This window comes from Larkinella ripae (genome assembly GCF_054780775.1).
Map to the genome: position 1 here is coordinate 173,014 of NZ_BAAGVR010000024.1, position 54,992 is coordinate 228,005.

The following is a 54,992-nucleotide window of genomic DNA, read 5'->3' on the forward strand; positions in this document are numbered from 1 at the left end:
GAATGGCCGCAAAGACTCCGTCCGCACCGAACGATTCATTGTGCGCAACCAGATTTTTGGTTTCATACGCGGGAGCCACCAGCGCCATATACACCAACAGTTCCACTACGGCGAGGGCCGTCACGATCATGGAAAAATTGGCGGATTCCCTGATACCCAGAATGTTGATCGTAATGAATACAACGTAGGTTGCTACGGCCACCCCCAAAACCGGCAAGTCCGGATTCAGAAAATTGGCGTAGGCGCCCAGAGCCGCAGCAATGGCTGGTGGGGCCATCAGAAAATCGACCAGCGTGGCAAAACCGGCGATGAAAGCCGCCGTTGAACCGAAGGCGCGTTTGGCGTAGGAAAAGGGGCCGCCCGCATCGGGAATGGAGGTGGTGAGTTCGGTGTAACTGAAAATAAAAGCCAGGTACATGATCGTAACCAGCAGCGTAGCCACCAGAAAACCGATGGTACCGGCAACCGCCCAGCCGTAATTCCAGCCGAAGTATTCGCCCGAGATGACCATGCCGACGGCAATGGACCACAACTGGGCGGTGGTGATTACTTTTCGCAAACCGGGTTGGTCCGCCGATTCGCCAGCCTGAATCGGCGCAGGACCAGTGGAGGAATCAACCATCTGGTGATCGAAAAAGAAAGGGGAAAAATACAAGCCTTACCGCCGGAAAAGGGAGCCAGCGGATGGTATTCTAAATAAAAGCCATTTTGCGTATTAATCCAAAAATACTTTTTTCAGAGTGGCCCACAACTTTCGCTTTAGTTTCTGGTCGGCTTCAATGGCGGAAAGCGGATCGGCCAGCAGGAACGTTATGCCAAAAATCCGGATGGGTTCATACCGGTCCATCTGGATGTTCAGGTGAATCGTTTTAAACGGAACGCCGAACGAAATGAAATGGTGAAGGGTCTTGTTTTCCAAAACCGCATGAAAATCCACCAGTCCCGAACCGGCCAGATTCAGGATGTCGATCTCGTTGAGGTTCAGATGGATGGCTTTGAGAATGTTTTCCAGGAAAATGAGTTCGCTCGGGCTTAGCTCCTCATCAATCAGAATCAAAACTTTGGGCTTCCCGGCCGCCGGGTTGGGGGTGGAAGGTTCCAAAACCGGCACGGGAGCCGGAGGGGCTACCGGTTCGACGACCGCACTGGCAAGGGGTTCCGGCGTTGGTTCCGGTACGAAAACCGCCGGTTGAAATTCGGTTTCGACGGTTTCCGGTTCAGGCTCCGCAACGGTTTCTTCCCGGATGGCTTCCGGCTGAACAACGACCTCAACCGCCGGAGAACGCCGGGGGACGAGCGGCTTCGGATCAACCGCCTGATACAGCGTTTCCTGCCCGAAAAGGTACTGATACGCGGTTTTTTTCATGGGGTAAACCTACAATTTATACCACTCCACGGCGGGCAGTGGTTTGCGACGGCCGTCGAACGACTTCTGCTCCGGGCCATAGTATTTTACCAGATAATCGAGCACCACCGGCTCGGTTTCGCCCAGGTCCCAAAGCTTCTGCGTGCGTTGCATCCAGCGAATTTTCTCCTTCCAGCCATCCCGCGTAAATCGGTTTTGCAGAATCAGTTTGCTGGAATGACAGGCCGTGCACTGGGCAACCACCAGCGTCAGGCGCTCATCCACGACCAGGCCGGTGTTGGCGTCCAGTTTCAGCGAGTCGGTCGCTACCACGACTTGGGCCATTGACCGGGAAGTCGCCGGACTCAAGGCCGACAGCACCAGCCAACCCGTCCATAAAACCGCCAGACTTAGGCTAATCGTTACAAGTTTCATACGCATCCAGGTTGACGAAACACAGGAAAAAGAATTTAAAATGATGAATGTGAAATGTAAAAGTTGTTCAGCAGCGTTCACTTTTGCATTCATCATTTGGCATTGACCATTTTCAGCTTTTGAGGCAACCGATCAGTAAGAACGCCCAGCCCGCCAGCATCAGCAACCCGCCGATGGGCGCGACGGCCCCAAACTTGGTGATGCCGGTGAAACAGATGGTGTAGAGGGAGCCACTGAAAATTAAAACGCCGAACAGGTACGCGTAGCCTGCCCAGCCGTAAAATTTTGCCGAAGCCGCCGAAGTGGCCGGCAGTTGCAGCAAAATTCCGATGGCAACCAGCGCCAGGGCGTGGTAGAACTGATACCGGACGGCGGTTTCGAACGTGTCGGTTCGTTTGGCAAGTTCCAGGGTGGCCCGGAACGCATGGGCACCGAAAGCGCCCAGCGCAACACCCAGAAAGCCCAGAATGGCACCCGATTGAATGAAAAACTTATGCATGGATCGGTTTTGTCAGTTTCGTGCTCCAAATATCGCACTTCCAACCCGTACCATTGTGCTGCCTTCGTCAATAGCGATTAAATAATCGCTGCTCATACCCATGGAAAGCTCCCGAAACTGCACGTTGGCCCGTTGAAGCCCGCTCAGCCGGTCGTAAAATTGTTTGAGCGAGCGAAATTCCTGGCGAATCCGGTTTTCATCGTCGGTATTGGTAGCCATTCCCATCAGGCCCACGACCCGAACGCTGGTCAGCGGCTCCAGATCAGCGCCATTCAGCAGGGTTTCGGCTTCGGTTTCGTCAAAACCAAACTTGGTTTCTTCCTGCGCAATGTGGATCTGGAGCAGGCAATCGATGACGCGCTGGTGGCGGGCGGCCTGTTTATTGATTTCCTGCAGCACCTTCAGGCTGTCGACCGAATGAATCAGGCTGACAAACGGCGCGATGTATTTGACCTTGTTGGTTTGCAGGTGACCGATCAGGTGCCATTCCAGGTCGGCGGGCAGCAGCGGTTGTTTCTCGACCATTTCCTGCACCTTGTTTTCGCCAAACCGCCGGCAGCCCGCTTCATAGGCTTCCTGGAGCAGCGCAACGGGTTTGGTTTTGGTTACGGCAATGAGTTTGGTTGGCGCGGGCAGTTGGTTTTCGATACGCTGGATGTTGGCAGCAATTGTCATGATGTTCTTCCTCAATTTAAGGGCAAAGATAGTGCATCCTACCTAAACCACGGAAGGGTCGATGGCGGGCAACGGTTACTGGAAATTTGTTGAGAAAATGGCCCGTTTTATTGAAATACGTACAGGAAACCCTTACTTTACATCCCATAACGCTCACCCAATCAAGTAATACTATCCATGGAGTCGTATAACCAGGACCGTCGTAACAACCGTAAAAATTACTTATTAGTCGCTCTAGGAATTCTGGCCGCTCTGAATCTGTTGCTGCTTTATTTTTATTACCAGGAAAGACAAACCAACAAATCGCAGCAAACGACGCTGGCGGATAAAACGCAGGACATGTTGATTACCAAAGCGCGGCTTGATTCCATATCGACGCAGCTGGATGCGAAAATTTCCGAAATTCAGTCGCTGGGCGGTCAGGTTGATTCACTGCTGAAAGTAAAAGAACAACTGGAAGCCGACAAACGAAACCTGCGCAACGTTGCCGCTTTTGATGCCAAAAAGTACGATGCAAAAATCAAGGATTACCTGGCGCTGCTGGGTGAAAAAGACAAGGAAATCGGGCAGTTGAAAGAAGAAAACAGCATTCTGACCTCGCAGAACCAGACGTTAACGGAAGAAAACACCAACCTCAAAAACGAACGGCAGGCGCTGGCCGACACGGTCAACCGCTATTCGGAACAAAACCGGGAACTGGCCGAGAAAGTGACCATCGGCTCGGCGCTGAAAGCCGAAACGGTTGAAGTGAGCGCCATCAACCGGCGCGGCAAAGAAAGCGATGGGGGCGAATACCGGTCCCGGCGGATTGAGAAAATCAAGATTGCCTTCCGGCTGGCGACCAACCCGCTGGCGCAGCAAAACGAGAAAGAGATTTACCTGCGGATTCTGGACCCCAGTGGCTCGGTGATTGCCGACAATGCAACGGGTTCGGGCCAGTTTATCATGGGTGGGCAGGAAATGGTATACACTGCCAAACAGACCATCGCGTACGACAATTCAGGGCAGCAGGTGTCTTTTGTCTACGGCCGGGGTAGCATCCCCTTCAAAGAAGGAACGCACCAGATTGAGCTCTATTCGGAGGGGTTCAAGATTGGCCAGGGCGAGTTTGCGGTGAAATAAAAGGCGAAAAGCCAAAGCGTGGCAAAGGAGGAAAGGAGAAAGGGATGAAAGGACTAAAAAAATCCTTTCATCCCTTTCTCCTTTCCTCCTTTATTCTTACCTTTGCGTCCTCATTTTGAAATCATTATCCATTTAACACAATTGTCATGCAGTTCACAAAGAACTATGAGACGGTGTTCATTTTAACTCCCGTTTTATCTGAAACTCAGATAAAGGACACTGTCGACAAGTTCCGCAAGGTTTTAACCGATAACGGTGCGGAAATTGTAAATGAAGAGAATATGGGTCTGCGCAAACTCGCCTACCCGATCCAGCACAAAAACACAGGTTATTACTTCCTGTTTGAATTTTCGGCGGAGACGAAAGTTCCCGAAGCCCTGGACGTTGAATATCGCCGGGATGAGCGCATTATTCGTCACCTGACCACCGTTCTCGACAAGCACGCGTTGGCGTACAACGAGCGTCGTCGGAAAGGACAACTGGGTAAAAACAAACAAACCGAAAAAGCAGGAGAGGAGGCCAAATAATCATGAGTCTGCAGAACGAACCCGTTAGCAAAAACGAAAACCGCAAAAAATACTGCCGTTTTAAAAAGTCCGGTATTAAATACATCGACTACAAAGATCCCAACTTCCTGCTGAAGTTGCTGAACGAGCAGGGCAAAATTCTGCCCCGGCGGATCACCGGAACAAGCCTGAAATACCAGCGTAAAGTGGGTCAGGCCGTTAAACGCGCCCGCCATCTGGCTTTGTTACCTTACGTAGGCGATTCTCTGAAATAGGTTACGGTTTACGGTTCCCGGTTTACAGTTTACGGTGGCTCATCCGAGCGGAAAACCGGGAACTGGCGACCCAGAACCGTATCCTGAGAACCGACAACTCATTCACAATCATGCAAATCATACTGAAAACCGACATTGCCGGACTGGGTTTTAAGAACGATACGGTTGACGTAAAACCCGGCTACGGCCGTAACTACCTGATTCCGCAGGGCTATGCGGTCATGGCAACGGAATCCAATAAAAAAGTGGTCGCCGAAAACATCCGGCAGGCCGCTCACAAAGCCGAAAAAACGAAGAACGATGCCCTGGCGCTGGCCGAAGCCCTGAGCCAACTGTCACTGACGGTTCCGGCGAAAGCGGGTGAAAGCGGTAAAATCTTCGGTCGCGTAACCAACACGCAGGTAGCGGACGCCCTGAAGGAAAAAGGATACGACATCGATCGGAAAAAAATCACCATCGACGAAGCCAAAGTGCTGGGTTCCTACAACGCCATCGTTAACCTGCACAAGGACGTGAAGCAAACCGTTAAGTTTGACGTAGTAGCTGAATAAATTATTGGTAACCAGTGCGTTATCCTGAAAAATAATTTGGAGCGGTTCGGAGTTTTTCGAACCGCTTTTTTGTTACTATAGTATGGACTTTCGTACTGAACTGATACCGGAAAAACTCCCGGTTTTGATCCGGCCCGACGCCCGGGTTGTGACCGTTGGCTCGTGCTTTGCTGAGGTGCTGGGCCGCCAATTGACCGACAACAAAGTGGAGGTGGTGAGCAACCCGTTCGGAACTTTGTTTAACCCGGTTTCCATCGACAAACTCCTGCGGGCGGCCCTGCAAAACGGCGAACCCGATCCGGATTTGTACGTCGAGCGCGACGGCTTGTGGTTTCATTACGATTTTCATTCGACCTTCTGGGCCCACTCGCGCGACGAGCTGCACCGGCGGCTGACGACCTGTCTGGCCCAAACCGGCCAGGCTTTGAAACAAGCCAGCTGGCTGGTGCTGACGCTCGGAACCGCCGTGGTGTACCGGCATCTGGAAACCGGAAAAGTGGTGGCCAACTGCCAGAAAATGCCCGGTTTTTTGTTTGAGAAGTATCTGTATGCCTACGAACACGTGCAGACGACACTGGCCGGTCTGCTGAAGGTGTTGAAACGAGCCAATCCGGATTTGCAGGTTCTGCTGACGGTTAGTCCGGTTCGTCACACGAAGGATTCGCTGCCGGTCAATCAGGTCAGCAAATCCATGCTGCGGACCATTAGCCACGAGCTAACCATCTGGAATGAGCAGGTTCATTATTTTCCGGCTTACGAGATTATGATGGACGATCTGCGCGACTACCGGTTTTACGAAGCCGACCTGATTCATCCGAACGCTGTGGCCGAAGCTTATATTTTTGAAAAATTTGCCGAATGCGCCTTTGATGCCGACCTTCGCAGGTTTATAACCGACTGGCAGAATTTGCGCAAGGCGCTGGCCCACCGGCCCTTTTACGAAGGAACAGACTCGCACCGGCGATTTCTGGAAAATCTGCTGAAGCAACTGGAAGCTTTTTCCAAAAAAACCGATGTGGCTCAGGAGTGGAAAGAGGTAGAACGGCGCCTGCGGGCTTTCCAGACGATTGACCCCGGCGCGAACCAGGCCGCCTGATTCGCTGTTACCCATCAGAACCGTACTTTATGTCAACGTATAGACTTACTAAAGAATCCGTACTGTACGCCCTTGGGCACGTGGAAGAACCGGACTTGAAGCGTGACCTGGTGACGCTCAATATGGTGAAAGATATTGAATTAGGCGTCGATCAGGTGCGGTTTACGGTGGTGTTGACCACGCCAGCCTGCCCCTTGAAAGAGTTGATTCGCAAACGCTGCGTGGATGCCATCCACGCCCACATCAGCCCGGATATTGAGGTTAACGTGAACCTGACGGCCGATGTTAGTTCGACCCGTTTCAATGCACCGGTTTTGCCGGGCGTCAAAAACATCATTGCCATTTCGTCCGGAAAAGGTGGGGTCGGCAAATCGACCGTTACGGCCAACCTGGCGGTGGCACTGCACAAATCCGGCGCGAAAGTCGGGATTATTGATGCGGACATTTTCGGTCCGTCGATTCCGGTGATGTTTGGCGCCGAAGAATTGCAACCGGCGGTGGGGCAGGTAGAAGGCAAAAACATGCTGCAACCGATCCAGCAGTTCGGGATTAAACTCATGTCGATCGGTTTTCTGACGCCCCGCGACAACGCGATTGTCTGGCGGGGACCGATGGCGAGTCAGGCGTTGCGCCAGTTTTTTGCCGATACCAACTGGGGTGAACTGGATTACCTGCTGATTGACTTGCCGCCGGGTACGAGTGACATTCACCTGACGCTGGTGCAGACCGTGCCGGTGACGGGCGCCGTCATTGTGACCACCCCCCAAAAGGTCGCGCTGGCCGACGCAACAAAAGGGCTGGCGATGTTCCGGCAGCCGCAAATCAATGTACCCGTGTTGGGCGTCATCGAAAACATGGCGTATTTTACACCCGCCGAGCTGCCCGACTCGAAATACCATATTTTTGGCAAAGGCGGTGGGCAACTGCTGGCCGATAAGTACCAGGTGCCGTTGTTGGGCCAGATACCGCTGGTACAAAGCATCCGGGAAGCGGGCGATGAGGGAAAACCGGTGGTGACCGAAAATGATCCCGTGACGTCCGGCGCCTTCCGGGAAGCCGCTGAGGCTCTGGCGCAACAGATTTCGGTCCGGAACGCGACGCAGGAGAAGACCCGGCCCGTTGAAATTGTCCGGCAATAAACCGATTTGATTGGATTTAAGCGGGAAAAAACGTATTTTTACCTTCAGTCATTAGACCACCTTTTGTTATACGACTTTTAGAATGGGAACTGTATTAGATACCGAAATATTAGTAGATCGTGTCGAAAAAGCGCTGAACAGCATCCGGCCTTACCTGGAAGCGGATGGCGGCAACGTGAAAGTGCTGGAAGTGACGAGTGACAAGGTGGTGCGTCTGGAACTGGTCGGCGCGTGTGGCTCCTGTCCCATGTCGGCGATGACGTTCAAAGCAGGATTGGAAGAAGCAATTCTGAAATCCGTTCCGGAAATTTCGCGGGTAGAAGCGATCAATCTGACGCCCGCGTTTTAAAACGGTAGCAACGTACGCATTCAAGGCTTTTGAAGACTTCAGCCGCTGATCCATCGGATTAGCGGCTTTTTTGTTATTTTGCGCCCGCAGCCACGGGCTAATGTCCGTGCGATTTTAAAAGTCTGAAGTAGCAAATTTATAACGCGGCCTTGGGTCCGTGGGTCCATAAAATGAAAATAGGTATCTTCTTCGGGGGCCCGTCGCGCGAACGGGAAGTCTCCTTTGCCGGTGGTCGTACGGCCCTGAACCACATCGATAAAACCTTGTTTCAGCCCGTTATGGTGTTTGTGGACGGGCTGGGAAATTTCATTCTGATTCGGGAGGAACTGCTCACCCAAAGCTCCATTCGGTCTTTTTATCCGCAGCAGACCGATCCGCGCTTCAGCGTGTACATCGAGTCGCTCGCGAATTCGCCCGCCGAAGAACTCGAAGCGCAAATCAACGCCATTGGTCAACGCATTCAGCCGCCGGAGTTCAGCCGGTATTTTGATTTTGTGTTCCTGGCCATGCACGGTCCAGACTGCGAAGATGGCGGTATTCAGGGGTTGCTGGAATGGTATAAAATACCGTACAGCGGACCGGGGCTGATGGGCTCGGCGGTTGGGATCAATAAAATTCTGCAAAACGAACTGATTGCGCTCGTTAATCAGCAGGATAAGAAAACCGCAACGGTCAGCCGCCCGGCCTGGGATCAGGCCGACAAAGCCGGTTTTTTCGACTCCCTGCAAACTCGGCTTGGCCTGCCCATTGTGATCAAGGCGCCCCACCAGGGATCGTCCATCGGCGTCGTGATTGTTCGGGAAAACGATCTGAGTCAGTTCATCCGGGGCGTGGACCAGTGCTTTTTCCGGCAGGAAATTGATCTGCAAGCCTGGAAACAATGGTCGGAGGAAGAAAAAATTGCTTTTGTGCAGGCCGTTACGGAGCTGGATTCCGGCATCGGTTTTCCGGTGGTACTTGAAGAAACCGGCGAACTGATCAGTCATCCCGGCGATTTGCTGGAAAAAGCCAACGCCTGGGCCGACTCCGGTTTCCAAGCTATGCTGATTGCGTCGGTCAATTCGGAAGACGATGTGTTATTCGAAGCGTTCATCAGCGGACAGGAATTTTCGTGCGGGGTTATTCAGGACGACGATGGCACGGCGGTTGCTTTGCCGCCTACCGAAATTTACAACGTCTCAAGTTTCGATTTCAAATCCAAATACCAATCCGGAAGCACCACCCGGAAACAGATTCCGGTGCGGACGAGTCTGGAGCACAACCGGGAAATTCAGGTAAACGTGGCCTCGGTTTTTGCAAAATTGGGCATGAATGTCTGCGCCCGCATCGACGGTTTTTTAACGCCGGATCGGGCTGACGAACCGGGGCGGGTGTTGCTCCACGATCCGAATACCATTCCCGGCATGTCGCCAACTTCGCTTATCTTCAAGCAGATGGCCGAAATTGGGTTGAACGTCACGCAGGCCATTACGTATTTCATTCGTCAGTCCGTGCGCGAACGCATCCGGACCGGGAAAGACATCATCCGTCTGCGCCAGCAATTGGCTGATCTGGACACGCGCATGGCCGATCGGAAAAACCTGCACCTGCCGACCGAAGAATTTGTGCTGGATTTAAGCGCCGACGCCCCCGAAGCGGCCTGGCTGGAAGCGAAAACCTGGTACGGTTTTCAGGCCGCTCAGGGGTTGACCCGGCCGGCGGTGGTGTTAAAAACCGGGGAAGAACGGCACGAATTGCCGCTTAATTTGTTGTTCAAAGACACCGTTGCCGACGCGCTGGAAGCGCTGGCGCAGCCGGTTCACCCGCTGATTCTGGAAACCCGGGAGCGGGCCCGGGCGATTACGGAGCGGTATACTTAAAAAGAACAAAAGATGGATCTACAAGTAAGCGGAAAAACCGCCCTGGTGACCGGCTCCACCGCCGGAATCGGGCTGGCCATTGCCAAAACACTGGCGCAGGAGGGCGTCGAAGTGATTCTGAACGGCCGTAACAAAGAACGGGTCGAAGCGCTGGTGCAGCACTTGTCGGCCGAGCTGCCCGGCACCCGGTTTCGGGGCGTTGCGGCTGATTTTAGCAAGGTAGAGGAGATTAACGCGCTGCTGGCCGAGGTGCCCGAAGTCGATATTCTGATCAACAATGTCGGAATCTTTGAGCCGAAGGAGTTTACGGACATTCCGGATGAGGACTGGTTTAAATTTTTCGAAGTCAACGTCATGAGCGGGGTGCGGCTGTCACGGCACTACTTCCCGAAAATGCTGGCTCAAGGCTGGGGCCGCATCATTTTTGTTTCCAGTGAATCGGCGCTGCAAATCCCGACGGAGATGATCCACTACGGAACGACGAAAACCGCCCAGCTCGCCGTTTCGCGGGGGCTGGCCGAACTGACTACGGGCACCGAAGTAACCGTTAATACGGTTCTGCCGGGTCCAACATTTTCGGAAGGCGTCGGTGATTTTATCGGCAGCATGGCCGCCCGAAACCAGGTATCGGTGGAGGAAATGGAAAAGGACTTTTTCAAAAACGCCCGTCCGACGTCCATTATCAAACGCTTTGCCACCACGCAGGAAATCGCCAATCTGGTAACGTATCTTTCCAGTCCGCTGGCATCGGCCACGAACGGGGCCGCCGTTCGCGTTGATGGCGGAGTTACCAAAACCATTGCGTAATTTTTATCAAGGCGGTTTTATACCCGTAGCTATCTCGCTAACCTGCGTCTTGATTCGGTACCGATGAAATCAGCAATTGGTTTCATCGGTACCGAATCGAAATTGGCAAACAAATTGAAATGGTTGCTTTTCGTCCATTCAAGGGGGCTTATTTGCTGATCGAACGCTACCGTCCGGCTTTCTTTTCGAAGGCGGAGTGGGGGTTCCATCTGGCGATGATTGTCCTGTTGCTGCCGGTCGGTAACTACCTCAACTTCGGGCCGTATTACCTGTCGGATGGCCGGGTTTTTCTGCTGGGAACGCTTTGCGGAACCTTCCTGTATGGTTTCTCAATCGTTTTTCTAACCCTGCTCAGCCGACGCATCATTGCGTTGTTTCCTACTTATCAGCAGACGATCCAGCGAACGGTGGTTTTGACGCTGCTGGTCAATGCCGCAGCCCTGATTTTCAACGCGCTTGAACTGTACATTTTCAGTTTAATCCCGCTGTTTACCATTTCATTTGACTGGAATACGCTGCGGCCTATGTGGCTGATCAGCGTGTTTTTCGTGACGGCCTTGTGCATTATCGCCAATTTACTCCACGCTTACGCGTACTGGATGAATGAACAGACCGAAGTGGAGCAGCTTAAACACCAGTCGATGCAGCAACAGTTCGATGCCTTAAAACAGCAGGTCAACCCCCATTTTCTGTTCAATAGTTTAAGCTCCATTTCAGCCCTGGTGGGCGAAGACCCCGTCGAAGCCGAACGGTTTGTCGACAAGCTGTCCAACGTGTATCGGTATATGCTTCAGGCAAAAAACCGCGAATTGGTGCCGCTGGCCGAGGAATTGGTTTTCATGCAAAACTACGCTTACATTCTGCATATTCGCTACGGAAACCATATCCGTATTACGTGTCCGGCTCCCCCCACCCATTTGATCGACCAGTTGCCTCCCCTGAGTTTACAGACGCTGATTGACAACGCCATCAAGCACAACAGCATGTCGGCCAGTCGCCCGTTACAGATCGCTATTCAGTACGCTGACCGGTTATCAATTCGGGTAACCAATCCAGTTCAGCGGAAAACACGTCGGCTCGATGTGACGCACGACGGGCTGGCAAACCTAACGGCGGCCTACCGCCAGCTTACGATTAAGCCGGTGGAGGTCGAAGAAGTCGGTGGAACGTTCCGGGTTACGCTGCCCTTGCTGCAAACCGCGGAGTCGTAAAACCGGTTGGTGGCTGGATTGGTGCTTACGATTTCTCCTCCCAGACCTGACAGAGGTTAACGATCACCTCGACGGCTTTTTCCATATCCTGAATCGAAACCCACTCCAGCCGCGAGTGGAAGGCGTGTTCGCCCGCGAAGATATTCGGGCAGGGCAGTCCCATGAACGACAGCAGCGAACCGTCGGTACCGCCCCGAATGCTCCGGCGTTCGGCGTTGAGATCGCTCCGGCGGATGGCTTCGAGCGCATGTTCCACCACGGCCGGGTGCTGATCGAGCACTTCTTTCATGTTCCGGTATTGCTCCCTGACTTCAAAAGTGGCGCTGGAGTTCGGATAGGACGCCAAAACCGTATCCACTAATTTTTGGAGGAACTGTTCTTTCTCGTGTAAGCCGCTGACGCTGAAATCGCGGATGATAAATTCCACCACCGCCTGATCCTGATTTCCTTCCAGGTGGCCCGGATGGATGAAGCCTTCGGAGCCTTCGGTTGTCTCGGGCGACAGTGAATCGTTGGGCAGCGCGGCCAATAGGTTGGCGGCAATCTTCAGGGCATTTTCCAGTTTGCCTTTCGCAAAACCGGGGTGCGTACTGACGCCCCGAATGGTAATTTTTACGGCATCCGCCGAAAAGGTTTCATCCTCCAGCGTTCCGAGCATTTCGCCATCGACGGTATAACCAAAATCGGCGCCCAGTTTATCCAGGTCCACTTTTTCCGTTCCGCGGCCCACCTCCTCGTCGGGCGTGAACAGCAGCCGGATCGTGCCGTGTTTGATGACGGATTCGTTTACCAGCAGTTCGGCAGCGGCCATGATTTCGGCGACGCCCGCTTTGTTGTCGGCCCCCAGTAAGGTCGTTCCGCTAGCCGTAATGAGGTCATTGCCAATCTGATCGTTTAAGTCCGGATGATCGGCCCGCCGGATCAGTTGCGTGGGGTCGTCGGGCAGCACAATGTCCGAACCGTCCCAGCCGTGGTGGACGAGCGGTTTTACGCCTTCGCCCGTTACGTCGGGCGAGGTGTCCATATGGGCGCAGAAGCACAAAACCGGCACATTCGGCTTGTCGGTATTGGCCGGAATGGTGGCATAGACATACCCGTAGTCATCCAGCTCGGCATCAGTCAGGCCAATTTCGTGCAATTCCCCGACCAATAAACGACCCAGGTTTTTCTGCTTTTCAGTCGATGGGTTGGTTGTGGAACGCGGGTCCGATTGCGTATCGATCTGAACGTATCGCAAAAACCGCTCGGTAACGGAGGTGTGCATGAACTGGGCTGATTAAGATGATTTAAACCGTATAATTACCACTTTGGCGGCTAATAATAACATTTCCGCCGAATAATCGCCGAATAACTGAGCGATTGAATACATTTGGCCGACCAACAAAAATGAACTTATGAAAATTTATTTTTATCCACTGCCAAAAATAGCGTCGCTCATTCTTTTTCAATTTCTCCTGACAACTTCGGTTCTGCGGGCGCAGGATGGCGGACGAAACAAGGCCATTTACGTCGAAGGGCTGGGTAGCGGCCTGATTTTAAGCCTGAATTATGATTTTCGGTTTAAACCCACGCAGGATGGTCTGGGCATGCGGGTGGGCATTGGCGGAGCCCGTATTTCGGACCGTAATTCTGATGCGCGGGCCGGGGCTATCACGATGCCCATCTTAGTTAACTATCTGATTGGTAAACGCCGGGCTGCTTTTGAAGTCGGAGCGGGTGTTACACCCATCTACATCAGTGCATCCGGCACGGACGATGTGTCCGGCGAACTGATCAGTGGAAAAGGGGTCGGAGTTTTCGGGTCCTTGAATGCCGGATTGCGGTTGCAACCCGTTCGAAATGGCGTGATTTTCCGACTAAACTGGACACCCATCATCACCAGCGAAGGGTTTCAGGCCCGCTGGCTGGGCCTTTCGCTGGGGTACGCTTTCAAATAAACGGTTCTGCCTTGGGGCAAAAAGCAAAAACCGGTTTGGCGAAACCGGTTTTTGCTTTTATGGGCTTATCAGGCTTCCACCGCCGTCTTGAACTCGGACGTAAAGTGGAACTTGATGTCGGGATTGTTCTGCATGTTCATCCGCAGAATCCAGTCGGATTCGGCCAGAAAAACCGGGTTGCCGTCTTTGTCGTACGCAATGGCGAGACCTTTCAGGCGGATAAACTCGTCAAGTTTCTTTTTGTCGTCCGACGTGAGCCAGCAGGCTTTGGAAACCGGCATGGAAACCCAGCGGCATTTGGCGCCGTATTCGTGTTCGAGCCGGTACTGAATCACGTCAAATTGCAGCTCGCCCACGGTTCCGACAATTTTCCGGTTTCCGCTGGTCAGCGTAAACAACTGCGCAACTCCTTCGTCGGTCAATTGCTGAATGCCCTTCTCCAACTGCTTGGATTTCATCGGGTCACTGTTGATCAATTCCTTGAAAATTTCGGGCGAAAAACTCGGAATCCCGGTGTATTGCAGGTCTTCGCCTTCGGTGAGCGTATCGCCAATTTTAAACGAACCCGTATCGTACAAACCGACCACATCGCCCGGAAAGCCTTCATCCACAATGCTTTTGCTGTCGGCCATGAAGCTGAACGGACTCGAAAACCGCACGTCTTTGTCCAGCCGCGTGTGGTGGTAAAACTTGCCCCGCTCGAAGGTGCCCGAGCAAATGCGCAGGAACGCAATCCGGTCGCGGTGGCGTGGGTCGAGGTTGGCGTGAATCTTGAAGACAAAACCGGTAAACTTTGCTTCTTCGGGTTGCACCACGCGTTTGTCGGTGGCGCGGGCGATGGGCTCCGGCGAAATGTCGCAGAAGGTGTCCAGCAATTCCTTGACGCCGAAGTTGTTGACGGCCGAACCGAAAAAAACCGGGGCGACCTGGCCTGCCAGATACGTCTGCCGGTCAAACGGGTCGTACACACCTTCGATCAGCTCGGCATCTTCGCGCAACTGCTCGGCATCGCGTTCGCCCACTTTCTGGTCCAAAACCGGGGTGTTGATGTCAATTTCCAGAATGTCTTCTTCTACTTTCGTTTTATTGACGCGGAAGAAATTCATGGTTTTGTCGTACAGGCTGTAAACGCCTTTGAAATCCGAGCCCATGTTCACCGGCCAGGTCAGCGGGCGCACGCGGATGTTGAGCTTGGCTTCCAGTTCGTCGAGCAGATCAAAGGGGCTCTGGCCTTCGCGGTCGAGTTTGTTGATGAAAATAATCACCGGCGTATCGCGCATCCGGCAGACTTCCATCAGCCGCTCGGTTTGTTCCTCCACGCCCTTCACGCAGTCGATGACGAGAATAACGCTGTCGACCGCCGTGAGCGTCCGGTACGTATCCTCCGCAAAATCTTTGTGACCCGGCGTATCCAGAATGTTGATTTTGAGATCACGGTATTCAAACGTCATCACCGAGGTGGCCACCGAAATACCGCGTTGTTTTTCGATTTCCATGAAGTCCGACGTGGCCGACTTCTTGATTTTGTTCGACTTGACGGCCCCGGCGGTCTGGATGGCCCCGCCAAAGAGCAGCAGCTTTTCGGTCAGGGTCGTTTTCCCGGCATCCGGGTGACTGATGATGGCAAACGTTCGGCGCCGACTGATTTCCTGTATCGTACTCATTCTATAGTAGACGACCCCACGCGGGGGCGTTTTTTTCAATGGATGGTAATAAAACACAAAGATACGAATTTTTCAGGGGCGGGTTGAACAACATTCCGGTGACTCACGGAGTTGACACATGGTGTTTTCGTCAGAATTAGTAGTTTTGAAAAAAAACGCTTTGCTTAACCCAAACTCATGAAGAAAACTCTGTACCTCGTCCGGCACGCCAAGGCCGAAGATCGGGCCAGTTTCCAGCGCGACCACGACCGGGAGCTGGTTCCGGAAGGCATCATGGCAGCCGCGCGGGTGGGTCGTCATCTGGCCGGACTGGGCATAAAACCAGATTGCCTGATCAGCAGCACCGCCAACCGGGCCAAAGATACCGGAAAGGTGATGGCCGAGCAGCTGCACCTAAACCCCGAACACCTGGAACTGGAAGCCAAGCTATTCGACGGCGGGCCGAAAGCGTACATGGCCGCGGTCAACGGCATGAACCCGAACTGCGAGTCGGTAATGCTTTTTGGTCACAATCCGGATATTTCGTATTTCGCCGAATTTCTGACCCATGCCGACGTGGGTTCGATGAGCAAGGGAGCCGTGGCTATTATCGAGTTTGAAGGACTGGAATGGGCCGAAGTGTCGGGGCGGACGGGGCGGTTGGTTGATCTGATATCGCCCAAAAAAATAAAAGAATCATGAATCGAAACCGGCGGATCCTGTTTGTGGTAGCCATTCTCTTTACCATCATTGTGGCTTTGCTGGCCATCGACATGGGCCGGCGCACAACGGCGCCCTGGAATAAAAAACGGCAACTCGAACGGGCGCTCCCGACCGAACCGGACGGCACCGCCATCGATACCGCGATGCTCGATTCGGCCGATACGCTGTTTGTCGAGGATAGCACAAACCGGTAATTTTTCAATTAAACAAGGCCGTATGGGTGCCATTACTTCTTTTATCAAGCGCAAAATTTTCCGCATCGACCGCGACCGCTGGAATTATCAGTACGACAAAGGTTTGTGGGAGGGGCTGAAAGGACTGGATGAACTGGCCCGTTTCAGCGTTATTGTCGGCTACATCAAATACCTGAAACCGGGTCAGCCCGAAATTCTGGAAATCGGTTGCGGTGAAGGATTGCTGCAACAACGGCTGCAATCACCAAATTACGGTCGGTATGTAGGGTCGGATATTTCGGATAGCGCCGTTCAGAACGCCCAGGCGCAGGCCGATGAAAAATGTACTTATCTGGTCGGTGATATGGATACCTTCCAGCCAGCCGGCACCTTTGATCTGATTATTTTCAACGAGTCGATTTATTACAGCCGCCACCCCCTCAAAACGCTGCAACGATTTGCCACCCATCTCAACGCCAACGGGTTGCTGATCGTCACGATCAATAACCACAAGCACAGCGATACGCTCTGGCAGGGCATCAAAGACGGTTTTGAGCTCCTCGACGAAGCCACCACCGTCACCAACAAATCCACCTGCGTCTGCAAAGTCCTGCGCCCAAAGCCAGGTGAGCGTTAAGAAGAATGCACAAGTAGCGTCAGCCCGATTCAGCGTTCACCCTTCTCAGCATTCCGTTTGGCACACGGTTTGCTAGTTGTTGTGCAAGCAATAATACTCTTTGTTCTGTTTTATGCATACCATGTTGGGGATCGGCTCGCGGGTGCGACACGCTGAATTTGGCGTTGGCGTTGTGATTAATGTAAAATCGACGGGTTACGTTGTGACTTTTGTCGAAACCGGCGTCAAAATAGTAAAGTTAAATACCGAATTGGACGTCATCGAAGGGGTAGAGCCTGACCGTGATCTGGTTAGCCTGTTTGATGTGGAGCAATCCCTTTCCCGGATTTTACAAAAGTGGGCGGACGTAACGGAAGTCGTGCCGCTGGGCGATAAATGGAAGGGTGGCAAGATGATTCTAAAACCGGGTCGGAACGATCTGGCGTCCAAGGAAATTCCGATCGACGTGTTTTTCCACAAAATCGTTATGATGCGGGATCGGCTGCGGGTGCTGGAACAACGCATCAACGCCAGTGCGATCGACGATGAAGAGAAGGTGAATATTCAGCAGTACATCACCCGGGTTTACGGCAGTATGACTTCCTTCAACCTCTTGTTTAAACAAACTGAACATTATTTCTCGGGCGAAAAATCGACCGTGGAAGCCTGACGATAGAAAATTAAAATGTGATTTGGGTTAGGGTTAACCGACGAGACGAGTACCCGCTGTTGCTGATGGCGGGTACTCTTGTTTTTTACGAACGCGGGTGAAAATCCGTAATGATCTGTTTCAGGTAATCGCGGTCGAGGTGGGTGTAGATTTCGGTGGTTGTAATCGACTCATGACCAAGCATTTGCTGCACCGCCCGCAAGTCGGCCCCGCCCTCAATCAGGTGCGTCGCAAACGAATGCCGAAACGTGTGCGGGCTGATTTCCTTGTGAATACCGGCTTCCACCGCCAGCTTTTTGATGGTTTTAAAAACCGAAACGCGCGAGAGTGTACTCCCCCGAAGGTTCAGAAAAACCGTATCTTCCGCACCCTTCTGAATGTCCAGTTGGTTCCGAACGTGATCGACGTATAGGGTGGTGTGTTTAATCGCATCTTTCCCGACGGGCACCAGGCGCATCTTGTTACCCTTTCCGGTGATTCGGATAAAACCGACTTCAAAATAGCAACTCGTCAGCCGCAGATCGAGCAATTCGGAAACCCGCAGGCCGGAGCTATACAGCATTTCGATCATGGCACGGTCGCGGGTGCCGCCGGGTGTTGACAGATCAATGGCGTCCAGAATGGCTTCAATTTCGGGAAAACTGAGCGTGTCGGGCAGTTTCCGGCTCAGCTTCGGCCCTTCCATCTGTTGCGTCGGATCGGTCTGGATCTCGTTTTCCAGCAACAGAAATTTGTAAAAAGCTTTCAGGCCGGACAAAAACCGGGCCTGCGAAGGCGCCGACAAGCCCAGATCGGTCAGGTAAGCCAGAAAATCGAAGAGGTGTTCTTCCGTCACCTGGAGGGGCGAAACCGCCGAACCTGCCAATTCCAGAAACTCACGCAATTTGTTTACGTCCCGCAGGTAGGCCTCTACCGAATTTTCGGCCAGGGAACGCTCCAGTTTCAGGTAATTTTTAAAAGCGTTGATGTAACTTTGCCACACAGCGTCGAGCACGGTTTACGGATTACGAAGCACGAATTACGGTTTTATTTGGAAAACCGCAATCCGGTTTTTGGAATTGATGATCGCTCCTGAACTGAACACTGCATCCATGAAGCAAATCCTTATTCTGAACGGCCCCAACCTCAATCTGTTGGGCAAACGGGAACCGCACATTTACGGAAACCGTACTTTTGTCGATTACCTGGAAACGATTGAACGGGCTTTTCCGGACGTTCAGATCCGGTATTTTCAATCCAATCACGAGGGCGAACTGATCGACAAAATCCACGAACTGGGCTTTACCATCGACGGCATCGTGATCAATGCCGGGGCGTATACGCACACCTCGATTGCCATTGCGGACGCGCTGTCGGCGGTTCCGGCCCCCACGGTCGAAGTACATATTTCCAATGTCCACGCCCGCGAAGAATTCCGGCATCACAGTTACCTGTCGGCCAAATGCAAGGGGGTGATCGTGGGACTGGGGCTGCTGGGGTATAATCTGGCGGTGCAGTATTTGTTGAGTCTGGAAAAGTAAGCGGTTTTTAGCGCATGATTACGTTTTATCCCGGTCCCTCGAAGGTTTATCCGCAGGTAGCCGATTACGCGCAGGAGGCCATTCGGTCGGGCGTGGTGAGTCTGAACCACCGCAGCCCCGGTTTTATGGACCTTGTGCAGGAAACCGTGCGGCTGCTGCACGAAAAACTGGCGATTCCGGCAGACTACCACATTGCGTTTGTCTCATCGGCCACGGAATGCTGGGAAATTGTTGCCCAATCGCTGACGGTGACGACCAGTCTGCACCCGCACGGGGGCGCTTTCGGTAAGAAATGGATGGAATACGCCCACCGGATCAAACCGATGATCCTGCCGGGGGAAGCCGATGTGCTGTGTGTGGTTCAGAATGAAACCTCGAACGGGACACAGGTTCGGATGGATACGCTGGCCCGGTTTCGGCGGGAATTCAGCGGACTGATTGCTGTCGATGCGGTTTCGTCGCTGGGTGGTTTGGTGTTCGACTGGACGCTGGCCGACGTCTGGTTTGCGTCGGTCCAGAAGTGTCTGGGCTTACCGGCGGGTCTGGCGGTTTTAATTTATTCGCCCAATGCCCTGAAACAGGCTGAAATCATCAACGACCGGCAGTATTACAACAGTCTGCTGTTCGTTCACGAGAACATTGAAAAATTTCAAACGCCGTTTACCCCGAACGGTCTGGGAATTTACCTGTTGATGCGGGTATTGCAGCAGGTCCCGGCGATTTCGGAAGTCGATACGCTCATTCGGAAACGGGCCGCCGACTGGTACCGGTTTATCGCGGAAGCAACCGACTGGCACCTGCTGATCGATCAGCCGGAGCTGCGGTCGGATACGGTTATTGCCGTTCAGGGCAGTGAAGCCGAAATCCGGGCGGTAAAAACCGCTGCGCAGCAAGCCGGTATTACCCTCGGCAACGGGTACGGCAACTGGAAATCCACCACTTTCCGGATTGCCAATTTTCCGGCCATCGAGGAGTGGGAAATTGAGAAATTGAAAGCGTTTTTGCGGGTCCGTGATCACGGAATGCCGGGCGGCCCCGCTTAACCTGTGTATTATTGTACGCATTCATAACCTTCAACACGGACGAACGTCGGTGGGTACGATGCTGAATTTCAAAGAAATCATCTCGGTTACGCTCATTCTGTTTTCGGTCATTGATGTCATCGGATCGTTGCCGGTGATCATTGACCTGCGTAAGAAAGTCGGCAAGATCGAATCCGAGAAAGCCACGCTGGCGTCGGCTCTGCTCATGATTGCGTTTCTGTACGTCGGCGAATCGATTCTGAAATTATTCGGCGTCGATGTGTCGTCGTTTGCCGTAGCCGGGGCGCTGATCATCTTTCTGTTAGGGCTGGAGATGATTCTGGGCCGGAACATCTTCAAATCTGATGAGCACAGTACGGGGGCGGCTCATATCGTACCGATTGCTTTTCCGCTCATTGCCGGAGCCGGAACCATGACCACCATTCTGTCGCTGAAAGCCGAATACGCCACGGCCAACATTCTGGTCGGAATTCTGATCAACCTGATTCTAATCTATGCCGTCCTGAAATCGTCAGAATGGCTTGAAAACCGGCTGGGGCCGGGCGGCACCAACATTCTCCGGAAGGTTTTCGGAATCATTTTACTTGCTATTGCCATCAAACTGTTTAAAAATAATTTCTGATGCAAACCCCCGATTCACTAAACGCCGTTGCCGAATTTCACCGCACCTTTCACCACCCGGTTTTGGAAAAACCGCAGATTCCGGCCGAAAACCGTTGCCAGCTTCGGGTGGCGCTGTTGGCGGAGGAGTTGAAAGAACTGGAAGTCGCGATTCTGGAAAAAGACATTGTGGAAGTGGCCGATGCGCTCTGCGATTTGCAGTATGTGTTGGCGGGTGCCATTCTGGAGTTTGGGCTGGGCGAACAATTCAAGGCTTTGTTCGACGAAGTACAGCGTTCAAACCTCAGCAAAGCCTGCCCGACGGTGGACGAAGCGGAAGCGACGGTGAAACACTATCAGGACAAAGGCGTCGAATGTCATTACGTGGAATCCGACGGGAAATACCTGGTATACCGAACGGCGGACAACAAAACGCTGAAAAATGTGAAGTATTCGCCGGCCAATCTGGTCGGGCTGCTGTCATAGGGCGTAACAAGTCCGACCGGTCACATGACCGGTCGGAGCTTACAATAACCTACTAAAGTATTGAAGATTAATGAATTGACAGGGGTTGGTTTTGCCCGAAGCCTGTTCAAACACCCGGTTCTCTAAAACTTCGATTGGGTCCGGAAAACGAATCAGCCAAACCAGTGCTCACGTTTTGGTTTACCAAACGCGTTATTTTGGTGATAGTCGAATTTTAGCGGTTTTTGATGGCGGTTGCGCAGCCAAAGCGCCAGCAGCACCAGCCCAACCAAAGCGGTTCCGGCTATTCCGAGGTAGGCCAGGGGAGAAGTAAGCTCCGAAAGCGACGTCAGATCTGCGACATACAAAGCCGTTACCTGGGCGGTTATTTTCAGAAAGAGGACCGGAAATAAACCGATTGCCAGGATGCAAAAACCCGCCAACATCTTCGGCATACTCATGTCATCCGAAACTTCTTTGGCCTGAGCAGCCGCCATTGAACGAGCCCTGCCTAAAAAAACCGTATTGAAAGTTCTGGAAAAGACAATCAGGGATAAAACGCTGATGAGCAAAAGACCCAAAATGATAGCCGCCAGCAGAAGATCGACCGAGCCGGTTGCCGATGGAAAGCTTTTGAACAGCCCCGAATACATCAGGAGTCCAGAAATAAATCCGTTGAAGGGAGGTAAGGCCAAAATGCCCAGCAAACCGATTAAAAAGGCGATCGCGGTTTTCGGCATGACGTCGAGAAGGCCGCCCAATTGGTCGAGGTTCCGGGTATGGGTTGCCCGGTAAACAGAGCCAATGCTGTAGAACAGCAGCGACTTGGACAAGGCGTGACTGGCGATGTGGATAATGCTCCCGGTCAGACCCAGCGCTGCCAGAGTCGGCAGGTTGAAGGCCATTCCCAGCAGTCCGGCACCAAGGCCAATACCAACGATTCCGGTATTGGAAACGCTGCTGTAAGCCAGGAGTGATTTGCCGTCTTGTTGAACAAAAGCCGCCCGAATGCCAACGATCCCAGACAAAAGTGAAACAACCAGGATGACGCATCCAACGGCAATCAAATCCCGGTGGACATAGGTCAAAACCCGCAAAATGCCGTACAGCCCGATCGGAAGCAGGGCGCCGGACATGATGCCCGAAACGTGTGAAGGCGCGGCCAGATGCGTGGGCGGAAGCCAGGTGTGGAGCGGCATAAAACCCGCATAAATGCCAAAACCCACAAACAAAAGCAGAAACAAGGGCAACAGATTGTGGTGGCTGAAATAGATACCCAGCCCATCGAAGCCAAACGGTTGACCATCTGCCCGGACCACCAGGAACGCGGCCGCAATCAGCGCAAAACCGGTCTGCATCTGAACCAGGTAGGTCAGGCCGGTTTTCAGAATGCCCTTCCGTTCTCCTTCGAACATCACCAGACCGAAGGCCGAAATCACCATCAATTCCCAGACAATCAGAAAGGCCGTTCCTTCGCGTAGCGTGCTGACGAGGATCAGGGAAATGTGGAGCCAGAGCAGCGCCAGATGGTGCCGGGAAAATTGCCCGTCAGACCGGGTCTGACGATAGAGTTGCAGGTAGCCGTGGGCGTACAGGGTGCCGGTGAGAAACGTCAGGCTGATGATCGTCAGGAAAAAGGCAGACAAGCTGTCAATGGTGATGGTCAGCGATAAACCGGTTATTTCCAGAAGGTTGGATTGCATCAGACCGCCCGTTGACAACGCCCGGTAAGCCCATGAGGTTGCCGTTACGATCAGGAGGATATGCAGAAAGAGACTGAAAAAATATTTCGTTTCACCCCGGAATAGAAACACTCCAAGGCTCCCAACGGCGGTGAAAAGAAAAACGGCAGACTCCATGCGAGGAAATACGAACTGAAGTCAAAAGTCTTGTAAAGCCGTTAAAAGAAAATTAATGCAGTGTTAAAAACCGGTTAAATCGGCTTTTAATTTATTCGTCGAGTTCGAAAGCCAGCGGTTTTTCGGCGGGGGCGGTTTTTCGAATCGACATCAGCACCTCAACGGAAGTTCCTTTGCCTATTTCGGATTCCACCCGGATTTGGCCCTGGTGAATGGTGATGATGCGGTGAGTCAGGGCCAGCCCGATACCGTGGCCAATGATGCCGGAGGTGGTTTCGGAACGGAAAAAGGGCTCGAACAAATGGGGGAGGTCCTGCGGTGGAATCCCGTAACCGTGGTCGGTGAAAGTCAGCAGGATCTGGTCGTGACCCGCGTGTAGTGTGACCACAATGTGGTGGTCTTTGGAATATTTGCAACCGTTTTCCATCAGGTTCTGGAAAGCCATCTGCAAGAGCGATTCTTCGCCCATCACAATCAGGTCTTCTTCATTGCCGGGCGGTTTTTCGTATTCGATGTCGATGCGGTATTCCTGGTTTTTTTGCAGCAGCCGGCTGCGTCCCTGCCAGAGGACTTCGTCGATGCGGACCGGTTTGAACGACAGCGTGGCGGCATCGGCATTGACGCGCGCCAGTTCGAGCAGGCCGTTGACGAGGTTGTTCATTTTCTTTCCTTCTTCCAGCACACTCTCCAGCGCCTGTTGGTATTCGGCCTCGTCGCGGGGCTGCATAAGCGCAACATCAACCTGGCCCATCATGACGGTTAAAGGGGTCAGCAGTTCGTGGGATGCGTGGGAAACAAAATTTTTCTGAAGAATAAAAGCCTGTTCCAGCCGGTCGAGCATGGCATTGAAGGTAGCGGCCAGCTTGGCCAGTTCGTCTTTGGGTCGTCCAATCCGGAGCCGGGCGTAGATGTTGGTGGCCGAAATATCATTCACCTGATCGATGATGTCGGAAACCGGCCGGAGCGCATCACCTGCGAAGAACCAGCCCGCCAGCAGGACAATGCCCATACTGACCACCCAGGTGATGATCAGGATATCCCGTAACCATTTAATCTTGGTAAAACCGTAGCGGTCGATGGCGGTTGCCACCACCACCAGCGTTCGTTTGTGTTTATCAGCATAACGCACGCCAAGCGTTTCGACCTCCCCGTTGCGAATAAAGATTTCTTTGCCGTTGCGCACCTGCTCCAGAAACTGGGGAGAGATTCGCTCGTGGTTTGAATCCGTCGAATGCATAATGCTGTTGTCGGGCAAATAAATCGTCACATGCCCTTTGTACAGCGACATAAAACTCAATTCGATCTGCTGGAGCATTTCATTCGTGATGCCACTCACATGCACGTTTTCCAGCGACTGGGCGGTAGCAAAAGCATTCTGACGAAGCCGGTCGTAGAATTCCCGTTCCCGGTATTGATCGAACAGGTAGTAAATAGACAGGGAGAACAGCAGGATGATCGAGCCAACCAGCAGGGCAAAGAGGACCGTTAATCGAGCACGAATGTTCATAAACGAAGGAGGAGGGGAGTAAAGGAGGAGATGTACCGGAATCTCTTTTCTCCATTTATTCCTTTCTTCTTTTACTCTTCTTTCAGCATGTAACCCATCCCAATGACTGTATGGATCAGCTTGACCGGAAAATCTTTATCGACCTTTTTGCGTAAAAAATTCACGTAAACGTCGATCACATTAGTGCCGGTATCAAAATGAATATCCCAGACTTTCTCCGCGATGTCGATCCGGGAAACTACGCGACTCCGGTTGCGCATCAGATACTCCAGGAGAGCAAACTCTTTGGCCGTCAGTTCGATGCGTTTTCCGCCCCGGCGGGCAATCTTTTCGTTAAGGTCCAGCTCGAGGTCCGCAACTTTCAGCAGGTTAGCCTGCAGGCTGGTATCGATTGTGCGTTTGCTCAGCGCCCGCAGCCGGGCCAGCAGCTCGCGGAACTCAAACGGTTTGACGAGGTAATCATCGGCCCCGGCTTCAAAACCGGCTACTTTGTTGTCGAGCGAGCCCATGGCCGTCAGCATCAGGATCGGCGTCTTGATGTTCTCGGATCGCACGGATTTGGCCACATCATAGCCGTTCATTTTTGGTAGATTCACGTCCAGCACAATGACATCGTAATTGTTGCTGAGTGCCATATTCCGTCCGATCTGTCCATCGTACGCAATGTCCACCTCAAAGGATTGTTCTTCAAGACCCTTCTTTACAAATGAAGCGAGTTTAGGTTCGTCTTCTACTACCAGGATTTTCATAATTGTGTGAACTAAGATATCCGAACCTGAACCGGATCGATTCAGGCTTGCTATAATAATGCAAAAAAACAAAAAAGCTACCCGAAACATATCTTCGGGTAGCTTTTTTCATCCTATCCACACCATTCAAAGCTAATTGTGACACCAGCTTTGACGTTCAACCTCCCTTTTGTAAGAAACTTAGCTGACTTACAGCGGAATTTTGATCACTCAAAAGTAGCCGTATCAGATTAAACCGAAGTTAAAGAGAGGTTAAAATCAGGTGAAAACAAGACATTTATAAACAAAAAAGCTATCCGAGATGATCCCGAATAGCTTTCCGACTATATCCACACCATTTAAAAACAGCCACCTGTTCAGGCTTAGGCTGCCTTTAGTTGCGACCCGGTTTTAAACAGGTCAATATTTTTTAACGCGTTGATCCTAAATGAGTATGCAAATATAATGGTTGTTTACAGCTTCAACATCAAAATTTCTGCAAAAAAATCAAAGAAAACTACTTAGTATTTTTTTTGCGTCAGGTACGAGCGTCACTTTTTTGCCGAAAAACCGCTCTGATAATTCAGGAAAGCCGTTTTAAGCTTCCAATTATATTTAAATAAAATTAATAATAAGCGAGGCAATGATCATATTTTTAAAATAAACTGAGTAACAAAAAAGCGAAACGCCTGGTTAAAAGCGTTTCGCTACTTATCATAATGTTGAGTAAACCAATTTTAGTGCCTGATTATCAGGCCTCGGGTTGATTACAACCTCGGGTTATTCTACTTTGGCTGATTGCTTTGCCGAGTCTACACCACTGTGGGCTTTATCGGCCAGATCATCAACTTTGTCGTTGAATTTGTCTTTGGCGGGCTCGCCTTCGTTCTGCAGTTTGCTGGTCCACTGATTGACCTGCGATTTCACCTGATCAACCTGCGATTTTACCTGATCAACGCCTTTGCTCCATTGATCCTGCAAATCCTTGGTGCGCTTGTCTGCTTCATCCTGAATCCACTGGCGGCTTTCCTGACCACTTTTTGGAGCCGTCAGAATTCCTGCAACAACGCCAGTAATGAATCCTAACAGAAAATCTCTTGAACTTCTCATGATGTTTCCTAATTTATGTTTGCGACTTTTGGAGGTAGCAAATAGATTTAATTCTATTCAATTAATATTTTGAATTGCGTTCAACGCGCTAAATGGCACCTTTTGACCGCGAAGCTACCGTGTCGACCGCATCATTGTATTTCGAAGTCAGATTATCTCTGGCATCATCATACTGGTTCCGGATGCTGTTGAATCCATTGGCAATGGTATCCTGAAGATCCTTCAGAAACTTGTCTGAGTCATTCGTAATTTTCTTGCGGGTATCTTTCCCACTGCGTGGTGCCAGTAACAAACCCAAGGCAGCCCCTGTCAATATGGCAACTACAAGTCCACTGAAGTTCGATTTCATAACCTTTACAACGGTTTAAGTGAATAATACCGCTCACGGCGGATAACGGAACTGGTATAGAAAAATTCATACCACTTTATCCTTTATCAAGAGTAAACAGCTGTTAAATGACTGATTGTCAGTGGTTATTATTTATTGTTTCGCCCCATTTGCCAAAGGCAATCGCGCACTACGGTGAGGAATATTTTCTACAAACTGTAGAACCAAACTGAATACCCCGGCTAAACACTGGTGATAAAGGGGAAATTGAAAGCGTATCAATTTTTCATTTTTCGATCTGGTCATCCCCAAGAAGTTGGGAATAAATAACAAAAAATCCCTGCACTCAAATTTGGTGCAGGGATTCCGTACCCACCGTAACTTGTACTTAACCTAAAATGAAACCACCTAAACCTAAACGTATCGCTAAGTCAACTTTTATCAGCGATCATATCGACACTGGCTTGACCCGAAGATCAATGGCATTTTTAAATGATGTGCGTTTGTCAAACGCCCCGTCCACGAATCAGACGGAGCAAAATGGCAACAATGGCAATGACTAATAAAATATGAATCAGGTTGTTACCGGCTAATCCTGTACCGAGTATGCCAAAGAAACCAAGCGCCCAGATAATTACCAGAATCACTGCGACGGTATAAAGTAGATTTCCCATAGCGAACGGTTCGCACCAAATGGTTTAAACAATAGATGCTTCTGTACGCTTTACATGAAAATGTTATGCCAAAAGTTTAATAATAAATAGAGTATCTCTAAAAAATCCAATAAATGATCGGCAATTAGAAACTTTCCTTGAAAAATGACGAAGAGTTGATAAGTAGTCCTTCAAACCAGGTAGAATGTACTGTGGAATTTTTTCCACAATTGTAGAATTATGTGTGGAGAAAAAACGTCTGTTTTAAGAAATATGAAATTATTTTTACCGTTCTGCGATGGACTAAAAACCGGTTTTTTACTTACTATTGCCCTAATAGGATGTAAATACAGCCAATTCGGGCTTAGTCAAGAGTTGAGATGAGTTTTAGGCACATTATTATCTATAGAATACTGTTATCGCACATTGTATAGAATGAAAAACGGGAAACTATCGTGGAAAGAATGAGGGGCTGGCAAACCGGAAGTCAATATGAACCGGTTAAATCGAACATGACGAATGCAAAGAAGGTACTGATCGTTGACGACGAAGCTGATATTTGCCTTTTATTGTCCGGTTTATTAAAACGAATGGGTTACCAGCCAACCTGCGCAAATTTTTTGGAAGAAGGTCGCCAGCGACTGGCCCAACAAGCCTATGATGCGGTTTTTTTAGACTTGAGCTTGCCCGATGGGGTTGGGTTTGAACTACTGTCGCACATCCGCCTGATCGAGCCGGCTACAAAAGTTATTATGATCAGTGCTTTTGACGGACTTGCCGAACGGAAACGGGCTTCGCAGGAAGGAGCCGATTATTTTATCGGTAAACCTTTTAATCGCAAGACCATCGAACAGGCTTTACAATATATCCAAGTTTAGTTAACTTTATCCCCTCATTAGTATTCGGACACTGTAACTGTCCTTTTATGGAAAGAATCTTAATCGTTGACGATAACACGGATATATGCCTGCTTTTAGAACGATTTTTGTCAAAACAAGGCTATAAGACGGCTTCTGTTCAACGAGGAGATGACGCCTTAACTCTGCTGCGAAAAGACCCGTTTGAACTGGTTATCTGCGATTTCAAACTGCCGGATGTCGACGGACTGGAGATGTTGCGTCGCATAAAAATCCTCAATCCGACCACCGCTGTCATTATCATCACCGGTTATTCCGATGTTCGAATGGCGGTGCAGACGGTCAAGCACGGGGCCTACGATTACGTTACCAAGCCTCTCTACCCGGACGAAATTCTGTATACGATCAAGAGTGCGCTTGATCGGCGCAGCCAGCAGATCAATGCCGGCGTTGGAGCGGGTCCGGACCTGTTGGAAGACGACGATCTCCCTGAAATCACCCCCGCCAAAGCTGCTACGCGCGTGGCCAAAACCACAATTATCACGGGTGGCAAACGCTTTATTTTCGGAAAAAGCCGGGCGGCTGAAATGCTTCAGAAACACATCGAACTCATTGCCCCAACCAACATGTCGGTCATCATCACCGGCGAAACCGGCACCGGGAAGGAGTTTGTGGCCAACGCAATTCATCAGAAAAGTAAACGGGCCGGAAAACCGTTTGTGGCCATCGACTGCGGAGCCTTGTCGAAAGAACTGGCCGGGAGCGAGTTGTTCGGTCACACCAAAGGATCCTTTACGGGCGCCATGTCCGACAAAATGGGGAGCTTTGAATACGCAAACGGCGGTACGTTGTTCCTCGATGAAATCGGCAACCTCTCCTACGAAAATCAGATTAAGTTGTTGCGGGTTTTGCAGGAACGAAAAATCCGGCGGATTGGCAGCAATACCGATATTGTTGTTGATGTTCGAATTCTGGTAGCTACCAACGAAGATCTGCGGGAAGCGGTTCGGCAGGGGCGGTTTCGGGAAGATATCTTCCACCGGCTCGACGAATTCCGGATCGAACTGGCTCCGCTGCGCGAGCGGAAAGCTGATATCATTCTTTTTGCCGAACATTTCCTGGAGATCGCCAATGAGCAGCTCGAAAAGAACGTTCAGGGATTTGATGATGAGGTCAAGGATAAACTAAAGGAATACTATTGGCACGGTAACTTGCGGGAAATTCAGAACGTTGTGAAACGGGCCGTCCTGCTGGCGCAAACTGATTTCATTACGCTGGATTGTCTGCCGTATGAAATCATCTCGCCCACTTACCTGATGGACGATAGCGGTTCGACGGTTACAACAGTAGCCCCGGCCAATAACCTCAAGTCAGTATCCGAAAATGCCGAACGGGCTGCCATCATCAAGGTGCTGGAAAAAACCGGGTATAACAAAACCAAAGCGGCCGAAGTCCTTAACATTGACCGCAAAACCCTTTATAACAAGCTGAAAGCCTACGATATTCATCTGTAGAAAGGAAGAACTATCTAATAAATACGGGCGACTATCCAACGATGGTCGCCCGTATTTATTTTTTATTTTATCGTAAAGCCCAGCGAGACCTGGCCAACCGCATTTTTCGCTTTGCCCATCAAAAGCCGGGCTCCGCCGTCTTCGGCCACCGGTTGTAAACCCTGCCCGTACCGCAATCCCAGCAATACCGTTCCGAAATAAATGTTCAGTCCTCCGGCAATTCCATAGTCGAACGCGTTAAAATTGTCCCGGTTGATATTCCGGTAATCCGCCCCCAGATCACCATCGGTGGTTACTTTTGAATTGATCAGGTAGGAAGCGTACGGACCCGCCTGCAAGTCGACCGAGTTGCCTAGTTTGAACGTTGCCAGAACCGGTAATTCAACGTAATTAAGTTTGAACGTATTCCGGCCGTTGGCACCCAGTAAATTATAGTTGGCCGAAACCCCCTTAGTCGTATATTGAAGCTCTGGCTGAATGGCAAAAAAACTGCCAACCGGTATTTGCGTAAAAACGCCCACGTGAAAACCGATGCGCTCATTCCGATCATCAACATTATCAAGGTAAAGGGTGCTGGCATTCAAACCGCCTTTGATTCCGGTCCGTGGTGTCGTTTGGGCAACTGCATTTGAATGCAACACACCATTGATAATCGCTGAAAGAAGAAGTAACTTAACAATCGGACGTTTCATAGAACTTAATTGATTTGGTAGATGCAGAGTTAATTGATAATAATGTGCCAAATGTTATTCTAAGTGGAACCGGTTTTGTTAAATAATTTACTATCAATAGATTAAGAAGTTTTCTATTTGTTGTTTGCCAATAAACCGCACGGATGAATTTTACTTTTTTGTAGAAGTTACTACTCAAAATGGGGAAGCTTTGAATTAAAAAAATGCGTTTGCAAAACACCTGAAAACCAAACTTGTTCCTATATGGACGAAAAGATAAACTACCTTTACTATTCATGCTTTTGATGGACCAGCCTTAAATCATACTTATCAGGATGTCGAATAAAGAATATAAAACCAGTATCTTGATCGCAGACGACGATGCGGATGATCGCATGCTGCTCGAACAGGCTTTCCGGGAATGCAACCTGAAATCAGAACTGTATTTTGTGGAAGACGGGGAGGAACTGATTGATTTTCTTCATCAGCGCGGCCCCTACACGTCGGTCATCCGACCCAGTCTGATCATACTGGATTTAAATATGCCGCGGAAGAATGGTATCCAGGCGCTGCGCGAAATCAAGGCAAACGAGCAATTCCGGCAAATTCCTGTCGTTGTATTAACAACTTCGACGGCGGAAGAAGACATCCTGCGTACCTATGATCTGGGCGTGAGTTCGTACATCTCCAAGCCATTCGATTTCAGTACGTTACTTGATATTACCACAACCATTAAAAAATACTGGATTGACACCGTTTCCTTACCTGATGACTCAACCCGATGAATTGTCGGAGAAGTCCATCCGAGTTTTACTGGTTGAGGACGATGAGGATGATTTTGTGCTGACAAAATCCCTAATCTCAAGCCGGGACAATGCAAACATTCACCTCGACTGGGTTAGTGATTACGATACGGCTCTGGAGCGGATTCACCAGAATGCGTACGACGTTTATCTGGTGGATTATCGCCTGGGCGAACGAACCGGTATTGAGCTGATTCAGGAAGCGTTCGTGGCCGGTTTTCAGACGCCAATGATTTTGCTGACGGGTCAGGATGACCTGGAGGTCGATTATTCGGCTTTGAAACTGGGCGCTGCCGATTACCTGGTGAAAGGCCGGATTGATGCCCAACTGCTGGGCCGCAGCATTCGCTACGCCTTGCGGCAATCCTTGGTAATGGGGGAGCTGGCCGAAAAAGAAAACCGGTACCGTTCGTTGTTCCAGCGATCGATCGACGCCATTTTCATAACGAACCGCACCTTCGAGTTTCAGGAAATCAACCCCTCGCTGGAGAAACTGACCGGTTATTCGGCTGACGAATTGCGGCAGATGGAGGTGCGCGAATTGTTCGATAAATCCGACGTTTACGATCAGTTGCGCCGGCAAATTGATGAGCTCGAACACGTTAAAGACACCGAAATCGTCTTAATCAGTAAAGACCGCAAAAAAATTGATTGCCTGCTGTCGGTGGTCGCCATACCCGACAAAAGCGGAGTTACCAACTGGTATCAGGCCATTGTGCGGGATGTAACGCAGCAGAAAAAGGCCCAGCGCGATTTGCTCATTGCCGAAAAGCTCAGCATGACCGGTCAGATTGCGCGTAGCATTGCCCACGAAGTGCGCAACCCGCTGACCAATCTGCACCTGGCGCTGGAACAGCTCAAGGAAGATTTGCCCCCCGAAGACCCCGGTTTGGCCCTTTACATCAGCATTATCCGCCGAAATGCCGAACGCATTGGGCAGTTGATAACGGAAATGCTCAATTCGTCGAAACCCCGCGATCTGGAGCTAAAACCGTATGACCTGAACGAAGCCGTTCGGGAAACGCTGTATCTGGTGCATGACCGCTTGCAGCTGAAGGGCATGAAACTGATTACGGACTTCACCACCGAAAGCAACGCCGTTCCGCTGGACAAAGAGCAGTTCAAAACCGCCTTGCTGAACATTCTGATCAATGCTGTTGAAGCCATGAAGGAAAATACCGGGATGCTAACCGTCAAAACCATCCCGTTCGGGGAGCGGGCCATCATGGTCTGCGTGGAGGATAACGGTTCGGGCATTTCGGAAGAAAACCGGCAGCGGCTGTTCGATCCGTTTTTCACGGGGAAGCAGGGCGGGATGGGGCTGGGCCTCACCACCACGCAGAACATCATCAACAGCCACCGGGGCTCGATCGAGGTTGAAAGTCAGGAAGGCGTTGGTACAACGTTCCGCCTGATTTTTCCCAAGTGACCCAGGATAAAACGCACGTAAAAACCGCCTGTGGCCTCCGATTGATCGGAGGCCATTTTTTTTTGCGGACGGCTGTAGATTTATTTACACAGTGGGGAAAGGGATTTCTACAGAGCCAAAGGGCGAGAATTTTATTTTATTGGATTTTACAAAGTGTATCAAGAAGTAAAATGCTGATTAACAAGTCTTTGCTTTTAATGTTGTTGCTGCTTGTCAAAGGATTCAGAACTGGCATAATTATCTCAATATACCTGGCATTACCAAGCGAAAGAAGATTATGCTCTGGAAGCCAACTCACTTTCCCGCTGCGATGCGTTCGTTACCTCCCAGTGTTCGGGATAAAGCCATTGAAATCGCGAACACCCTGCTGGAACCCGGAGAGCCCAATAATAAAGAGGTAATCTCCGCCAGTATTCAGGAAGCGCGGACCTGGGCCCGTAAGCGGTTTATGGAATCGGGCAACCGAGCCATTAGTTAATCGTAAAACCGTATTGAGTTATAGTATTCATCTGAAGTTTATTAACCCCGATAAAGCGAAACGGATATGATCTGGAAGAAAAACATTTACGACACGCTGGTTGCCTGCGCTACGGCATGTGATGAATACGCTACGGAATGTTCCCGGCAGCAGGATATCGAAGAATTATACCGCTGCATTTTTCTGAGCCTCGATTGCTCCGATCTTTGCCGCCAGGTGGCCGTTCTGTACGTTCGCGGTTCCGAAAACACGCGACTGATGGCCCGAACCTGCATTGAGGTCTGCGAAAAATGCGCCGATGAGTGCGAGCGCATGAGTGCCGAACGGGCCTGCCAGATCGCGGCTACCTGTCGCCAGTGCATCCGGGTTTGTATGGCCATTCTGGAGATGGGCCTGGTCCCGGAAAGCGAATCCGAAACGTCACGGACGTTGTTCGGAGCGCTCGGCCGGCAGGAAATGATCTACAATTAATCGAACCTTCTGAACCAGCAAGTGTCAAAACTGATTAAAACGGTGCTGGTTTCGCAGCCGGCCGGGCCATCGGTCATCAAAAGATTCAGTCAGAGCGTACCGTCGCGAAACGTGTAGAAGACATTGAAAAGCGGTTTTTCTGTAAAACCGACACGTTCTGAAGGTGAACTTTTGGTGTAAAAAAGCTCTTTTTCTGACTATAGGAACTGCGTCAGATTGGCAAGAGCCTTAAAACGGATGAAGACCCGGACCAGGTAATCGGCACCGTCTATAAATTATCATCTGTGAATGGCCGATTGTTTTAGCACGAACTAAACACAATCGGCCTTTTCGTTTACTTTAAATACTCAGTATATGGAAACCAAGGAACAACAGAATGCGGATATGGAAAAGGTTGGTAACCTGATCAACGACATTCGGATTGGTATGTTAACAACGCAGGACGAAACCGGCAATCTGGTTAGCCGCCCGATGGCCGTTATGAAACTGGATGAAACCGGAAATTTGTGGTTTCTGACGAAGGAACATTCGCCAAAAACCGAACAGATCGACAAAAACTATAAAGTAAATGTGGCCTTCGCCGATGCCGGTGATGCGTCGTATGTTTCGGTCAGCGGAACCGCCGAAGAGTTGCAGGATCGGGCCAAAGTGGAAGAGTTGTGGTCGCCCATGGCAAAACCGTGGTTTCCCGAAGGAAAAGATGATCCGACCCTTTCGGTATTGAAAGTCCACATCGAAACCGCCGAGTACTGGGATTCAACCTCCAGCCGGATGGTACGGCTTTTTGAAATGGCGCGGGCTGCTCTGACCGGTGATACCTACAAGCTCGGTGAAAACAAAATAGTTGAAAACCGTTGAACAGCGGAAATCATGCAAAAAATGCCGGACTGAAAAGCCCGGCATTTTTTGCGTACAATTGACTAGGAATCGATTATGATTGTTAAGAGTAAAGATTTTGGCTGGGAGGTGATTCACCAGCAGGCGCACGGCCTACTGGCCGTCAAAATCGCCACGCATTGGAATTTGACCGAAAAAACAGACCGCTGGGTTGAAACGCTGGTGGCTCTGACCGAACACGACGATGGCCAGGAACCCTGGGAAGGCAGGAACCACCTGACGAAGGCCGGGGCTCCGATGGACTTTCGGATTGAAGAATATTCCGTAGCGCAGGCCCGTCGAATGGTTGAAATTGCGCTTGAAAAAAGCCGCTGGAATGCCCTGATGGTTTCCAGACACGCCATATTTTTGTATAAGGGGCTGGCCGAAACAAACGCCGAACTGGCCCAGTTTCTGGAAGATCAGGAGCAGAATCAGAAAACGTGGATCAAGCAACTGAAACTCTCTAAAAAAGAGGTCGATTTTGCGTATGCGTTTGTGCAGTGGTGCGATGCCTTGTCGCTTATTCTCTGCCAGGGTCGTCTGCCCGAAAACGAGCGTCGGCTGGAAGTGAGTCCCGGGCCGGATGGCATATTGTACTTTGTGTTTCAGCGTGCCGATCAGTCAGTGGGGGTTGATCCCTGGCCGTTCAGCCAGCCGGAGTTTTCCTTACACATTGAAACCTATCAGCTGCATCAATTGAGTTTTAAAGACGACGGCGAACTGTACAATTGCATTCAGCAGGCACCGATTGAGGAGAAAGAATGGAAGTTCAGGAAAGAGTGATGGGTTATGCATGATGAACGATGAATGGTGTGTTAATCCATCTATCGTTCATCATGCATAACCCATCGTTTGCTTTTACGTTATTTCATTTGCAGCAGCACCAGCGCCCGGCCTTTGATTTCGAACGGATCGCGGGCCGACACCTCGTAAGGAACTTCGGCGTCCAGATCCGTATTCACCAACACCTGCCAGGTATGCTTCCGGCCCATTTTGGGTAGTTTAAACGGCACCGATTCCCAGAAAGCATTCAGAATCAGCAACAACCGGCCTTCGCCAATCGGTTCGCCATTTTCATCCTGCTCGTCCACTTTCGTGCCGTCAATCAGTAGCCCAATGCAGCGGGTGATTCCGTCGTCCCAGTTGGTTTCGGTCATGGGTTTACCATCCGTACGCAGCCAGGTCACTTCTTCGGCCTGGTAGAATTTCCGCCGGCGCAACAGCGGCAGCTTATTTCGCAACTGCGTGAGGTGGCGCGTAAATTCAAACATCGCCTGCTGTTCGGCGGTCCATTCCCAGTTAAACCAGCTAATTTCGTTGTCCTGCGAATAGGCATTGTTGTTGCCCTGCTGCGTCCGGCTGCATTCGTCGCCCATCAGCAACATCGGCGTTCCCTGACTCAGCAACAGGGTTGCCAGAAAATTCCGCTTTTGCTGCTCCCGCGCCCGCCGAATTTCCTCGTCGTCGGTGGGGCCTTCAGCGCCCATATTCCAGCTTTCGTTGTCGTTGGCGCCATCCCGGTTTTCTTCGCCGTTGGCATCGTTGTGTTTATCGTTGTAGCTGACCAGGTCATTGAGCGTAAAACCGTCGTGGGCCGTGATCAGGTTGATGCTGTTGCCGGGCTGCCGACCGTCGTTGTACAGATCCGGACTCGCCAGCAGGCGGGTCGCCAACTCACCGATGAGCGTATCACCTTTCCAGTAGCGCCGGATGCAATCCCGGTATTTGCCGTTCCATTCCGACCAGTTCACCGGAAAATTGCCAACCTGATAGGACTGAATATCCCAGGGCTCGGCAATGAGCTTCACCTGCGACAAAACCGGGTCCTGCTGAATGGTTTCGAGAAAAGCCGACAATTGGCCGGCCGCAGTCAGGCTGTGGGCCAGTGCCGTTGCCAGATCGAACCGAAACCCGTCGACGTGCATTTCCGTCACCCAGTACCGAAGGCTGTCCATCACCAGCTGGAGCGTACGCGGGTGGTTCATGTTCAGCGTGTTCCCGGTTCCGGTATAATCCATGTAAAACAGCTCATTTCCTTCCACGAGCCAGTAATAAGCCGGATTGTCGATACCCCGGAACGAGAGCGTCGGGCCGTGCTGATTGCCTTCGGCGGTGTGGTTATACACCACGTCCAGCACCACTTCAATCCCGGCTTTGTGCAGCGCCTTCACCATTTCCTTGAACTCCCGGACCGAGTGGCCGATCTTATCCTTGGAAGCGTATTCGCTGTGGGGGGCAAAATACCCGATGGAATTGTAGCCCCAGTAGCTCTCGCCGGTAAACTGGTGAACCGGCATCAGTTCAACCGTCGTAACGCCCAGCGACCGGAGGTAATCCGTAATTTCGGGGCGGCCTAAACCGGCGTAGGTTCCGCGGATTTTTTGCGGCAAATCCGGATGCTGTTTTGTAAAGCCCTTGACGTGCAGTTCGTAAATCACCGTACGGCTGAGCGGAATGTCTGGCCGTTGGTCGTCCTCCCAGTCAAAGTTCGCATCAATCACAACGGATTTGGGCACGTAAGGGGCGCTGTCCTCTTCCTGCGGTTTCGAAAACCGGTCCTCATCCTGATTGTCCGGGTCGAAGGTTAACTGCGCCAGATGGCTGTCGATGGGGCCGCTGATGGCTTTGGCGTAGGGGTCCAGGAGCACTTTTTTGGCATTGAACAACAAGCCCTGCGCCGGTTCAAAAGGTCCCTCGACGCGGTAACCATACAATTGTCCGGCCGGAATACCTTGCAGGTAGATGTGCCAGATGTGTTCCGTCCGCTCGGTTAACGGAATCTGCTGCGTCTCTTTGGTTGGGTCGTCGGCATCAAATAAGCACAGGGTGACGCCGGCTGCGTGTTCACTAAAAAGGGCAAAATTAACACCTTCTTCGTCCCAGGTTGCGCCCAAAGGATAGGGCTTCCCCGGTCTGGAACGGATTTCGTCCGAGTTTTTTACAGTATTTGTGGGTTCCATATTGATAAGATGACTGACCGGTGAAACAAAACGATTAACCCCAATGGGTGGTTTGGTGAAAGTAGAAAGCGGTTTTCGGGTGTTTCATGCGGTTTATTAATCAACTCGGCAACGATTTGGATTGTTTTTATGGACAAAAAAAAGTCCCTGAATTGTTATTCAGAGACTTTTTAGACGAATGATGCGGTTTTTTTAGACCACATTGGCCAGCCGCGCCATAGATGCGTGGGCCGACTCGATGCGTTCTTTCTGCCGGAGCAGCAACTCGCGGGTACTCGCCATCAGGTTTGTGCTTTGCAGAATTTCCTGATAATCGTCCAGGGCCTGTCCGTCACCGCGTTTGCATTCCTGCACCACGGCTTTGTCGTCGTTGCCCGTGAAGGTGGTTTTGATATTGATCCAGGCCCGGTGTAAATCAGCCGCCAGGCTTGTGCTGGTTTCCGGGTCACCGCCCAGGGCGCGGATTTCACGATCGATTTCCGTCGCATATTCGCCCCGCTGCCGCGATTGAGCCAGGAACAGGCTTTTCAATTCCGTGTCTTTTACATTTTCGGCGGCTTCCTGATACCCCCGCTCGCCGTCGCGGGTCCGCGTCAACAGCGTATTCAATCGATTCAGAATTTCGCCGGTTGTGTTATTAGCTTCCATAACGTTTCTACTACGATAAAAGTGAATAAAACTCTCTCCTACGTAACCACGAAGCGGAGAGAGTGTTTTTTATTTTCGCACTCAGGCATTAATGTTTCCAATCGTTCCGCGTTCGGCGGCTTTGCGAAGCTTGTTATTGGCGTAAATGGCCACTTCGACCCGGCGGTTTTGTTGACGACCGGACAAGCTGCCATTGTCGGCAATGGGCTGGCTCTCCCCGTACCCTTTCTCCACCAGACGGTTTCCCTTAATGCCTTCCGATTGCAACAGGTTGGCTACGGTTTTGGCCCGGCGTTCCGACAGTTTCAAGTTGTGCTGGTCTGATCCGGAGTTGTCGGCGTGGCCTTCAATCAGGACTTCGGTATCGTCGTATTTTTTCAGTGCTTCCGCCAGCTTGTCGATGTTTTCCCGATTGGCGGTTTTAAGATTAGCCTTGTCGACATCGAACAGGAAATCGGAGTCAAAGGTGATTTTGATGCCTTCACCGATTCGTTCGACGCGCGCGTTTTCGAGGCTCCGGCGCAACTCTTCGGCTTGCTTATCCATACGCCGACCAATCAGAGCCCCACCAGCTCCCCCCACAGTGGCGCCCAAAATGGCCCCGATGGCTGTATTTCCGGACTTCCGGCCAATCAAGCCACCAGCTACGGCACCTGCTCCGGCCCCGATGACGGCACCCCGTTGCGTATTGTTCGTTCTTTCCCGAATTGATTTACATCCCGTGAATGTACCGGCCGTTAGCATACTTCCGGCTAATACCAGTGTTACTGCTCTTACCTTTACACTTCCTAAAGATTGGCTGTACTTGATCATAGTGCGTTTGACACATTAGTTCTGCCCGTTAGAGGGCCAAATGCTGTACCATTCGCTGATAATTCATAATTGCCAATAGTGATTTTGTGTTTAAGTGCAAGATTTTCAGAGAGTTATTTCTGAATTGATAAAATTGAAACACTGATTGATACAAATACAGAAGTGGGGAATTGAAGCGAATGAAATTAAAATTTGTGGAGATCTTTCTACAAACTATTTAAGCGGTTTTGATTCGCATTTTTTACGGTTAGGTATAAATAATTAGGTATTTTTTGAAATGTTAGTTTTTGGTGAATCGCCCATAAGATATTTTACTTATTATTGCTATATTTTACTAAACGGTTACAAAAAGGTAATATTTGGCTTGATTTGTGCACGAATTAAGGTAAATTGACTTGTTTACATTACGTGTATGTATTCTCGAGATTCAACTGTTACATTGCGATTAAGGCGAAGTGTGGCTTTTCCACGGCTAGCCGAAATGTTAAAGGAAGCACGCCAGTCCGAATTCAAAACATTGATGCAGGCCATCGATTGCGCAAACAATCGGTACGTAAAAGGGAATGATCACTGGATATTGCGAGGGGACAACGGGGTTTATTGGGTGGTTCGACCGAGGGTGGCGGAATACCTGGTGAATGCCGGTTATGAGTTGGCATTTGGAAGATAACGAACGGAATTGCCGTTAAATGGAAGGGATGAAAATTGAAAAGGAGCGAAACTTTTTCTATTTTCATCCCTTCTGCTTTTAATTTCGTCAACATGGAACGACGCCCGGGATGGTGGATCAGTATCGCAGTTGGGTGGCTCATGACGGGATGCATGGCTTCGAACTGCCCAATCAAGAGCTGTCATGTCCGGATGGAGCACCAACACGGCGGGCGGGTGTATCGGGGAACTGTCTTCGGAACAATGCACAGTCCCACCTGGTGGCTATCGAACCGCAAAGGTGAGGGCGCATCCTCCTCGATGGCCAGCGACCGCAAAGGACTCAAAAAAGACAAGGGCAACGGCAAACAAAAGAAAGTGAAAAAGCAATTCCGCTGGGAGCGAGTGTAGTGAAATGATGCATTAGGGATGCTGAACGATGAATAACTCTGCGTCAGCCCATTCATCGCCCAGCATCCCTGATGCATTATTATTTAATAAACTTTCACTGTATGGCAGCCGCGGGCTACACTGATTTTGCCCGGCATTTTTTCCAGAGACGGTTTGTCGCCTTTGGTAACTTTCCAGAACTCGATGGCTCCCGAACGATCCCCGTAGTCTACGTATTCGGAAACCGCCACGGCAATGGCGGCTCCGTTCTTGTCGAATTCGACGCTTTGCGGCAGAACGCCCTCAAACGGATATTCATTCGCCAGCGTCAGCTTGCCTTCTTTATCCAGTGAATACACCGAAAGCGAGCTTTTTCCGGCAGCAGCATTGCTGAAAGGCTGATACGACTGACCGGCATTGGCGACAATCACCATCGAGCCGTCGGGGCTGATCGTCAGGGCTTCAGCACTTTCACCTGCTGCGGTTTGGGACACCACTTTGTGTTCACCCGGCGTATCTTCCGTACTGAACTGCACAACGAACAGTTCCCCTTTTCCGGCTCCCTGCGCGTTAGCGCCCTTCTTGATATCCGACACAATAAAGAACTTGCCGTCGGGCGAGAATTTGCCGGTTGCGGGCAAACCGCCTACTTTGATGGGCTTGCCGTGCGGAACGATATTCGGTTTTTTGGCCGCATCGAGCGAGTACTTCATCACGCCTACTTCCTGCGAATCTTCGATCACGTAGGCAATAAAATCACCAGCCGGACTCCAGCTCAGATCCGTGATGCGGGCACCCGGAACGGGAGATGGGGCCGTAATGACCCGCTTGGGCGTTCCGGTATTGTCGAATTCCACCAGCCGCAGTTCTTTACCGGCTTCACCGGACGCCACCGCCAGCGTGTTGCCCTGCGGATTGATGGTGACCGCCGTCGGTAGGTTACCGACACTAACCACCTTGGCGGTTGGTTTGGCCGGAGCCAGATCCACAATAAACATCCGGGCAGCGGCTGGCAAGCCTTTTACGCCATCTTTCAGCGTCGAAACACTATCGCCCAAGGCGCCACGACCTTCGAGCACAAACGCAAACCGTCCGTTGGGCGTGACCACGGCGGCTTTGTCGTACAGGGCCGAGGAGTTCGAAATAGGGGCGGTGGCAATGTTCTGGCCGCTGCGGTCGAGCGGAAATTTAACGACCGTCAGCGCGTCCCGACCGGTTTTACTTTTGTACAAATTACCATCCGCCAGAGCGGAAGCGGCCATGTCGGCGTCGGACAGTGCCACAATTCCTTTGGCGGAAAACTGAATGGGTTCCTGAGCGAATACCCCGGTGCTTACAAAGGCGGCAAGCGCAAGCAAACTCTGTTTTTTCATGCTGGCAGTAGAAAGGTTGTAGTTTTGGAGGTTACGCAAATATAGACGAAAGTCGCTTGTTTTATCAACGACTTTTGCAGGAGCACTACTTTATTTTGCGATTACAGCAACAGGCGAAAGCCGATTCCGTGGAGATTTTCGATCCGGATGGCCGGGTCCTGACTCAGGCGTTTCCGGAGCCGGGAAATAAACACGTCCAGGCTCCGACCCATAAAGTAATCGTTGTCGCCCCAGATGGATTTCAGGATGTCGTCCCGGCGGATCAGCGTGTTCGGGTGCGTAATCAGGTATTGAAGAACTTCGGCTTCGCGGTAGGTCAGGGTTTGCACCTGCCCGGTTTTTTCCAGAGTAAGATTCTGGAAATTAAACTGATAAAGGCCGATATACTGAACCGGACCCGTGGATGCCGAAACCGCCGGTTTGCTCCGGCGCAGGAAAACGTTGATTTTCAGAATCAGTTCCTCGATGCTGAACGGCTTGGTCAGGTAATCGTCGGCACCCAGCCGGAGCCCCTGCAAACGGTCGTCCTTATCGGCCCGGGCGCTCAGAAACAACATGGGAATGTTGGCGTCGACCTGCCGGATCTGCCGCGCCAGCGTAAACCCGTCGCATTGCGGCATCATCACATCCAGAATGCAAAGATCGAACGGCTGCTGCTCAAAACACTGCCAGGCTTCGACGCCGTTGGTGCAGTGAACCACCTGAAACTGCGCTAGTTCCAGATTGTCTTTGGTGACAAAACTCAGGTTCACATCATCTTCGACGTAGAGCAGGAGCGGTTTCATCGGGTCATCAGGAGTTTTGAAAAGGCGGTTTGTCTGGCCTCCCGAATTTTCACCGTAAAGATGCTGCCCGCGCCGGGCACGCTCTGAACCCCGATTTGCCAGCGATGCGCCTGGATTACTTTCCAGACGTAATACAAACCCAGGCCGAATCCTTTGACGTTGTGGACGTTGCCGGTCGGTACGCGGTAGAACTGATTGAAAATGAACGGATGGTGCTCGCGCGCAATCCCGATGCCGTTATCCTGCACCGACCACACCAGCCGGTCGTTTTCGGTGCGGGTCTGCAGGCGGATGTTCGGCGTCGTGGTGTTGTACTTTAAGGCGTTATCGATCAGGTTGTTAATAACGTTTTCCAGATGGTAGCGGTCGGCCCGGATGTGGGCGTTGCTGGCCCAGAATTCCAGCGTTACATGCGGATGGAAAACGGTCGCAGCTTCGGCCAGAAGCTGGTGCAAATCCACTTCGGCGGCATTCATGGTGAAATGCATGCGTTCCGAACGCGACAGCTGCAACACGTTGCTCACCTGTTTCTGAAGCCGCAGACTTTCCTCGTGCACAATCCGGGCGTACTGGCGATGGCGTTCGGGCTGATCGAGAATGGAATCCGACCGGAGCACATCGGCGGCAATCCGGAGGGTCGCAACGGGCGTTTGCAATTCGTGGGTGATGTTGTTGATGAAATCCCGCTGCACCTCGGTCAGTTTGCGCTGCCGCAAAACCACCACCAGCGTGTAGCCAAAAAAGAGAACCACCAGCAAAACCGCGGCTGACGAAGCAATCCAGCCGTCGAGGTGGCCGGCAATGAAACTGGTCTGACTCGGAAAGTGAATGCCGAAATAATACGGATTTTGGGAGAATTTCGGGAGATTCTGACTGGCCTGCACCACCCGGCGGCTGGCATTCGGACTGACCAGCGCACCGTAGACCATGCGGTCGCTTTCGCAATTGTAAATACCGTATTCAAAATCCGTAATCAGGTTGTGGTCGTGCAGCGAGGTCTGGATGTAGTGCTCGAGCGTCGCGGGGTCGATGGGGGAGTTGGTTTTGACCACGAAATAATCCGGCGAAAGCTGGGTGACCGCCGTGCAGCTCTGCGTGATTCGGTTGAGCTGTCCCACCCGATCGGCCACGTCCTGTAAGGCAATAAAGGCGGTTTGCCGAAACTGGCGCTCTCGCAACGCATACGCCTTGCGCACCCACACAATCTGTACGGTAACGATGCCGATGATCGAAATGACCGACAAAATGATCAGAAGGCGAAAAACCCGTCGGGACATGGGTTGGTGTTTAGAAAACCGGAACCCAAAAATCGGCGTCTGACCGGTAAAAATCAAGTCATTAACATCTCGTTAACAAGCATTCGCTACCCATTAACAGCCCGCAGTGGCCGGAGCCGGTAGATTTGTGTCGTTGAAACAATTCTTTTTCACCATTACACAAAAACACCATGAAACGCATCCTGATTATCACGTCCTGCCTGTGGCTGGTGGCCGCAAGCGTCTTAATTGCCCATTCGCTCCTGGCGGTTTTCAAATGGGAGGAAACCACCCATGATTTTGGCAAAATCCAGCAGGGAAAACCGGTGGTGGCCGAGTTTAGCTTTGAAAACAACGGCGGGGTTCCGCTGGTCATCAGCAGCGCCCGCGGTTCCTGCGGTTGCACGGGCGTCGAATACCCGAAAGAAGCCATTCTACCCGGGAAAGCCGGTAAAATCAAGGCCACGTTCAATGCGGCTTCCGTCGGCACGTTCAACAAAACCGTCACCGTCGAATCCAACGCCGAAGGCGGAATCAGCGTGCTGACGATCCGGGGCGAAGTGATGCAGTAAAGCGGTAGGCAAGCCGCCCATACAAAAAACCGGCCTGAAACGGGGAAGTTTCAGGCCGGTTTTTTGTATGGATCGGCATCTGCACCGCGCAAGGGTAGAATCGTTTAAATCCTGGCGAATCCCGCGCCGGCGGCCCGGTTTAATCCCTGCAATCCAGGTTCAGACAAGTCAACCATCAGTACTTCATAATTCCCAGTTCTTTCTCCACCGCCGAACGGCCCTGCTTCATCCAGGCGGGTTCGGGTTGGTCTTTGAGGTAATAATCGAAAAACTGATACATCCGGATGCTGAGATCCTTGGAGTTGTGGCGCTGCGTCAGGTTGTGATCTTCACCGTTGTAAACCAGCAGCCAGGCCGGTTTACTGAGTCGGCGCAGGGCCGAATAAAACTCAATGCTCTGGTACCAGGGCACCGCTCCGTCCTGGTCGTTGGCCATCAGCAGCAGCGGAGTCTGGATGCGGTTGGCGTAAAACAAAGGAGAACTTTCGATGTAATTCATCGGTTTGTCCCAGAGCGTTCCGCCGATGCGGCTTTGCGTTTTTTCGTACTGAAACATCCGGCTCATGCCCGTTCCCCAGCGAATTCCGCCGTAGGCGCTGGTCATGTTGGCAACGGGCGCTCCGGCCATCGCGGCTTTGAACAGATTCGTTTTCGTGACCAGAAAAGCCGTCTGATAACCACCCCAGCTCTGGCCCTGCAACCCGATGCGGTCGCGGTCTACGAAGCCTTTTTCGATTAAGTTCAGCACACCCGGAACAATGGCATCGTAGGCGTTTTGCCCCGGCATCCCGGTGGTGTACACAATGTCGGGCACGAACACCAGATAGCCGTTCGAGACGCAATACGACATATTGATCGTCGAGCGGCTGGGCGCGGGCGCTTTGTAGTCATTCAGAGTTTCGGCGTTGCGTTCGTAATAATACACCAGCATCGGGTATTTCTTTTTCGGATCGAAATCGTCGGGTTTGTACAGCAGTCCCTCCAGCCGGACGCCGTTGTTGCCCATCCAGTGGACCAGCTCGACACTTCCCCAGCGAATGCTGTCCTGTTGCGGATTGATGCGCGTGAGTTGGTGCGGTTCGGCAAAGGTCGTGTCCGTTAGATACAGGTTGATCGGGTCGCGGAAGTTGCCTTTGTGGAACGTCAGCGTTGGCCCGTTTTTGGCTTTCGATAGGGTAGAAAACCGGTAATTGCCCTGCGTCAGCACCACCGGTTCGGCGGTTGGATTGGCAATCGGTTTTCGGAGAATGCCGGTGGATTTGTCGTTTTCCCAGAAACCGGTCAGCCAGAGCTCGCCGGTCAGGTCAACGAATTTTTCGTCCGGGTCCAGGTTGGCGCGACGCAGCCGGATGCGGTTTTTGCGCCCGTAGCCCGCCGTCAGATTTACCGGTTTTTCCTGCCCCGTCGGGTCGATGCGCCAGAGGTCAAAGCGGTCGTAAATCAGGACGTAACGGTCGTCTCGGGTCCAGCCCGCGGCCCCGTAGCTGCCGGGTAAATCGGGCGTATCGTGTTCTTCGTCGAAAAACCGGGCCGGAATGCCGCGCGTTAAATCGAGCCGTTTGCTGTCGGCAATCGACCACGCCCGCCAGAGCGAATCGCGCTCGTCGTACCACCAGGCGTATTTTCCGCCCGGCGACAACTGGGCGTACGACACCCGGGCGTCATTGGCAATCTGTTTTTTCTGCCCGGTTTTGGCGTTGATCAAATACAAATCCGACTGGCCGGGGTCCCACATGCTGTTGATCTGGTACGGCAAAGTGCTCGTTCCAACCCAGTACGGATGATCGAATTTCGGATCAATCTGCACGTTTGGCATGTCGCGGTTGCCCAGCTGCGTGATGCCGCCGGTAGTCAGATCGCAGACGGCCAGAAAACCGCGTTCTTTTTCCTGCTTCAACTGCTTGAGCTGCATCGGCTGAATGGTCGGGTCGTTCCAGCTCCAGATGTCAACCTTCACCCGTTCTTCGTCCAGCTGCGTCGAATCCTTGATGGGTTTGGGCGGCAGAATGGAGGTGGCAAAGTAAAGCCGGTCGCCATCTTCGGAGAAGGTCGGGCTGCGGAATTCGTTCACGTTCCAGCCTTTCGGATAGGCTTTGGTGAGCGTGTCGGCCAGCACGACCATCTGCCCGGCCAGACCCGCAAAAACCGGCAGGCGGTTCCGTTTGCGGGATTTAGGGGGCGCCGTGGGCAACAAGCGTTTGTAGTAGAGTGTATACGCCCGCACGTCGGCTTCGGCGCTGTCGGCGGTGGCCATCCACGCCAGCTGGGACCCGGTTTTATCGACCGCCAGCCCTTTATACACCTTGCGTTTCGAGCTGGTGTCGATCAGCATTTCGTTTTGCTTCCGGGTGTCGAACGCAAAAACACCCGCTTTTTTCAGCGTATCGTTGACGGCTTCTTTCGTGTAAAAAACCGTGTTGCCGTTGTCAGAAACCGTCACGTAAGTCACATACCGGAACGATTGCGTGGCTCCGGTTTCCAGATTCAGCAAAATCAGGTCATCGCCTTTCAGTTTTTTACCCGAAAGCGACGCACGGGCACGGTTGGCCGGTTTGGCCGTCAGCGAGTCTTTTTTAACGCTTTTTACGTCCTGGTGCTCCTGCAAAATTGCCGCCCAGGAGCCACTGTCTTTCGGCAGTTGGTACGATTTGACGTTGGCAAAACCGATCCGACTGCCGGTTTCAAGGTTGAACACCAGCAGGCTGTCTTTCGGTACTTGATCGGCTTTTACTTTTTTCTTTTTGGCCTCGCGCGTCAGTTTGAAAGGCGCCTTCAGCCGCATGACCAGAAACCGGCTGTCGGGCGTAAACTGCGCCAGGTAACCGCGTGGAAAAACGTACCGGCGGGTTTGAACCCGTCCGGGTTGGGTGCGATTCGTAGCGATACTGGATTGGCCCGCACTGGCTTCTAGTTGCGGCTGATTTTTGTTCCGAGACTGGGCGGACGGGCTTGAGTCCGCCGGTACGCTGACCAGTTCCAGAACGCCGTCGCCTTCCTGCGGATCGATCTGGTAACTGAGCCACTGGCCGTTGTTGGCGTGCTTCTCAAACCGGACGCTTTGCCAGCGGTCATAATCGGCGTGGGTCAGCGGACGTTTCTGGGCCTGCGCAAGAACAAAGGAGAAACTGGAAAGAGCAAAAAATAGCCAGCGAAAAGCTCGGAACTTCATAGGTGGAGCGGGTTAACAACTGACTAATTTACGAAAAATACGTTGGCGATGTGTCCGATTCTCCGTAAAATGCAAGAAAATGGACTTCTGCTGATGAAAACGTATCTGCTGTGTCTGCTTTGCGCCGGGCCGTTGATTGGCCTTGGTCAAATCAATCTGCCGCTCAAAAAAGAACTGGACAGTCTGTATGTGCTGGATCAGAAATACCGGGAATACATGATGGAAGTTCCGAAGAACAAACGGCTGGCCGACAGCCTGATGGCCGCTTTTCGGATTCAGGAGAACCTGAGTGGCACGCTCTGGACGTATCAAAACCGAATTGACAGCCTGAACCTGATTCGGGTGAAAGAAATCATCAGGACGCACGGGTATCCGGGAAGTTCGCTGGTGGGCAAACCGACCAACGTGGCGGCCTGGCACATCATTCAGCATTCGCCGGAAATTTCCATTTATTTTCCCATCATCGAAAAAGCCGGTCGGGCGGATGAGCTGCCGCAATCGCTGGTGGCCATGATGCAGGATCGGCTGTTGATGGAGCAGCGCAAACCCCAGCTTTACGGCACCCAGGCCGCCTGTTACCCGCTCCAGGCCGATCAGAATAAGCAGGAATGCTTTATCTGGCCCATCGAAAACCCGGCCGCCGTGAACGACCGACGGAAAAAAGCCGGTTTTACGCAAACCGTCGAGGAGAACGCCAAACGCCTTCAGGTCGACTACAAGGTGTTGACAATGGAAGAAGCCAGGCAACGTTTCCGGCTGTAAGTCTGAACTCGGATTAATCTGTGAAATCCGAGTTCAGACCCCTTGGAAATAAAAGAACGTTCGTTTATTTTTGTGGCATGCGATTACGGGACGAAGCAAAGGAACTGGCGATTCGGGAACAGGCGATGGAGATGATCGTCCGGGAGGGATTTGACGGCCTGAGCATGCAGAAACTGGCGAAAGCTGCGGGCGTATCACCGGCTACCATTTACATCTACTTCAAAGACCGCGAGGATCTGATTCGGCAAATCTACTACGAGGAAATGGCGCTGATGAGCGCGGCCACCCTGAACGGGTTTGATCCCGACATGCGTTTTGAAGAAGGGCTGCGCATTCAGTGGCAAAACCGGGCCGATTACTGCCTGAGGTTTCCGCTGCGGATGCATTTCATGGAGCAGATGCGGCACTCGCCTTTCCACGAAAAATTTCAGGGCGACGCCCGCAATCCGTTTTCGGCCGTGATGAAAACCTTCGTCGGCAACGCCATCCGGCGCAACGAACTGATCCGGCTGCCGATTGAGATCTACTGGTCCATCGCCTTTGCGCCTTTGTATCAGCTCATTAAGTTCCACCAATCGCCGGGCTGGGGCAAGTTCGTGCTGGACGAAGCGTTGCTGAACGAAGCCCTGAAGCTGGTCCTGAAAGCGTTAAAACCCTGAATTTTCCAGACCTGTCCGGTTTTGAAAACCGGACAGGTCTTACTGATCTTTCAAAACCGGATAGGAAGTTCCCGAAACCACGTATGCAGAACGCAGAACAAAAAACCGCCTTTACCCGCTACGAAAAAGCCATCATCGGCATGCTGGCGTTTATTCAGTTTACGGTTATTCTGGACTTCATGGTGCTTTCTCCGCTGGGCGCGCAACTCATGGAGGAGCTAAAAATTACGACGGCGCAGTTCGGCTGGGTGGTGTCGGCCTATGCCTTCAGCGCCGGAACCGCGGGCCTGCTGACGGCCGGTTTTGCCGATCGGTACGACCGAAAGAGCCTACTGCTGTTCTTTTACAGCGGTTTTGTCGTCGGCACGCTGCTTTGCGGCATCGCACCCGACTACCACTTTCTGCTGATTGCCCGCATCGTTACCGGTATTTTCGGTGGGGTCATTGGCTCGATCGGGTTTGCGATCATCACCGATTTGTTTGCCTGGCAGGTGCGCGGCCGGGTGATGGGCATTGTCCAGACGGCCTTTGCCGCCAGTCAGGTGCTGGGTATTCCGCTGGGTCTGTACCTGGCCAATGGTCTGGGCTGGCACGCGCCGTTTCTTCTGATTGTGGCCGTGAGCGTCATCGTCGGCGTTGCGATTGTGCTGTACATGAAACCGGTGAACGCGCATTTGCAAGTCAAATCCGGGCGAAATCCGTTTCAGCATTTGTTGCATACGGTTTCGCGGCCGAGCTATCTGCGCGGTTTTGCCAGCACCACTTTGCTGGCTACGGGCGGTTTTATGCTGATGCCGTTCGGGAGCGCGTTTGCCATTCACAACCTGGGCATTTCGCAAACCGACCTGCCGCTGATCTACATGGTGACCGGGATTTCGGCCATTATCATCGGGCCTTTCGCCGGGAAACTCAGTGATAAGATCGGAAAATTCCCCTTGTTTCTCTACGCGTCCCTGTGGGGCATGGTGATTACCGTTATCTACTGCAACCTGGGCTTCACTCCGCTCTGGCAAATCATGCTCATCAACGTCTTGCTGTTTGCCGGGATTTCGGCGCGGATGGTGTCGTCGGGAACTCTGGTTTCGGGCGTTCCGGACCCGCAGGACCGGGGCGCTTACATGGGTATCAATTCGTCGGTGTCGCAAATTTCCGGCGGCATTGCCTCCATGGTGGCGGGTTTGATTGTTGTGCAGGCTGCCGACGGGACCCTGGAGCGCTACAGTCTGCTGGGGTACATTGTGGCCGCATCGATGGCGCTTACGATTGTGATGATGTACATCATTAACCGGGATGTGACGAAAAAGCAAGCGGCCGAAGCCGCGAAAGAAGTTGCCGTTTGATCAGGATTTTAAATCCCGATCAAACGGGTTCAGGTTGCGATAAATTTCGACACCTACCCGGTCGATGTGGTCAATTAATGCCTGATTGGTAAGGGTGTGGTAGTTCAGTAGATCGAAACGATAGGGCAGTATACTTTCTTCGTTCAGGAGGTAATTGATGCGGTTAATAATCCCTAAATCGAGCAACCGGCCTTTTAAGGCAAGATCGACGTCGCTACCGTTCCTGAAGTTTCCGTTGGCCCGGCTACCAAATAAATACGCTTTTTCGATTTCAGGCTGTCTCCCCAATACCTCAAGAATGGCCTGAAGGTCTTTCTCCTGAAGTCCAAATCTAGTTTGCATCAAGTCTTTGTTGAAAACCGGTATACAGTTCTTTTAATAACGGAAAGTATTTGTGATGGATCAGGTGTTCTACTTCAGTCGCTTTTGCTTCGTCGTACGTATGGGCGGTTAGATTTCGATCGATTAATAACTCCATCCAACTGTGTCCATCGGCAATAAGACCAATTTCAAACCCTTTTTTCAGCGCGCTCCGGGGTGATTTAACATCGATGAAGCCCTGCTCTTCCAGATAGTCTTTCATCACATTCCAGGAAAGCTCGAAACTCATTTCAAAAAGCTGAATGATCCCGGCTTTTTGCAGAAAATCAGGTTCTTCGATAGCCAGTGCGGCTTCCAGATGCGTCAGGGACTTTTTTAGATTCTGGAATCGTTGTTTCCAGCGAACATCGTTGTTTTCCATTGGGTAACCGCCTAATGCGTCTGCTACAAATGACAGGATGTCAGTGAAGCATGGTATTTGGCAAAAATAACGGTATTTCGAAACAGTGCAGTCGCCCAGCCGGATTTTAAATTCTGATCAAACGGGTTCAGGTGCCGGGCGATCCGTAACCTTTTACTAAAAACCGGGTCCAATAGAAACCCAAAATCGGCTGGGAACGTTTTCTGTTTGACAACCAAGGTTATAGGTCTGTGCAGCAACAACGTTTCTTTTTTTCGAGTACCCTGATTAGTCTTCTTTTTCTCTCCGTCGCGACGACGGCGCTGGCGCAGCGTTCGGCCCGGAACATGCCGCGAAAACCGGCTACCCGGACGGTGCCGGTGTCCAAACCGGCGGGTGTCAATTTTTGCGGGGAGCTGGTTCCGGTGGAAAGCGGGGCCGTGGCGCATAACCTGTCGATGGCGCTGATGCGGAATGTATCGTCGCAGAACCACCTGATCAATTTCCGCCGTCGGGCCATCGCGCAGTATTTTCCGGTTATCGAATCCATCCTGAAAAAACACCGGATTCCCGACGATTTCAAATACCTGGCGGTGGTCGAAAGCGGCTTGAAGGCCGATGCGGTTTCGCGCAAAGGAGCGATGGGCTACTGGCAACTCATGCCCGAAACCGCATCGGAACTGGGGCTGAAAATTACCGACCAGGTGGACGAGCGCAAAGACCTGCTGAAATCGACCGACGCAGCCTGCCGGTACCTGCGGATTTTGCACCGCAACCTGGGTTCGTGGACGATGGTGGCGGCTGCCTACAACGGCGGCATTGGCCGGATGCAGTCGCACATGAAAAAACAGCGCGAAACCAACTACTACTTCCTGTCGATGAATCAGGAAACGAGCGACTACCTTTACAAAATCGTGGCGGTCAAGGAGTTTTTCCAGTTTCCGGGTCAATACCTGACCAGCAACCTGATGGCGTCGGCGGGTAATTCCTACGAACGGGAGCGCGCGGAAGCCATCGCCAAAGGCATCATCCCGACCGAAGAACCGGAACCGCTCGGATTCGCCATCGAAACCAAAGAAAATCTGGAGCTGCGGATTGAAAGTGCCTCGGTCGACAGTTTGCTGGGGGCGTTGTCGCGGTCCAAAACCGTGCCGTCCGTGTTGTTCAAAGGCGATGTACAGACCCAGCTCGTTAAGCCGGGCAAAATGGCGATCGGCCAAACCTGGCAGTTTAAAGTGACGGAAGCGACGCAGATCGGTGACCAGCCGCTGGGCAAAGACGATGTTTTGTTCGCCGTGGTTGACGATATTGATCCGCGATCCGGCCAGGTATTCCTGCGGTCGACCCGACTGGTTTCGGCCACCCAGCAGCCGTATAAACTGACGCTGATTTGCCTCAATCCGCAAACCGGTCTGGCGGGTGTGCCACTGCCGAAAGCCGATCAGCAAAAACCGGGTGGACGAAGCTGGATGGTGAGTTGGAAAGTGTTGTAAATCACTGCCATCCCGGCGGTTCGACTATGGGGGACTGATACCCGTAGGTAGCGCGGCAATCGCCCTGCGGAACGATGATCGAACTGATAAAACCGTAAATCGCCGGGCCGTAGGTGTCGTTGCCCTGCTCCCGAAACCGTTTGCGCACCAGCGCCGACGCGCCGAAAAAACCCAAAGCCCGATCTTCGGGATCGTTCACGTTTGAAATATTGCCAATAACGGAAGCCGGTAGCGGATCAAAGATGGTGCCGGTGCGGGATTGCTGCTCCTTGTAGAGCTTCCAGAACTGGTACGCTGCGGGCGTCAGGCAGTACTGCTGCACCTCAACCAGCGTGGGACCGGGATTGTAAATGGGCGAGCGCATCACCAGCCGTTGGGGCAGCCGATTTCCGTTGACGCCCTGATCCGACAAAATATTCACATCCTGACTGGCGTATTGCAGCCAGCAGCGGTCGTAACAGCGTCCCGGACAGCCCAGGCAACAGGGAATACCGACCGCAATCCGGCTCGTGTAGGTGTAGGCCGTCCAGCGGTAATAATTGGTTTCGGTGGCCGGGTCGGTGATGTCGGCGTAAAAGTAATACTGGTAGGGGAGGGTTATGCTTTCGGTGGGCGTAAACCGGGCGTAAACGCTGTCGATTCCCGGATTGGCGGGCATTTTTTCCGGCGCGGAAACGTAGCTTTTGCCGTCGGCCAGCCGAATGTGGAGCGTGTAGGTGCGGCCCGGTTGACCGATAAAGGACGAATCGGTGCTTCGGTAAAAACCGGGTTTGAACGGATCGTGACGCATCGCCGTCGAACGGCCCGCATCGTCGCTGAGCGTCACCGTTGCGTTGCTGATCGTCTGATCCTGCGGGGTTTCCTGGCCGAAAACAAAGCTGCCCGAATACGAAAGCCGGACGCTGTAAGGCGGTTTTTCGTTTGTGATCAGGCCATCGACCACCAGTTGCGGGGCCTCGTTCCGGATCGGCAGGCTGACCTGATCGATGCAGGAAGAAAAAAGGCTGACAAGGGCCCAGAACAGCATAATTCGTTTCATAGGGTATAACTGGCCGGTCTTTAAAAACCGGGTGAAAGGCTTTGCTTAAAAATGAAAATTGTAGGCAACCGACGGAATGATGGTGCCAAAAACCGCCAGCCGGTAGGCATCGGTCCGCGAATTCGCGCGGTTGAAATACACCGAATACGGATTTTTGCGGGCGTACACGTTGTACAAACCGATGGTCCAGATGCTGTAGCGGGTCTGGCGGTTGCTCAGGCGCGTGTCCTTCGAAAAAGCCAGATCCAGCCGGTGGTAGTCCTGAATGCGGTCGGCATTGCGCCTGGAATAATTCAGCGTGGGCTGGTTGGCAAACACGTACTGACCGTCGGGATACGTGGCCGGAACGCCGGTGCTGTACACAAAATTGGTCGTAAAGGTCCAGTTGTAGCGCATGGCCAGCCGGGTCTGAATGTTCAGGTTGTGCGGTTTGTCGAAATTCGACGGGTACCACTCGCCCCGGTTGACCTGCAACTCACTGAACGGCGTTTGCACGGCCACCAGCGAGCGGGCGTACGAATAGTTGAATTGCCCCGTCAGTTTGCCCCGGTTTCGGGCCACGCTCAGTTCGATACCATAGGCCTTGCCGTGCGCCCGCAGCAAATCCGTTTCCAGTCGCTCGTTCAGGAGCAGCGTCGCGCCGTTGCGGTATTCCACCAGGTTATCGATGTTTTTATAATAGCCTTCAAGGGCCAGTTCGAAGGCATTGTCGTTCAGGTTCTTGAAAAAACCGACGGCCAGTTGATCGGCCACCTGCGCGGGCACGAACGCGTCGCTGACTTTCCAGAAATCCGAGGGGGTGATGGCCGTCGTATTCGAAATCAGGTGGATGTACTGCCGGTTACGGCTGTAATTCACTTTCAGCGACAAATCTTCCGCGAGTTGCATCCGTATCCCCAGCCGGGGTTCAAAACCGCCGTAGGGCTGAATGGGTTTTCCAGAGCCGTAAACCGTTGAATCGACGACGGTTTCGGGGGTGCGGGGCACTTGCCCGGCGTACCGGTACACCGTCTGCGGCCCCACCTGACCGAACGACGAATACCGCAAACCGGCCTGGACCGTCATGGCGGGCGTCAGGGTCCACTCGGTGTTGACATACACACCCAGCTCACGGCCGTTTTCGGGTTCGAGCTGCTTGGGGTTGATGCTGGAAGGATTGCCCGTCGGTTGCTGATCGCCTTTCTGAATCCGGTACAGAATGCCGTTGGCCCCGACCTGCAGTTTGTGTTTCTCGAACAGGGTGTAAAACAGGTCGGCCTTGGCTTCGCGGTGCTGAATGTAGGAAGTCAGCCGGAACGTGTAGCCTGCGGTTTCTCCATCGACATGATACTGGTAACCGCTGTATAAAGCGTTGACGTTCAGTTGCAGATTCGGGCGCAGCAGACTGCTCCAGCGGCCCGACACCACGTTCGACTGCCAGCCGTAGGTGGTGTCGCCCGGGAACTTGAAATGATCCGCACTGCGGTAAGCCGAGAGCGAAAAAGTGTTGATCGCGTTGGGCGAGTAGTTGAGTTTCAGGTTGCCGTCGTAGAAAAACGCCCGGCTTTCTTTGGCCGTGCTGCGCTCCGGAAACGACTTCAGAATCCAGTTCGGATACGCCACCCGACCGGCCGCCATCAGCGTTAGTCCTTTGGCGATCGGGCCATCGACCATCACCCGTCCGCTGACCGGGCTGATGCCGCCCGAGAGCCGCCAGCGTTCGCTGTTGCCGCTCCGGGTGTTGACCAGCAGCAAGGACGAAATCCGGCCGCCGTACTGCGACGAAAAGCTGCCTTTGTAGAGGTTGACGTCCTGCACCACGTCGGCGCTGATGTTGGT

Annotated in this window: 59 protein-coding genes and 1 pseudogene (2 of these 60 only partly in view); 33 read left to right on the forward strand and 27 right to left on the reverse strand. The window is 52.1% G+C overall.

The annotated features are described in order from the left end of the window. The 5 genes from eat to ACYVHX_RS19360 all read right to left on the reverse strand — a co-directional run. Window positions 1-622, reverse strand: the 5' portion of a protein-coding gene (gene eat, locus ACYVHX_RS19340) for an ethanolamine permease (RefSeq protein ID WP_460673327.1). The gene continues 716 nt to the left of window position 1, outside the view; only the first 622 of its 1,338 coding nucleotides appear in the window; the start codon lies at window positions 620-622; its stop codon lies beyond the left edge, outside the window. A gap of 93 nt (window positions 623-715) precedes the next feature. After that, window positions 716-1,366 carry a hypothetical protein gene (locus tag ACYVHX_RS19345; protein ID WP_460673328.1) on the reverse strand — a complete coding sequence of 217 codons (651 nt, stop codon included), beginning with the start codon at window positions 1,364-1,366 and terminating at the stop codon, window positions 716-718. Window positions 1,367-1,375: 9 nt separating this feature from the next. Continuing rightward, window positions 1,376-1,780: a hypothetical protein gene (locus ACYVHX_RS19350; RefSeq protein WP_460673329.1), complete on the reverse strand. Its 405-nt coding sequence runs from the start codon at window positions 1,778-1,780 to the stop codon at window positions 1,376-1,378. A gap of 112 nt (window positions 1,781-1,892) precedes the next feature. Further along, on the reverse strand, window positions 1,893-2,279 hold the full coding sequence (locus ACYVHX_RS19355; RefSeq protein WP_460673330.1) for a DUF423 domain-containing protein: 387 nt from the start codon (window positions 2,277-2,279) through the stop codon (window positions 1,893-1,895). Between the two features lie 12 nt (window positions 2,280-2,291). Beyond that, a complete protein-coding gene (locus tag ACYVHX_RS19360) occupies window positions 2,292-2,954 on the reverse strand; it encodes a YggS family pyridoxal phosphate-dependent enzyme (RefSeq protein ID WP_460673331.1) in 663 nt (220 codons plus the stop codon). A 177-nt stretch (window positions 2,955-3,131) separates the two neighbouring features. Between ACYVHX_RS19360 and ACYVHX_RS19365 the strand changes: the two genes are divergently transcribed. The 10 genes from ACYVHX_RS19365 (at window position 3,132) to ACYVHX_RS19410 (ending at window position 11,869) form a co-directional block, all read left to right on the forward strand. Then, complete coding sequence (locus ACYVHX_RS19365; RefSeq protein WP_460673332.1) at window positions 3,132-4,076, forward strand: hypothetical protein; 945 nt, start codon at window positions 3,132-3,134, stop codon at window positions 4,074-4,076. Window positions 4,077-4,222: 146 nt separating this feature from the next. Continuing rightward, window positions 4,223-4,603 carry a 30S ribosomal protein S6 gene (gene rpsF, locus ACYVHX_RS19370; protein ID WP_460673333.1) on the forward strand — a complete coding sequence of 127 codons (381 nt, stop codon included), beginning with the start codon at window positions 4,223-4,225 and terminating at the stop codon, window positions 4,601-4,603. 2 nt (window positions 4,604-4,605) lie between these two features. Continuing rightward, on the forward strand, window positions 4,606-4,857 hold the full coding sequence (gene rpsR / locus ACYVHX_RS19375; RefSeq protein WP_038117645.1) for a 30S ribosomal protein S18: 252 nt from the start codon (window positions 4,606-4,608) through the stop codon (window positions 4,855-4,857). Window positions 4,858-4,967: 110 nt separating this feature from the next. Then, window positions 4,968-5,408 carry a 50S ribosomal protein L9 gene (gene rplI, locus ACYVHX_RS19380; RefSeq protein ID WP_460673334.1) on the forward strand — a complete coding sequence of 147 codons (441 nt, stop codon included), beginning with the start codon at window positions 4,968-4,970 and terminating at the stop codon, window positions 5,406-5,408. Between the two features lie 82 nt (window positions 5,409-5,490). Continuing rightward, window positions 5,491-6,504 (forward strand): GSCFA domain-containing protein, encoded by a 1,014-nt coding sequence (locus tag ACYVHX_RS19385; protein ID WP_460673335.1) that lies wholly within the window; start codon window positions 5,491-5,493, stop codon window positions 6,502-6,504. 29 nt (window positions 6,505-6,533) lie between these two features. Next, on the forward strand, window positions 6,534-7,643 hold the full coding sequence (locus ACYVHX_RS19390) for an Mrp/NBP35 family ATP-binding protein (protein WP_460673336.1): 1,110 nt from the start codon (window positions 6,534-6,536) through the stop codon (window positions 7,641-7,643). An 82-nt stretch (window positions 7,644-7,725) separates the two neighbouring features. Continuing rightward, window positions 7,726-7,992 carry a NifU family protein gene (locus ACYVHX_RS19395; RefSeq protein WP_460673337.1) on the forward strand — a complete coding sequence of 89 codons (267 nt, stop codon included), beginning with the start codon at window positions 7,726-7,728 and terminating at the stop codon, window positions 7,990-7,992. 170 nt (window positions 7,993-8,162) lie between these two features. Next, a complete protein-coding gene (locus ACYVHX_RS19400; RefSeq protein ID WP_460673338.1) occupies window positions 8,163-9,851 on the forward strand; it encodes a D-alanine--D-alanine ligase family protein in 1,689 nt (562 codons plus the stop codon). A gap of 12 nt (window positions 9,852-9,863) precedes the next feature. Continuing rightward, on the forward strand, window positions 9,864-10,658 hold the full coding sequence (locus ACYVHX_RS19405; RefSeq protein WP_460673339.1) for an SDR family NAD(P)-dependent oxidoreductase: 795 nt from the start codon (window positions 9,864-9,866) through the stop codon (window positions 10,656-10,658). Between the two features lie 119 nt (window positions 10,659-10,777). Beyond that, the gene (locus ACYVHX_RS19410) at window positions 10,778-11,869 is read left to right on the forward strand and encodes a sensor histidine kinase (RefSeq protein WP_460673340.1); all 1,092 of its coding nucleotides are present in this window, start codon (window positions 10,778-10,780) and stop codon (window positions 11,867-11,869) included. A 25-nt stretch (window positions 11,870-11,894) separates the two neighbouring features. Here the strand turns inward: ACYVHX_RS19410 and pepT are convergent, their stop codons facing one another. Next, on the reverse strand, window positions 11,895-13,133 hold the full coding sequence (pepT, locus tag ACYVHX_RS19415; RefSeq protein WP_460673341.1) for a peptidase T: 1,239 nt from the start codon (window positions 13,131-13,133) through the stop codon (window positions 11,895-11,897). Window positions 13,134-13,263: 130 nt separating this feature from the next. On the opposite strand from pepT, the gene ACYVHX_RS19420 reads away from it, so the two are divergent. Continuing rightward, window positions 13,264-13,806 (forward strand): hypothetical protein, encoded by a 543-nt coding sequence (locus ACYVHX_RS19420; protein ID WP_460673342.1) that lies wholly within the window; start codon window positions 13,264-13,266, stop codon window positions 13,804-13,806. Between the two features lie 68 nt (window positions 13,807-13,874). On the opposite strand, the gene ACYVHX_RS19425 is transcribed toward ACYVHX_RS19420, so the two are convergent. Beyond that, window positions 13,875-15,470: a peptide chain release factor 3 gene (locus ACYVHX_RS19425; RefSeq protein ID WP_460673343.1), complete on the reverse strand. Its 1,596-nt coding sequence runs from the start codon at window positions 15,468-15,470 to the stop codon at window positions 13,875-13,877. Between the two features lie 177 nt (window positions 15,471-15,647). Here ACYVHX_RS19425 and ACYVHX_RS19430 point away from each other — a divergent pair, with 177 nt between their 5' ends. From ACYVHX_RS19430 to ACYVHX_RS19445, 4 genes are all read left to right on the forward strand, one after another. Beyond that, on the forward strand, window positions 15,648-16,151 hold the full coding sequence (locus tag ACYVHX_RS19430) for a SixA phosphatase family protein (RefSeq protein ID WP_460673344.1): 504 nt from the start codon (window positions 15,648-15,650) through the stop codon (window positions 16,149-16,151). Then, window positions 16,148-16,366, forward strand: a complete 219-nt coding sequence (locus ACYVHX_RS19435; protein ID WP_460673345.1) for a hypothetical protein — start codon at window positions 16,148-16,150, stop codon at window positions 16,364-16,366. Before ACYVHX_RS19430 ends, ACYVHX_RS19435 begins: the two co-directional genes overlap by 4 nt. Window positions 16,367-16,388: 22 nt before the next feature. Then, the gene (locus ACYVHX_RS19440) at window positions 16,389-16,982 is read left to right on the forward strand and encodes a class I SAM-dependent methyltransferase (protein WP_460673346.1); all 594 of its coding nucleotides are present in this window, start codon (window positions 16,389-16,391) and stop codon (window positions 16,980-16,982) included. A 112-nt stretch (window positions 16,983-17,094) separates the two neighbouring features. Next, complete coding sequence (locus ACYVHX_RS19445) at window positions 17,095-17,631, forward strand: hypothetical protein (protein WP_460673347.1); 537 nt, start codon at window positions 17,095-17,097, stop codon at window positions 17,629-17,631. Between the two features lie 85 nt (window positions 17,632-17,716). Here the strand turns inward: ACYVHX_RS19445 and xerD are convergent, their stop codons facing one another. Continuing rightward, window positions 17,717-18,613 carry a site-specific tyrosine recombinase XerD gene (gene xerD, locus ACYVHX_RS19450; protein WP_460673452.1) on the reverse strand — a complete coding sequence of 299 codons (897 nt, stop codon included), beginning with the start codon at window positions 18,611-18,613 and terminating at the stop codon, window positions 17,717-17,719. A 109-nt stretch (window positions 18,614-18,722) separates the two neighbouring features. Here xerD and aroQ point away from each other — a divergent pair, with 109 nt between their 5' ends. Genes aroQ through ACYVHX_RS19470 form a run of 4 tightly spaced genes read left to right on the forward strand, consistent with a single transcriptional unit; the run spans window position 18,723 to window position 21,280 of the window. Next, on the forward strand, window positions 18,723-19,151 hold the full coding sequence (aroQ, locus tag ACYVHX_RS19455) for a type II 3-dehydroquinate dehydratase (RefSeq protein ID WP_460673348.1): 429 nt from the start codon (window positions 18,723-18,725) through the stop codon (window positions 19,149-19,151). A 14-nt stretch (window positions 19,152-19,165) separates the two neighbouring features. After that, the gene (locus ACYVHX_RS19460) at window positions 19,166-20,194 is read left to right on the forward strand and encodes an aminotransferase class V-fold PLP-dependent enzyme (protein WP_460673349.1); all 1,029 of its coding nucleotides are present in this window, start codon (window positions 19,166-19,168) and stop codon (window positions 20,192-20,194) included. Between the two features lie 58 nt (window positions 20,195-20,252). Then, complete coding sequence (locus ACYVHX_RS19465) at window positions 20,253-20,816, forward strand: MarC family protein (RefSeq protein ID WP_460673350.1); 564 nt, start codon at window positions 20,253-20,255, stop codon at window positions 20,814-20,816. Further along, complete coding sequence (locus ACYVHX_RS19470) at window positions 20,816-21,280, forward strand: pyrophosphohydrolase domain-containing protein (RefSeq protein ID WP_460673351.1); 465 nt, start codon at window positions 20,816-20,818, stop codon at window positions 21,278-21,280. Before ACYVHX_RS19465 ends, ACYVHX_RS19470 begins: the two co-directional genes overlap by 1 nt. A 152-nt stretch (window positions 21,281-21,432) precedes the next feature. Here the strand turns inward: ACYVHX_RS19470 and ACYVHX_RS19475 are convergent, their stop codons facing one another. From ACYVHX_RS19475 to ACYVHX_RS19500, 6 genes are all read right to left on the reverse strand, one after another. Beyond that, entirely contained in the window at window positions 21,433-22,962 is a 1,530-nt protein-coding gene (locus ACYVHX_RS19475; RefSeq protein ID WP_460673352.1) for a proton-conducting transporter transmembrane domain-containing protein, read from the reverse strand. 247 nt (window positions 22,963-23,209) lie between these two features. Beyond that, complete coding sequence (locus tag ACYVHX_RS19480) at window positions 23,210-24,625, reverse strand: ATP-binding protein (RefSeq protein ID WP_460673353.1); 1,416 nt, start codon at window positions 24,623-24,625, stop codon at window positions 23,210-23,212. 71 nt (window positions 24,626-24,696) lie between these two features. Then, window positions 24,697-25,374: a response regulator gene (locus ACYVHX_RS19485; RefSeq protein ID WP_460673354.1), complete on the reverse strand. Its 678-nt coding sequence runs from the start codon at window positions 25,372-25,374 to the stop codon at window positions 24,697-24,699. A 759-nt stretch (window positions 25,375-26,133) separates the two neighbouring features. Next, window positions 26,134-26,463 carry a YtxH domain-containing protein gene (locus ACYVHX_RS19490; RefSeq protein ID WP_460673355.1) on the reverse strand — a complete coding sequence of 110 codons (330 nt, stop codon included), beginning with the start codon at window positions 26,461-26,463 and terminating at the stop codon, window positions 26,134-26,136. A gap of 88 nt (window positions 26,464-26,551) precedes the next feature. Then, window positions 26,552-26,812: a YtxH domain-containing protein gene (locus tag ACYVHX_RS19495; RefSeq protein WP_460673356.1), complete on the reverse strand. Its 261-nt coding sequence runs from the start codon at window positions 26,810-26,812 to the stop codon at window positions 26,552-26,554. Window positions 26,813-27,297: 485 nt separating this feature from the next. Next, entirely contained in the window at window positions 27,298-27,465 is a 168-nt protein-coding gene (locus ACYVHX_RS19500) for a lmo0937 family membrane protein (protein ID WP_460673357.1), read from the reverse strand. A 443-nt stretch (window positions 27,466-27,908) separates the two neighbouring features. On the opposite strand from ACYVHX_RS19500, the gene ACYVHX_RS19505 reads away from it, so the two are divergent. Together ACYVHX_RS19505 and ACYVHX_RS19510 are read left to right on the forward strand one after the other, a co-directional pair. Next, window positions 27,909-28,322, forward strand: a complete 414-nt coding sequence (locus ACYVHX_RS19505) for a response regulator (RefSeq protein ID WP_460673358.1) — start codon at window positions 27,909-27,911, stop codon at window positions 28,320-28,322. A 47-nt stretch (window positions 28,323-28,369) separates the two neighbouring features. Continuing rightward, window positions 28,370-29,815: a sigma-54-dependent transcriptional regulator gene (locus tag ACYVHX_RS19510; protein ID WP_460673359.1), complete on the forward strand. Its 1,446-nt coding sequence runs from the start codon at window positions 28,370-28,372 to the stop codon at window positions 29,813-29,815. Window positions 29,816-29,877: 62 nt separating this feature from the next. Here ACYVHX_RS19510 and ACYVHX_RS19515 read toward each other — a convergent pair whose 3' ends face one another. Further along, complete coding sequence (locus tag ACYVHX_RS19515; RefSeq protein ID WP_460673360.1) at window positions 29,878-30,507, reverse strand: porin family protein; 630 nt, start codon at window positions 30,505-30,507, stop codon at window positions 29,878-29,880. Window positions 30,508-30,821: 314 nt separating this feature from the next. Here ACYVHX_RS19515 and ACYVHX_RS19520 point away from each other — a divergent pair, with 314 nt between their 5' ends. From ACYVHX_RS19520 to ACYVHX_RS19545, 6 genes are all read left to right on the forward strand, one after another. Then, a complete protein-coding gene (locus ACYVHX_RS19520; protein ID WP_460673361.1) occupies window positions 30,822-31,271 on the forward strand; it encodes a response regulator in 450 nt (149 codons plus the stop codon). Next, the gene (locus ACYVHX_RS19525; protein WP_460673362.1) at window positions 31,255-32,718 is read left to right on the forward strand and encodes a two-component system sensor histidine kinase NtrB; all 1,464 of its coding nucleotides are present in this window, start codon (window positions 31,255-31,257) and stop codon (window positions 32,716-32,718) included. Before ACYVHX_RS19520 ends, ACYVHX_RS19525 begins: the two co-directional genes overlap by 17 nt. Before the next feature lie 310 nt (window positions 32,719-33,028). After that, window positions 33,029-33,196 carry a hypothetical protein gene (locus ACYVHX_RS19530; RefSeq protein WP_460673363.1) on the forward strand — a complete coding sequence of 56 codons (168 nt, stop codon included), beginning with the start codon at window positions 33,029-33,031 and terminating at the stop codon, window positions 33,194-33,196. A gap of 66 nt (window positions 33,197-33,262) precedes the next feature. Next, on the forward strand, window positions 33,263-33,667 hold the full coding sequence (locus ACYVHX_RS19535; RefSeq protein ID WP_460673364.1) for a four-helix bundle copper-binding protein: 405 nt from the start codon (window positions 33,263-33,265) through the stop codon (window positions 33,665-33,667). Between the two features lie 354 nt (window positions 33,668-34,021). After that, the gene (locus tag ACYVHX_RS19540; RefSeq protein WP_460673365.1) at window positions 34,022-34,525 is read left to right on the forward strand and encodes a pyridoxamine 5'-phosphate oxidase family protein; all 504 of its coding nucleotides are present in this window, start codon (window positions 34,022-34,024) and stop codon (window positions 34,523-34,525) included. Between the two features lie 75 nt (window positions 34,526-34,600). Next, a complete protein-coding gene (locus tag ACYVHX_RS19545; protein WP_460673366.1) occupies window positions 34,601-35,329 on the forward strand; it encodes a DUF3891 family protein in 729 nt (242 codons plus the stop codon). 80 nt (window positions 35,330-35,409) lie between these two features. Here the strand turns inward: ACYVHX_RS19545 and glgX are convergent, their stop codons facing one another. The 4 genes and pseudogenes from glgX to ACYVHX_RS19565 all read right to left on the reverse strand — a co-directional run. Next, window positions 35,410-37,506, reverse strand: a complete 2,097-nt coding sequence (glgX, locus tag ACYVHX_RS19550; RefSeq protein WP_460673367.1) for a glycogen debranching protein GlgX — start codon at window positions 37,504-37,506, stop codon at window positions 35,410-35,412. A gap of 192 nt (window positions 37,507-37,698) precedes the next feature. Next, a complete protein-coding gene (locus ACYVHX_RS19555) occupies window positions 37,699-38,154 on the reverse strand; it encodes a ferritin-like domain-containing protein (protein ID WP_460673368.1) in 456 nt (151 codons plus the stop codon). Between the two features lie 81 nt (window positions 38,155-38,235). Beyond that, window positions 38,236-38,700 (reverse strand): OmpA family protein, encoded by a 465-nt coding sequence (locus tag ACYVHX_RS19560; RefSeq protein ID WP_460673453.1) that lies wholly within the window; start codon window positions 38,698-38,700, stop codon window positions 38,236-38,238. Further along, window positions 38,701-38,967, reverse strand: a pseudogene (locus ACYVHX_RS19565) (glycine zipper domain-containing protein); the annotation flags it as partial. 912 nt (window positions 38,968-39,879) lie between these two features. Between ACYVHX_RS19565 and ACYVHX_RS19570 the strand changes: the two are divergent. Then, window positions 39,880-40,026 (forward strand): hypothetical protein, encoded by a 147-nt coding sequence (locus ACYVHX_RS19570; RefSeq protein ID WP_460673369.1) that lies wholly within the window; start codon window positions 39,880-39,882, stop codon window positions 40,024-40,026. Between the two features lie 83 nt (window positions 40,027-40,109). On the opposite strand, the gene ACYVHX_RS19575 is transcribed toward ACYVHX_RS19570, so the two are convergent. The 3 genes from ACYVHX_RS19575 to ACYVHX_RS19585 all read right to left on the reverse strand — a co-directional run bounded on the left by ACYVHX_RS19575 (window position 40,110) and on the right by ACYVHX_RS19585 (window position 43,440). Beyond that, entirely contained in the window at window positions 40,110-41,378 is a 1,269-nt protein-coding gene (locus ACYVHX_RS19575; protein WP_460673370.1) for a beta-propeller fold lactonase family protein, read from the reverse strand. Between the two features lie 101 nt (window positions 41,379-41,479). Next, on the reverse strand, window positions 41,480-42,163 hold the full coding sequence (locus tag ACYVHX_RS19580; protein ID WP_460673371.1) for a response regulator transcription factor: 684 nt from the start codon (window positions 42,161-42,163) through the stop codon (window positions 41,480-41,482). Continuing rightward, the gene (locus ACYVHX_RS19585) at window positions 42,160-43,440 is read right to left on the reverse strand and encodes a sensor histidine kinase (protein WP_460673372.1); all 1,281 of its coding nucleotides are present in this window, start codon (window positions 43,438-43,440) and stop codon (window positions 42,160-42,162) included. Before ACYVHX_RS19585 ends, ACYVHX_RS19580 begins: the two co-directional genes overlap by 4 nt. A gap of 170 nt (window positions 43,441-43,610) precedes the next feature. Between ACYVHX_RS19585 and ACYVHX_RS19590 the strand changes: the two genes are divergently transcribed. Further along, window positions 43,611-43,991, forward strand: coding sequence for a DUF1573 domain-containing protein (locus tag ACYVHX_RS19590; RefSeq protein ID WP_460673373.1), 381 nt, complete (start codon window positions 43,611-43,613; stop codon window positions 43,989-43,991). Window positions 43,992-44,166: 175 nt separating this feature from the next. Here ACYVHX_RS19590 and ACYVHX_RS19595 read toward each other — a convergent pair whose 3' ends face one another. Beyond that, entirely contained in the window at window positions 44,167-47,160 is a 2,994-nt protein-coding gene (locus tag ACYVHX_RS19595) for a S9 family peptidase (protein WP_460673374.1), read from the reverse strand. A gap of 93 nt (window positions 47,161-47,253) precedes the next feature. Here ACYVHX_RS19595 and ACYVHX_RS19600 point away from each other — a divergent pair, with 93 nt between their 5' ends. The 3 genes from ACYVHX_RS19600 (at window position 47,254) to ACYVHX_RS19610 (ending at window position 49,921) form a co-directional block, all read left to right on the forward strand. After that, window positions 47,254-47,922, forward strand: coding sequence for a DUF6624 domain-containing protein (locus tag ACYVHX_RS19600; RefSeq protein WP_460673375.1), 669 nt, complete (start codon window positions 47,254-47,256; stop codon window positions 47,920-47,922). 77 nt (window positions 47,923-47,999) lie between these two features. Next, the gene (locus ACYVHX_RS19605) at window positions 48,000-48,581 is read left to right on the forward strand and encodes a TetR/AcrR family transcriptional regulator (RefSeq protein WP_460673376.1); all 582 of its coding nucleotides are present in this window, start codon (window positions 48,000-48,002) and stop codon (window positions 48,579-48,581) included. An 83-nt stretch (window positions 48,582-48,664) separates the two neighbouring features. Further along, window positions 48,665-49,921 (forward strand): MFS transporter, encoded by a 1,257-nt coding sequence (locus tag ACYVHX_RS19610; RefSeq protein ID WP_460673377.1) that lies wholly within the window; start codon window positions 48,665-48,667, stop codon window positions 49,919-49,921. Here ACYVHX_RS19610 and ACYVHX_RS19615 read toward each other — a convergent pair whose 3' ends face one another. Together ACYVHX_RS19615 and ACYVHX_RS19620 are read right to left on the reverse strand one after the other, a co-directional pair. Then, window positions 49,922-50,263 (reverse strand): nucleotidyltransferase domain-containing protein, encoded by a 342-nt coding sequence (locus ACYVHX_RS19615; protein WP_460673378.1) that lies wholly within the window; start codon window positions 50,261-50,263, stop codon window positions 49,922-49,924. After that, window positions 50,253-50,663 carry a nucleotidyltransferase substrate binding protein gene (locus ACYVHX_RS19620; RefSeq protein WP_460673379.1) on the reverse strand — a complete coding sequence of 137 codons (411 nt, stop codon included), beginning with the start codon at window positions 50,661-50,663 and terminating at the stop codon, window positions 50,253-50,255. Before ACYVHX_RS19620 ends, ACYVHX_RS19615 begins: the two co-directional genes overlap by 11 nt. 230 nt (window positions 50,664-50,893) lie before the next feature. Between ACYVHX_RS19620 and ACYVHX_RS19625 the strand changes: the two genes are divergently transcribed. Beyond that, on the forward strand, window positions 50,894-52,135 hold the full coding sequence (locus tag ACYVHX_RS19625) for a lytic transglycosylase domain-containing protein (RefSeq protein ID WP_460673380.1): 1,242 nt from the start codon (window positions 50,894-50,896) through the stop codon (window positions 52,133-52,135). 1 nt (window position 52,136) lies between these two features. Here the strand turns inward: ACYVHX_RS19625 and ACYVHX_RS19630 are convergent, their stop codons facing one another. Next, entirely contained in the window at window positions 52,137-53,174 is a 1,038-nt protein-coding gene (locus ACYVHX_RS19630) for a DUF4249 domain-containing protein (RefSeq protein WP_460673381.1), read from the reverse strand. 45 nt (window positions 53,175-53,219) lie between these two features. Then, window positions 53,220-54,992: the 3' portion of a TonB-dependent receptor gene (locus tag ACYVHX_RS19635; protein WP_460673382.1), read on the reverse strand. 528 nt of this gene lie beyond the right edge of the window; only the last 1,773 of its 2,301 coding nucleotides appear in the window; its start codon lies off the right edge, out of view — the gene reads right to left on this strand; it ends in the stop codon at window positions 53,220-53,222.

Excerpts from the sequence above, each read along its gene's own strand:
- ACYVHX_RS19345 (WP_460673328.1), bottom strand. The coding sequence starts at position 1,366 with ATGAAAAAAACCGCGTATCAGTACCTTTTCGGGCAGGAAACGCTGTAT.
- ACYVHX_RS19350 (WP_460673329.1), bottom strand. The coding sequence starts at position 1,780 with ATGAAACTTGTAACGATTAGCCTAAGTCTGGCGGTTTTATGGACGGGT.
- ACYVHX_RS19355 (WP_460673330.1), bottom strand. The coding sequence starts at position 2,279 with ATGCATAAGTTTTTCATTCAATCGGGTGCCATTCTGGGCTTTCTGGGT.
- ACYVHX_RS19360 (WP_460673331.1), bottom strand. The coding sequence starts at position 2,954 with ATGACAATTGCTGCCAACATCCAGCGTATCGAAAACCAACTGCCCGCG.
- ACYVHX_RS19365 (WP_460673332.1), top strand. The coding sequence starts at position 3,132 with ATGGAGTCGTATAACCAGGACCGTCGTAACAACCGTAAAAATTACTTA.
- rpsF (WP_460673333.1), top strand. The coding sequence starts at position 4,223 with ATGCAGTTCACAAAGAACTATGAGACGGTGTTCATTTTAACTCCCGTT.
- rpsR (WP_038117645.1), top strand. The coding sequence starts at position 4,606 with ATGAGTCTGCAGAACGAACCCGTTAGCAAAAACGAAAACCGCAAAAAA.
- rplI (WP_460673334.1), top strand. The coding sequence starts at position 4,968 with ATGCAAATCATACTGAAAACCGACATTGCCGGACTGGGTTTTAAGAAC.
- ACYVHX_RS19385 (WP_460673335.1), top strand. The coding sequence starts at position 5,491 with ATGGACTTTCGTACTGAACTGATACCGGAAAAACTCCCGGTTTTGATC.
- ACYVHX_RS19390 (WP_460673336.1), top strand. The coding sequence starts at position 6,534 with ATGTCAACGTATAGACTTACTAAAGAATCCGTACTGTACGCCCTTGGG.
- ACYVHX_RS19395 (WP_460673337.1), top strand. The coding sequence starts at position 7,726 with ATGGGAACTGTATTAGATACCGAAATATTAGTAGATCGTGTCGAAAAA.
- ACYVHX_RS19400 (WP_460673338.1), top strand. The coding sequence starts at position 8,163 with ATGAAAATAGGTATCTTCTTCGGGGGCCCGTCGCGCGAACGGGAAGTC.
- ACYVHX_RS19405 (WP_460673339.1), top strand. The coding sequence starts at position 9,864 with ATGGATCTACAAGTAAGCGGAAAAACCGCCCTGGTGACCGGCTCCACC.
- ACYVHX_RS19410 (WP_460673340.1), top strand. The coding sequence starts at position 10,778 with ATGGTTGCTTTTCGTCCATTCAAGGGGGCTTATTTGCTGATCGAACGC.
- pepT (WP_460673341.1), bottom strand. The coding sequence starts at position 13,133 with ATGCACACCTCCGTTACCGAGCGGTTTTTGCGATACGTTCAGATCGAT.
- ACYVHX_RS19420 (WP_460673342.1), top strand. The coding sequence starts at position 13,264 with ATGAAAATTTATTTTTATCCACTGCCAAAAATAGCGTCGCTCATTCTT.
- ACYVHX_RS19425 (WP_460673343.1), bottom strand. The coding sequence starts at position 15,470 with ATGAGTACGATACAGGAAATCAGTCGGCGCCGAACGTTTGCCATCATC.
- ACYVHX_RS19430 (WP_460673344.1), top strand. The coding sequence starts at position 15,648 with ATGAAGAAAACTCTGTACCTCGTCCGGCACGCCAAGGCCGAAGATCGG.
- ACYVHX_RS19435 (WP_460673345.1), top strand. The coding sequence starts at position 16,148 with ATGAATCGAAACCGGCGGATCCTGTTTGTGGTAGCCATTCTCTTTACC.
- ACYVHX_RS19440 (WP_460673346.1), top strand. The coding sequence starts at position 16,389 with ATGGGTGCCATTACTTCTTTTATCAAGCGCAAAATTTTCCGCATCGAC.
- ACYVHX_RS19445 (WP_460673347.1), top strand. The coding sequence starts at position 17,095 with ATGCATACCATGTTGGGGATCGGCTCGCGGGTGCGACACGCTGAATTT.
- aroQ (WP_460673348.1), top strand. The coding sequence starts at position 18,723 with ATGAAGCAAATCCTTATTCTGAACGGCCCCAACCTCAATCTGTTGGGC.
- ACYVHX_RS19460 (WP_460673349.1), top strand. The coding sequence starts at position 19,166 with ATGATTACGTTTTATCCCGGTCCCTCGAAGGTTTATCCGCAGGTAGCC.
- ACYVHX_RS19465 (WP_460673350.1), top strand. The coding sequence starts at position 20,253 with ATGCTGAATTTCAAAGAAATCATCTCGGTTACGCTCATTCTGTTTTCG.
- ACYVHX_RS19470 (WP_460673351.1), top strand. The coding sequence starts at position 20,816 with ATGCAAACCCCCGATTCACTAAACGCCGTTGCCGAATTTCACCGCACC.
- ACYVHX_RS19475 (WP_460673352.1), bottom strand. The coding sequence starts at position 22,962 with ATGCAATCCAACCTTCTGGAAATAACCGGTTTATCGCTGACCATCACC.
- ACYVHX_RS19480 (WP_460673353.1), bottom strand. The coding sequence starts at position 24,625 with ATGAACATTCGTGCTCGATTAACGGTCCTCTTTGCCCTGCTGGTTGGC.
- ACYVHX_RS19485 (WP_460673354.1), bottom strand. The coding sequence starts at position 25,374 with ATGAAAATCCTGGTAGTAGAAGACGAACCTAAACTCGCTTCATTTGTA.
- ACYVHX_RS19490 (WP_460673355.1), bottom strand. The coding sequence starts at position 26,463 with ATGAGAAGTTCAAGAGATTTTCTGTTAGGATTCATTACTGGCGTTGTT.
- ACYVHX_RS19495 (WP_460673356.1), bottom strand. The coding sequence starts at position 26,812 with ATGAAATCGAACTTCAGTGGACTTGTAGTTGCCATATTGACAGGGGCT.
- ACYVHX_RS19500 (WP_460673357.1), bottom strand. The coding sequence starts at position 27,465 with ATGGGAAATCTACTTTATACCGTCGCAGTGATTCTGGTAATTATCTGG.
- ACYVHX_RS19505 (WP_460673358.1), top strand. The coding sequence starts at position 27,909 with ATGAGGGGCTGGCAAACCGGAAGTCAATATGAACCGGTTAAATCGAAC.
- ACYVHX_RS19510 (WP_460673359.1), top strand. The coding sequence starts at position 28,370 with ATGGAAAGAATCTTAATCGTTGACGATAACACGGATATATGCCTGCTT.
- ACYVHX_RS19515 (WP_460673360.1), bottom strand. The coding sequence starts at position 30,507 with ATGAAACGTCCGATTGTTAAGTTACTTCTTCTTTCAGCGATTATCAAT.
- ACYVHX_RS19520 (WP_460673361.1), top strand. The coding sequence starts at position 30,822 with ATGTCGAATAAAGAATATAAAACCAGTATCTTGATCGCAGACGACGAT.
- ACYVHX_RS19525 (WP_460673362.1), top strand. The coding sequence starts at position 31,255 with ATGACTCAACCCGATGAATTGTCGGAGAAGTCCATCCGAGTTTTACTG.
- ACYVHX_RS19530 (WP_460673363.1), top strand. The coding sequence starts at position 33,029 with ATGCGTTCGTTACCTCCCAGTGTTCGGGATAAAGCCATTGAAATCGCG.
- ACYVHX_RS19535 (WP_460673364.1), top strand. The coding sequence starts at position 33,263 with ATGATCTGGAAGAAAAACATTTACGACACGCTGGTTGCCTGCGCTACG.
- ACYVHX_RS19540 (WP_460673365.1), top strand. The coding sequence starts at position 34,022 with ATGGAAACCAAGGAACAACAGAATGCGGATATGGAAAAGGTTGGTAAC.
- ACYVHX_RS19545 (WP_460673366.1), top strand. The coding sequence starts at position 34,601 with ATGATTGTTAAGAGTAAAGATTTTGGCTGGGAGGTGATTCACCAGCAG.
- glgX (WP_460673367.1), bottom strand. The coding sequence starts at position 37,506 with ATGGAACCCACAAATACTGTAAAAAACTCGGACGAAATCCGTTCCAGA.
- ACYVHX_RS19555 (WP_460673368.1), bottom strand. The coding sequence starts at position 38,154 with ATGGAAGCTAATAACACAACCGGCGAAATTCTGAATCGATTGAATACG.
- ACYVHX_RS19560 (WP_460673453.1), bottom strand. The coding sequence starts at position 38,700 with ATGGATAAGCAAGCCGAAGAGTTGCGCCGGAGCCTCGAAAACGCGCGC.
- ACYVHX_RS19570 (WP_460673369.1), top strand. The coding sequence starts at position 39,880 with ATGCACAGTCCCACCTGGTGGCTATCGAACCGCAAAGGTGAGGGCGCA.
- ACYVHX_RS19575 (WP_460673370.1), bottom strand. The coding sequence starts at position 41,378 with ATGAAAAAACAGAGTTTGCTTGCGCTTGCCGCCTTTGTAAGCACCGGG.
- ACYVHX_RS19580 (WP_460673371.1), bottom strand. The coding sequence starts at position 42,163 with ATGAAACCGCTCCTGCTCTACGTCGAAGATGATGTGAACCTGAGTTTT.
- ACYVHX_RS19585 (WP_460673372.1), bottom strand. The coding sequence starts at position 43,440 with ATGTCCCGACGGGTTTTTCGCCTTCTGATCATTTTGTCGGTCATTTCG.
- ACYVHX_RS19590 (WP_460673373.1), top strand. The coding sequence starts at position 43,611 with ATGAAACGCATCCTGATTATCACGTCCTGCCTGTGGCTGGTGGCCGCA.
- ACYVHX_RS19595 (WP_460673374.1), bottom strand. The coding sequence starts at position 47,160 with ATGAAGTTCCGAGCTTTTCGCTGGCTATTTTTTGCTCTTTCCAGTTTC.
- ACYVHX_RS19600 (WP_460673375.1), top strand. The coding sequence starts at position 47,254 with ATGAAAACGTATCTGCTGTGTCTGCTTTGCGCCGGGCCGTTGATTGGC.
- ACYVHX_RS19605 (WP_460673376.1), top strand. The coding sequence starts at position 48,000 with ATGCGATTACGGGACGAAGCAAAGGAACTGGCGATTCGGGAACAGGCG.
- ACYVHX_RS19610 (WP_460673377.1), top strand. The coding sequence starts at position 48,665 with ATGCAGAACGCAGAACAAAAAACCGCCTTTACCCGCTACGAAAAAGCC.
- ACYVHX_RS19615 (WP_460673378.1), bottom strand. The coding sequence starts at position 50,263 with ATGCAAACTAGATTTGGACTTCAGGAGAAAGACCTTCAGGCCATTCTT.
- ACYVHX_RS19620 (WP_460673379.1), bottom strand. The coding sequence starts at position 50,663 with ATGGAAAACAACGATGTTCGCTGGAAACAACGATTCCAGAATCTAAAA.
- ACYVHX_RS19630 (WP_460673381.1), bottom strand. The coding sequence starts at position 53,174 with ATGAAACGAATTATGCTGTTCTGGGCCCTTGTCAGCCTTTTTTCTTCC.